At 69.4% G+C, this 56168-nt stretch carries 50 protein-coding genes (2 of these 50 cut by a window edge); 26 read left to right on the forward strand and 24 right to left on the reverse strand.

What is annotated here, in order from left to right:
• The 5 genes from ribA to ACFVAE_RS06305 form a co-directional block, all read left to right on the forward strand.
• Positions 1-1052 carry the 3' portion of a GTP cyclohydrolase II gene (gene ribA, locus ACFVAE_RS06285; RefSeq protein ID WP_378889221.1) on the forward strand. 223 nt of this gene lie to the left of the window's left edge, so the window shows 1052 of its 1275 coding nt (coding positions 224-1275); the start codon falls outside the window, past its left edge; the stop codon is at positions 1050-1052.
• Positions 1049-1525, forward strand: a complete 477-nt coding sequence (gene ribH / locus ACFVAE_RS06290; protein WP_378889224.1) for a 6,7-dimethyl-8-ribityllumazine synthase — start codon at positions 1049-1051, stop codon at positions 1523-1525. Before ribA ends, ribH begins: the two co-directional genes overlap by 4 nt.
• A gap of 42 nt (positions 1526-1567) precedes the next feature.
• A complete protein-coding gene (locus ACFVAE_RS06295) occupies positions 1568-1930 on the forward strand; it encodes a Fe-S protein (protein ID WP_378889227.1) in 363 nt (120 codons plus the stop codon).
• Between the two features lie 102 nt (positions 1931-2032).
• Positions 2033-3493 (forward strand): MFS transporter, encoded by a 1461-nt coding sequence (locus tag ACFVAE_RS06300; protein WP_378889229.1) that lies wholly within the window; start codon positions 2033-2035, stop codon positions 3491-3493.
• A 66-nt stretch (positions 3494-3559) separates the two neighbouring features.
• Positions 3560-3970, forward strand: a complete 411-nt coding sequence (locus ACFVAE_RS06305) for an MmcQ/YjbR family DNA-binding protein (RefSeq protein ID WP_378889232.1) — start codon at positions 3560-3562, stop codon at positions 3968-3970.
• 3 nt (positions 3971-3973) lie between these two features.
• On the opposite strand, the gene ACFVAE_RS06310 is transcribed toward ACFVAE_RS06305, so the two are convergent.
• Positions 3974-4597 carry an HAD family hydrolase gene (locus ACFVAE_RS06310; protein ID WP_378889235.1) on the reverse strand — a complete coding sequence of 208 codons (624 nt, stop codon included), beginning with the start codon at positions 4595-4597 and terminating at the stop codon, positions 3974-3976.
• Positions 4598-4608: 11 nt separating this feature from the next.
• The gene (locus ACFVAE_RS06315; RefSeq protein WP_378889237.1) at positions 4609-5640 is read right to left on the reverse strand and encodes a S66 peptidase family protein; all 1032 of its coding nucleotides are present in this window, start codon (positions 5638-5640) and stop codon (positions 4609-4611) included.
• Between the two features lie 72 nt (positions 5641-5712).
• Here ACFVAE_RS06315 and ACFVAE_RS06320 point away from each other — a divergent pair, with 72 nt between their 5' ends.
• Positions 5713-5919 (forward strand): AsnC family protein, encoded by a 207-nt coding sequence (locus tag ACFVAE_RS06320; RefSeq protein WP_378889239.1) that lies wholly within the window; start codon positions 5713-5715, stop codon positions 5917-5919.
• Positions 5920-5924: 5 nt separating this feature from the next.
• Here ACFVAE_RS06320 and ACFVAE_RS06325 read toward each other — a convergent pair whose 3' ends face one another.
• From ACFVAE_RS06325 to ACFVAE_RS06335, 3 genes are all read right to left on the reverse strand, one after another.
• Positions 5925-6746 (reverse strand): ABC transporter permease, encoded by an 822-nt coding sequence (locus tag ACFVAE_RS06325; protein WP_378889241.1) that lies wholly within the window; start codon positions 6744-6746, stop codon positions 5925-5927.
• 175 nt (positions 6747-6921) lie between these two features.
• Positions 6922-7830, reverse strand: coding sequence for an ABC transporter permease (locus ACFVAE_RS06330; protein WP_378889243.1), 909 nt, complete (start codon positions 7828-7830; stop codon positions 6922-6924).
• Positions 7827-8768, reverse strand: a complete 942-nt coding sequence (locus ACFVAE_RS06335) for an ABC transporter ATP-binding protein (RefSeq protein ID WP_378889245.1) — start codon at positions 8766-8768, stop codon at positions 7827-7829. Before ACFVAE_RS06335 ends, ACFVAE_RS06330 begins: the two co-directional genes overlap by 4 nt.
• 108 nt (positions 8769-8876) lie before the next feature.
• Here ACFVAE_RS06335 and ACFVAE_RS06340 point away from each other — a divergent pair, with 108 nt between their 5' ends.
• The gene (locus tag ACFVAE_RS06340) at positions 8877-10766 is read left to right on the forward strand and encodes an ABC transporter ATP-binding protein (RefSeq protein ID WP_378889247.1); all 1890 of its coding nucleotides are present in this window, start codon (positions 8877-8879) and stop codon (positions 10764-10766) included.
• A gap of 77 nt (positions 10767-10843) precedes the next feature.
• Here the strand turns inward: ACFVAE_RS06340 and ACFVAE_RS06345 are convergent, their stop codons facing one another.
• The 7 genes from ACFVAE_RS06345 to ACFVAE_RS06375 form a co-directional block, all read right to left on the reverse strand.
• Positions 10844-11287, reverse strand: coding sequence for a nucleoside deaminase (locus ACFVAE_RS06345; RefSeq protein ID WP_378889249.1), 444 nt, complete (start codon positions 11285-11287; stop codon positions 10844-10846).
• A gap of 31 nt (positions 11288-11318) precedes the next feature.
• On the reverse strand, positions 11319-11828 hold the full coding sequence (gene uraD, locus ACFVAE_RS06350; protein WP_378889251.1) for a 2-oxo-4-hydroxy-4-carboxy-5-ureidoimidazoline decarboxylase: 510 nt from the start codon (positions 11826-11828) through the stop codon (positions 11319-11321).
• Positions 11825-13219, reverse strand: a complete 1395-nt coding sequence (locus ACFVAE_RS06355) for an MFS transporter (protein WP_378889253.1) — start codon at positions 13217-13219, stop codon at positions 11825-11827. The genes uraD and ACFVAE_RS06355 overlap by 4 nt, the downstream gene beginning before the upstream one ends.
• 153 nt (positions 13220-13372) lie before the next feature.
• Positions 13373-13732 (reverse strand): DUF202 domain-containing protein, encoded by a 360-nt coding sequence (locus tag ACFVAE_RS06360; protein WP_378889255.1) that lies wholly within the window; start codon positions 13730-13732, stop codon positions 13373-13375.
• Entirely contained in the window at positions 13729-14088 is a 360-nt protein-coding gene (locus tag ACFVAE_RS06365; RefSeq protein WP_378889257.1) for a YidH family protein, read from the reverse strand. Before ACFVAE_RS06365 ends, ACFVAE_RS06360 begins: the two co-directional genes overlap by 4 nt.
• A 98-nt stretch (positions 14089-14186) precedes the next feature.
• The gene (locus ACFVAE_RS06370; protein ID WP_378889259.1) at positions 14187-15125 is read right to left on the reverse strand and encodes an ABC transporter substrate-binding protein; all 939 of its coding nucleotides are present in this window, start codon (positions 15123-15125) and stop codon (positions 14187-14189) included.
• A 38-nt stretch (positions 15126-15163) separates the two neighbouring features.
• Entirely contained in the window at positions 15164-16597 is a 1434-nt protein-coding gene (locus ACFVAE_RS06375) for an MFS transporter (RefSeq protein WP_378889261.1), read from the reverse strand.
• A gap of 157 nt (positions 16598-16754) precedes the next feature.
• Here ACFVAE_RS06375 and ACFVAE_RS06380 point away from each other — a divergent pair, with 157 nt between their 5' ends.
• Positions 16755-17438 carry a FadR/GntR family transcriptional regulator gene (locus tag ACFVAE_RS06380; RefSeq protein ID WP_378889264.1) on the forward strand — a complete coding sequence of 228 codons (684 nt, stop codon included), beginning with the start codon at positions 16755-16757 and terminating at the stop codon, positions 17436-17438.
• Between the two features lie 65 nt (positions 17439-17503).
• Here ACFVAE_RS06380 and ACFVAE_RS06385 read toward each other — a convergent pair whose 3' ends face one another.
• Positions 17504-19375, reverse strand: coding sequence for a phosphoenolpyruvate carboxykinase (GTP) (locus ACFVAE_RS06385; RefSeq protein ID WP_378889267.1), 1872 nt, complete (start codon positions 19373-19375; stop codon positions 17504-17506).
• 109 nt (positions 19376-19484) lie between these two features.
• On the opposite strand from ACFVAE_RS06385, the gene ACFVAE_RS06390 reads away from it, so the two are divergent.
• Positions 19485-20927, forward strand: coding sequence for a helix-turn-helix domain-containing protein (locus ACFVAE_RS06390; RefSeq protein ID WP_378889269.1), 1443 nt, complete (start codon positions 19485-19487; stop codon positions 20925-20927).
• Positions 20928-21049: 122 nt separating this feature from the next.
• On the opposite strand, the gene ACFVAE_RS06395 is transcribed toward ACFVAE_RS06390, so the two are convergent.
• Complete coding sequence (locus tag ACFVAE_RS06395) at positions 21050-22096, reverse strand: winged helix DNA-binding domain-containing protein (protein WP_378890521.1); 1047 nt, start codon at positions 22094-22096, stop codon at positions 21050-21052.
• 62 nt (positions 22097-22158) lie between these two features.
• Complete coding sequence (locus ACFVAE_RS06400; RefSeq protein WP_378889271.1) at positions 22159-23607, reverse strand: glyceraldehyde-3-phosphate dehydrogenase; 1449 nt, start codon at positions 23605-23607, stop codon at positions 22159-22161.
• A gap of 185 nt (positions 23608-23792) precedes the next feature.
• Here ACFVAE_RS06400 and ACFVAE_RS06405 point away from each other — a divergent pair, with 185 nt between their 5' ends.
• The 4 genes from ACFVAE_RS06405 (at position 23793) to ACFVAE_RS06420 (ending at position 28523) form a co-directional block, all read left to right on the forward strand.
• Complete coding sequence (locus tag ACFVAE_RS06405) at positions 23793-24443, forward strand: HAD-IA family hydrolase (RefSeq protein WP_378889289.1); 651 nt, start codon at positions 23793-23795, stop codon at positions 24441-24443.
• Between the two features lie 161 nt (positions 24444-24604).
• Complete coding sequence (locus tag ACFVAE_RS06410; protein WP_378889292.1) at positions 24605-26113, forward strand: class I adenylate-forming enzyme family protein; 1509 nt, start codon at positions 24605-24607, stop codon at positions 26111-26113.
• Entirely contained in the window at positions 26110-27357 is a 1248-nt protein-coding gene (locus ACFVAE_RS06415) for a beta-ketoacyl-[acyl-carrier-protein] synthase family protein (RefSeq protein WP_378889295.1), read from the forward strand. The genes ACFVAE_RS06410 and ACFVAE_RS06415 overlap by 4 nt, the downstream gene beginning before the upstream one ends.
• The gene (locus tag ACFVAE_RS06420) at positions 27354-28523 is read left to right on the forward strand and encodes an acyl-CoA dehydrogenase family protein (RefSeq protein WP_378889297.1); all 1170 of its coding nucleotides are present in this window, start codon (positions 27354-27356) and stop codon (positions 28521-28523) included. Before ACFVAE_RS06415 ends, ACFVAE_RS06420 begins: the two co-directional genes overlap by 4 nt.
• A gap of 360 nt (positions 28524-28883) precedes the next feature.
• On the opposite strand, the gene ACFVAE_RS06425 is transcribed toward ACFVAE_RS06420, so the two are convergent.
• A complete protein-coding gene (locus tag ACFVAE_RS06425; RefSeq protein WP_378889300.1) occupies positions 28884-29318 on the reverse strand; it encodes an Lrp/AsnC family transcriptional regulator in 435 nt (144 codons plus the stop codon).
• Between the two features lie 152 nt (positions 29319-29470).
• Between ACFVAE_RS06425 and pdhA the strand changes: the two genes are divergently transcribed.
• Genes pdhA through ACFVAE_RS06440 form a run of 3 tightly spaced genes read left to right on the forward strand, consistent with a single transcriptional unit; the run spans position 29471 to position 33077 of the window.
• A complete protein-coding gene (pdhA, locus tag ACFVAE_RS06430; protein WP_378889302.1) occupies positions 29471-30571 on the forward strand; it encodes a pyruvate dehydrogenase (acetyl-transferring) E1 component subunit alpha in 1101 nt (366 codons plus the stop codon).
• Entirely contained in the window at positions 30568-31590 is a 1023-nt protein-coding gene (locus ACFVAE_RS06435; protein ID WP_378889305.1) for an alpha-ketoacid dehydrogenase subunit beta, read from the forward strand. Before pdhA ends, ACFVAE_RS06435 begins: the two co-directional genes overlap by 4 nt.
• Positions 31587-33077: a dihydrolipoamide acetyltransferase family protein gene (locus ACFVAE_RS06440; protein ID WP_378889307.1), complete on the forward strand. Its 1491-nt coding sequence runs from the start codon at positions 31587-31589 to the stop codon at positions 33075-33077. The genes ACFVAE_RS06435 and ACFVAE_RS06440 overlap by 4 nt, the downstream gene beginning before the upstream one ends.
• Before the next feature lie 7 nt (positions 33078-33084).
• On the opposite strand, the gene ACFVAE_RS06445 is transcribed toward ACFVAE_RS06440, so the two are convergent.
• The gene (locus tag ACFVAE_RS06445) at positions 33085-35169 is read right to left on the reverse strand and encodes a RecQ family ATP-dependent DNA helicase (RefSeq protein WP_378889310.1); all 2085 of its coding nucleotides are present in this window, start codon (positions 35167-35169) and stop codon (positions 33085-33087) included.
• Positions 35170-35219: 50 nt separating this feature from the next.
• On the reverse strand, positions 35220-35729 hold the full coding sequence (locus tag ACFVAE_RS06450; protein WP_378889312.1) for a phosphoribosyltransferase: 510 nt from the start codon (positions 35727-35729) through the stop codon (positions 35220-35222).
• A 127-nt stretch (positions 35730-35856) separates the two neighbouring features.
• Between ACFVAE_RS06450 and ACFVAE_RS06455 the strand changes: the two genes are divergently transcribed.
• Complete coding sequence (locus ACFVAE_RS06455) at positions 35857-37536, forward strand: thiamine pyrophosphate-binding protein (protein ID WP_378889314.1); 1680 nt, start codon at positions 35857-35859, stop codon at positions 37534-37536.
• 103 nt (positions 37537-37639) lie between these two features.
• Here ACFVAE_RS06455 and allB read toward each other — a convergent pair whose 3' ends face one another.
• The 4 genes from allB to ACFVAE_RS06475 all read right to left on the reverse strand — a co-directional run bounded on the left by allB (position 37640) and on the right by ACFVAE_RS06475 (position 43376).
• On the reverse strand, positions 37640-39034 hold the full coding sequence (gene allB, locus ACFVAE_RS06460; RefSeq protein ID WP_378889317.1) for an allantoinase AllB: 1395 nt from the start codon (positions 39032-39034) through the stop codon (positions 37640-37642).
• 73 nt (positions 39035-39107) lie between these two features.
• The gene (locus ACFVAE_RS06465; RefSeq protein ID WP_378889319.1) at positions 39108-39833 is read right to left on the reverse strand and encodes an aspartate/glutamate racemase family protein; all 726 of its coding nucleotides are present in this window, start codon (positions 39831-39833) and stop codon (positions 39108-39110) included.
• A gap of 29 nt (positions 39834-39862) precedes the next feature.
• Positions 39863-41392 (reverse strand): NCS1 family nucleobase:cation symporter-1, encoded by a 1530-nt coding sequence (locus ACFVAE_RS06470; RefSeq protein ID WP_378889321.1) that lies wholly within the window; start codon positions 41390-41392, stop codon positions 39863-39865.
• Between the two features lie 130 nt (positions 41393-41522).
• Positions 41523-43376, reverse strand: coding sequence for an FAD-dependent monooxygenase (locus ACFVAE_RS06475; RefSeq protein WP_378889323.1), 1854 nt, complete (start codon positions 43374-43376; stop codon positions 41523-41525).
• A gap of 65 nt (positions 43377-43441) precedes the next feature.
• Between ACFVAE_RS06475 and ACFVAE_RS06480 the strand changes: the two genes are divergently transcribed.
• Positions 43442-44149 carry an IclR family transcriptional regulator gene (locus tag ACFVAE_RS06480; protein ID WP_378889326.1) on the forward strand — a complete coding sequence of 236 codons (708 nt, stop codon included), beginning with the start codon at positions 43442-43444 and terminating at the stop codon, positions 44147-44149.
• Between the two features lie 111 nt (positions 44150-44260).
• Positions 44261-46294, forward strand: coding sequence for a PQQ-binding-like beta-propeller repeat protein (locus ACFVAE_RS06485; RefSeq protein WP_378889328.1), 2034 nt, complete (start codon positions 44261-44263; stop codon positions 46292-46294).
• Positions 46295-46330: 36 nt separating this feature from the next.
• Here the strand turns inward: ACFVAE_RS06485 and ACFVAE_RS06490 are convergent, their stop codons facing one another.
• A complete protein-coding gene (locus ACFVAE_RS06490) occupies positions 46331-47512 on the reverse strand; it encodes an FAD-dependent monooxygenase (RefSeq protein ID WP_378889330.1) in 1182 nt (393 codons plus the stop codon).
• Positions 47513-47607: 95 nt separating this feature from the next.
• On the opposite strand from ACFVAE_RS06490, the gene ACFVAE_RS06495 reads away from it, so the two are divergent.
• Complete coding sequence (locus tag ACFVAE_RS06495; protein WP_378889333.1) at positions 47608-48324, forward strand: TetR/AcrR family transcriptional regulator; 717 nt, start codon at positions 47608-47610, stop codon at positions 48322-48324.
• A 153-nt stretch (positions 48325-48477) separates the two neighbouring features.
• Here the strand turns inward: ACFVAE_RS06495 and ACFVAE_RS06500 are convergent, their stop codons facing one another.
• Positions 48478-49857: an MFS transporter gene (locus ACFVAE_RS06500; protein ID WP_378889335.1), complete on the reverse strand. Its 1380-nt coding sequence runs from the start codon at positions 49855-49857 to the stop codon at positions 48478-48480.
• A gap of 71 nt (positions 49858-49928) precedes the next feature.
• Here ACFVAE_RS06500 and ACFVAE_RS06505 point away from each other — a divergent pair, with 71 nt between their 5' ends.
• The 6 genes in view from ACFVAE_RS06505 to ACFVAE_RS06530 are tightly spaced (at most 38 nt apart) and all read left to right on the forward strand, a layout consistent with a single transcriptional unit that may run on beyond the window.
• Positions 49929-51524, forward strand: coding sequence for a fumarylacetoacetate hydrolase family protein (locus ACFVAE_RS06505; protein WP_378889338.1), 1596 nt, complete (start codon positions 49929-49931; stop codon positions 51522-51524).
• The gene (locus ACFVAE_RS06510) at positions 51521-52189 is read left to right on the forward strand and encodes a GntR family transcriptional regulator (protein ID WP_378889340.1); all 669 of its coding nucleotides are present in this window, start codon (positions 51521-51523) and stop codon (positions 52187-52189) included. Before ACFVAE_RS06505 ends, ACFVAE_RS06510 begins: the two co-directional genes overlap by 4 nt.
• A gap of 15 nt (positions 52190-52204) precedes the next feature.
• The gene (gene hpaE, locus ACFVAE_RS06515; RefSeq protein WP_378889343.1) at positions 52205-53743 is read left to right on the forward strand and encodes a 5-carboxymethyl-2-hydroxymuconate semialdehyde dehydrogenase; all 1539 of its coding nucleotides are present in this window, start codon (positions 52205-52207) and stop codon (positions 53741-53743) included.
• A gap of 38 nt (positions 53744-53781) precedes the next feature.
• Positions 53782-54945: a 3,4-dihydroxyphenylacetate 2,3-dioxygenase gene (gene hpaD / locus ACFVAE_RS06520; RefSeq protein WP_378889346.1), complete on the forward strand. Its 1164-nt coding sequence runs from the start codon at positions 53782-53784 to the stop codon at positions 54943-54945.
• 2 nt (positions 54946-54947) lie between these two features.
• A complete protein-coding gene (locus ACFVAE_RS06525; RefSeq protein ID WP_378890524.1) occupies positions 54948-55730 on the forward strand; it encodes a fumarylacetoacetate hydrolase family protein in 783 nt (260 codons plus the stop codon).
• A gap of 29 nt (positions 55731-55759) precedes the next feature.
• A protein-coding gene (locus tag ACFVAE_RS06530) for a nucleotide disphospho-sugar-binding domain-containing protein (protein WP_378889348.1) crosses the window boundary here: on the forward strand, positions 55760-56168 show its start. The gene runs 806 nt beyond the window's last position; the window shows 409 of its 1215 coding nt (coding positions 1-409); it begins with the start codon at positions 55760-55762; the stop codon falls past the right edge of the window.

Consider the following 56168-nt stretch of genomic DNA (forward strand, 5'->3'; position numbering starts at 1 on the left):
AGACGAACGAGGATGCCCGTTCCACGGCGTACACGGTCAGCGTGGATGCCGCAGAGGGCGTCACCACCGGCATCAGCGCGCACGACCGCTCGCTGACGCTGAACGTGCTGGCGAACCCCGAGTCGACCGCGACCAGCGTCATCCGTCCCGGCCACATCCTGCCGCTCCGGGCCGTCGACGGCGGCGTGCGCCAGCGCGGCGGGCACACCGAGGCCGGCGTGGAGCTGATGAAGCTGGCCGGCCTGCAGCCGGTCGCGGCGATCGCCGAGGTCGTCGCCGAGGACGGCAGTATGATGCGCCTCCCGGCCCTGATGGAGCTCGGTGAGCGCGACGGCGTGCCGGTCATCACGATCGAACAGCTCATCCGCCACCTGAACGACACCGACCCTCGTGACGAGGCCGACTGCGTCGCGCAGAAGACGCAGCGCCGCGTGAGCCTTCGGGCCGATGCGACCGTGCCGACAGAGCACGGCACGTTCCGCTTCCTCGCCTACAAGGACCGCATCACCGGCACCGACCACATCGCGGTCGTCTCCGGGGAGCCGGGCGAGACCGCCCTGGTGCGCGTGCACTCCGAGTGCCTGACCGGCGAGGCCTTCGGCTCGCTGAAGTGCGAGTGCGGACCTCAGCTGCAGGCCGCGCTCGACGCGATCGAGCAGGAGGGCGGCGTCGTCATCTACATGCGCGGCCACGAGGGCCGGGGCATCGGACTGATCAACAAGCTGCGTGCATATGCGCTGCAGGAGGAGGGCCTCGACACCGTCGATGCCAACCTCGCCCTCGGTCTGCCCGCCGACGCCCGCGAGTACGCGGCCGCCGCCGGCATCCTCTCCGACCTCGGCATCTCCAAGGTGCGTCTGCTGACCAACAACACCGACAAGGTGAAGCAGCTGCGCGAGCTGGGCCTCGACGTCGTCGAGCAGGTCCCGCTGATCGTGGGCGTCGGCCCGAACAACCACCAGTACCTCGAGACCAAGCGCGACCGCATGGGCCACATCATCGGCGAGTCCGAGCTGGCCGAGGCGCTCGCACAGGGAAAGGACAACGCATGAGCGGCGCAGGCGCCCCCACCCCGCAGACCCCGATCGACGGCACAGGACTCCGGGTCGTCATCGTGGCCGGAACCTGGCACGACGTGATCACCGACGGCCTGATCGCGGGTGCGCAGCGCACGCTCGACACCGCCGGCGCGGCGCACTCGCTGGTGCGCGTGCCCGGCTCGTTCGAGCTGGCGCTCGCCGCGCAGGCCGCCTTCGCCGGCGGCGCCGACGCGGTCGTCGCTCTGGGAGTGATCATCCGCGGCGGCACCCCGCACTTCGAGTACGTCTCGGCGGCGACCACCGACGGTCTGAACAGGGTCGCGCTGGATGCCGGCAAGCCGGTCGGCTTCGGCGTGCTCACCCTCGACGACGAGCAGCAGGGCATCGACCGTGCTGGTCTGCCCGGCTCGAAGGAGGACAAGGGCGCCGAGGCCGCGGATGCCGCGCTGCGGATGGCGCGCGTCGTCGCGGAGCTGCGCGGCTGAGACGGGGCTTTCCCGGCGCGCTGTTTCAGCTAGCCTGAAGCCATGGAAACCCTCCGCGCTGTCGTCGTGTTCGTCCATCTGCTCGGCTTCGCCGTGCTCTTCGGAGCCTGGGCGGCCCAGGCATTCGGCGGCAAGCGGCAGTTCACGCAGCTGATGAACGTCGGCCTGGCGATCGCCGGTGTCGCGGGCCTGGCGTTGGCCGCCCCGTGGGGGATCGATTGGACGCCGGGCATGAGCTTCTACATCAAGATCACGGTGAAGCTCGTGGTCCTGATCATCATCGGCGGCCTGATCGGCATGGGCATGGCGAAGCAGAAGCGCGGCGAGGCGGTCCCTGCCGGCGCGTTCTGGGCCGTCGGGGTGCTCGCGCTGCTGAACGCCGCGCTGGGCTTCTTCTGGCACTGAGCGCTCGCCCGGCCCCGAGCCGCACGGTAACGCTCCCCCGCGCGCGGGCGCGCATCCCCTAGACTCCGATCCAGCGCTGGGAACGCACGACCGGAGGACACAATGACCACGACAAGCGCGCCCGCGAACCCTCGATCACGGGTCATCCTCGCGAGCCTCATCGGCACCACGATCGAGTTCTACGACTTCTACGCGTACGCCACGGCGGCCGTGCTGGTGTTCCCGATCCTGTTCTTCCCCACCGGCAACGACACCACCGCTCTGCTCGCCTCGTTCGCGGTCTTCGGCGCCGCCATGGTGGCGCGCCCCATCGGCGCAATGGTCTTCGGTCACTTCGGCGACCGCTACGGCCGCAAAGCCACCCTCGTGGCGTCTCTGCTCACGATGGGCATCGCGACCTTCCTGATCGGCCTGCTGCCCACGTTCCAGCAGATCGGCTGGCTCGCGGCGCTGCTGCTCCTGGTGCTGCGACTGTGCCAGGGCTTCGCGCTCGGCGGGGAGTGGTCCGGGGCGGCGCTGGTCGCCACCGAGAACGCGCCGACGGGCAAGCGCGCCTGGTACGGCACCTTCCCGCAGCTGGGCGCCCCGCTCGGGTTCATCATCGCCAACGGCCTGTTCCTGATCATCAACTTCGCCCTGCCGCACCAGTCGGATCCTGCGCTGAAGTCGGAGGCGTTCCTGAGCTGGGGCTGGCGCGTGCCGTTCCTGTTCTCCGCCGTGATGGTCATCATCGGCCTGTGGGTGCGTCTCAAGCTCGTCGAGTCCGACACCTTCAAGAAGGCGGAGGACAAGGGCGTCATCCGCAAGATGCCGCTCGCCACGGTCTTCCGGCACTACTGGAAGCAGCTCATCCTCGGCACGTTCATCATGCTGGCGACCTACGTGCTGTTCTACCTGATGACGAACTTCACGCTCAGCTACGGGACCAAGCCGTCTTCCGAGGCCGCGGCCGCCGCGGCTGCACAGGCGGCGGCCGAGGCGAAGGGGCTGCCCTTCGATGCGGCGGCGTTCGCCGCGCAGTTCTATCCGGGACAGGGCTTCGGCTACACGAACTTCGTGCTCATGCAGATCGTCGGCGTGGTGTTCTTCGGCATCTTCACGATGGTGTCCGGGCCGTGGGCCGACCGGATCGGCCGTCGCAAGCTGCTCATCGGCGTCACGATCGCGATCATCCTGTTCGGGTTCACCTTCCCGGTCTTCCTCGGTCAGGCGGCCGGTGAGCCCGGCGCGTTCGCGCTGACCCAGTCGTTCCTCATCCTCGGCTTCCTGCTGATGGGGCTGACCTTCGGTCCGATGGGCGCACTGCTGCCCGAGCTGTTCCCGACCAACGTCCGGTACAGCGGCTCGGCGATCGCGTACAACGTGTCGTCGATCCTCGGCGCCGCCGTCGCTCCGCTCATCGCGGTGTGGCTGTGGGCAGCGGCGGACGGTTCGTCCTGGCTGGTGGGCATCTACCTGTCGGCCATGGCCGTGCTGACCCTGATCGCGCTGATCCTCTCGCCCGAGACGAAGGACCGCGACTACGAGGACGATCTCGGCATCGCGGCGCAGCCCCAGCTGTAGCGTTCTCGCCGGAAAGAGCCGCCGATGCCCCGTGCGTCGGCGGCTCTTCGCGTCTACGCTGGCCGCATGGCGACACTCGACGATGTGCGCAGGATCGCGCTGGAGTTCCCGCGCGTGTCCGAGAAGGTGGAGGGGCACGGCGGCGGTGCCTCCTGGCGCACCAGCGCGGGGAAGCTTGCCTGGGAGCGCCCTCCTCGTCAGCACGACCTCGAGCAGTTGGACGCACTCGGCCGCACATGGCCGGAAGGCGTGATCATCGGCATCCATGTCGACGGCGAACAGGCGAAGGCCGCGCTGATCGAGACCTACCCCGATGTGTTCTTCACGATCCCGCACTTCGACGGTTACCCCGCTGTGCTCACCAGGCTGGACGTCATCGACGAGCAGCTGCTGCGCGAGACGCTGACGGATGCCTGGCTGCTGCGCGTCCCTCGCACGGTCGCGAAGGCGTGGCTCGCCGAGCACGGCCTGGAGTAGCGATCAGTCCGCGAGGAACGCCTCGATGGCGGCGATCGTCAGGGCGTTGTCGCGCTGCAGGACGCCGCGGATGCCGACGGCGGCGGCCCCGTCGATGGAGTGCTGCCTGTCGTCGATGAAGAGCACGTCCGCGGCATCCGCGTCCAGCTTCTGCAGGGCCAGCAGGTAGGCCTGCGGGTCCGGCTTGTTCACGCCCTGCTCGTGGCTGTAGCAGATCGGGTCGAAGATCTCGGAGAAGCCGTAGCGGCGCTCCTCCTCCTCCCGAGCGCCGTCGGCGGAGTTCGACAGGATCGCCAGCCCGGCGCGACCGCGCAGCGAGCGCGCGAACTCGATCAGCTCCGTGTTCGCCGTGCCGCAGTAGGCGTCCCAGAAGTCGGCCCGCATTGCGTCACGGTCGTCGGCATCGAGCGCGAGCGCGGTGCCCAGGCGCTGCCAGAACTCCGCCTCGAGGCCGGCCTTGACATCGATCTCGGGCAGCTCGGCACCTTCTACCCTGGCATCGAAGTCCGGACGCTCCAGCCCGGTGTGCGTGCACCAGCGCTGCCACCACTGCTCCTGCCAGGCGTCGTCGTCGACGACCTCGAGCACGCCGCCGATGTCGAACAGGATCCACTTCTTCGCTGTCATGCGTCTTCTCCTCAGTACTGCGCCGTCACGGCACGGGCGGCGCCGTCGAGCACCACCGTGCCGCCGTACGGCAGGATCCACTGCGGGCGGGTGTGCCCGAACGGCACGCCGATGCACACGACGGCATCCGGGTTGTAGCGGGTGACCTCGCCGATGACCGCGTCGCGTTGGGCGGCGCGCAGCGCGACCCGCTCCTCGGGCGATGGCCTCACCTCGAAGTTGCTGACGATCGGGCGGGCGACGAGCACCCCGGCGACGGCGGCGAGCAGGCCGCGCTCGCCGAGGGCGCGCACCCAGCGCCGCACCCAGTCCGCGTTCGGGAGCTCCTCACAGGTCTCCAGCAGCAGGATCGCGCCTTCGAGCTCGTCGACGGCCGGCAGCCGATCCGCATGGGCGAGCTCGCCGATGACCTCGAGGCTGCCGCCCCAGGTGTGTCCCGCCACGCGCCGCGAAGACCCGGCCCAGGTCCACGGCTCAGTCGGCACCCGGGCGCCGAACTCCGTCAGCGCCTCAGGCGAGTCCCACGGATGCCCGACGTCCTCGGACTCCCCCGGCTCGGTCAGCTCGATCTCGCCGCCGTCCAGCAGCGCCGCGCGCAGCGAGCGCAGATGGATGTCGTCGATCGCGGGTCCCGCGCCGAGGTGCAGCTGTATCGAGCCACCGTGGAAGGCCGCGAGGCCGTTCATCCACAGCCAGTTCAGGATGTTGGTGTTGTCGCTGAAGCCGAGGAAGGGCTTGGGGTCCGCCTGCGCAAGAGCCGCGTCGAGGTGCGGCGTGACGAGGATCTGGTCGTCGCCGCCGATCGTCGCGAGGATCGCACGGATGCTCGGATCGGCGAAGGCCGCGTTCACGTCGGCGGCGCGAGCCTCCGGCGCGGCACCCACCACCCGTGTCGTCGGGTACTCGACGGGGACCAACCCGGTCGCCTCCTGCAGCCGCCGCATCGCCTGCTCATGCACCTCGGGACCGGCCGCGGGCGCGGCGAACGCGGGCGAGAGGACGGCGACGCGATCTCCAGGATGAGCTTTCGGGGGAATCAGCATCCGCCCACCCTGCCACAGCAGCAGCGTCAATTCAGGTTGACAACTTCCGCCGCGTCAACCTAAATTGACATCATGACCACACACACCGCGATCTCCACCGACCCCGAGGGCGAGCCCCTGGCCGAGTTGCACCGGCTCACCGGCATCCGTCGCGAACTCGCGCGCGCGGAAGAGGCGCAGGTTCGCCGGGCACGACTGACCGGCTACTCGTGGCAGGCCATCGCGAGCGCGCTCGGCATCTCGAAGCAGGCCGCGCACAAGCGATACGGGCATCAGTAGGCGGATCAGCCGAGGAACAGCGCCCGCAGCCGTTTGGTCGTGAAGACCAGCCCGATCGCGATCATGACCACGTAGTAGAGCACGTGCCACAGCATCCCCGGATACAGCGCTCCGGTGGTGAGCCCGCGGATCAGCTCGACGCCGTGCCAGAGCGGCAGTGCCTGCACGATCGCCTGCACCCACTCCGGGTAGACCGTGATCGGGTAGAAGGTCGCCGAGAACAGGAACATCGGCATCAGCACGAACTGGATCCAGTCCATGTGCTGGAACGCCTTCATGTAGCTGGTCACCGCCATGCCGAAGCTCGCGAAGCCGAACGCGATCAGCGCCACCGCGGGCAGGGCGAGGATCGCCGTCCACGACAGGTTGAGGCCCCAGATCTGCATGATGATCATGAACCCGCTCGCGTAGACCAGTCCGCGCAGCAGGGCGTAGATGATCTCGCCGAGCGCCACGTCGAGCGGGCCGAGCGAGGTCGCCAGCATGCCCTCGTAGAGCTTGCCGTAGTTCAGCTTGAAGAAGACGTTCCAGGTGGAGTCGTAGATCGCGCCGTTCATCGCCGACACCGCCAGCAGCGCCGGCGCGATGAACGCCGCATAGGGAACGGATGCCCCGGACTCGGTCTGCACGTCGCCGATCAGCGCGCCGAGGCCGATACCCATCGACGCGAGATACAGCACCGGCTCGAAGAAACCGGACAGGATGACCACAAAGCTCGACGAGCGCGCGGCGATCAGGCCGCGCAGCACCACCGACCAGGGGTTTCCCGCCCAGAGCGCGCGCACTCCCCCGGCGCGGACGCGCGGGGCTTCGGTCGTCGTCGTCATGCGCGGCTCCGTTCGGCGGCGCTCGTACCGCGACTGAGCCACGGATGGAAAGCGCAGCTGCGAAGTCGCATCCCACGGCCTTTTCCATCCGCGCCATCCACACGCGGATGGAAAACGTAGCTGCGCACTGTCCTGGACCTGCGGAATCCATCTGCGGGAACTCGTCGGCTCACGGTCATGCGGCCAGCCTCCTCGCGAAGATGCGCCGGGCTGCGAGATAGCCGCCCACGGCGAAGACGAGCAGCACCAGGAGGTGCACCGCGACCATCACCCCGCTCGTCTCGCGCGGGTAGGACAGGTCGCGGCCCAGCTCGGTTGCGTGCCAGAGCGGTGAGATCCAGCCGATCCACTGCAGCCACACCGGCAGGGTGTCCAGCGGGTAGAAGGTGCCCGAGAACAGGAACATCGGCATGAACACGAAGCGCTGCACCAGCGCGAACTGCCCGGTGTCCTCCTCGAGGGATGCCGCATAGGCGAGCATCGGAGTGCCGAACGCGAGCGCGGCGAGGATGCCGACCAGGATCATGATCCACCCGGTCCCCGGTGTCTCCACCGCAGGGAACAGCAACAGGAACAGGTAGTAGAGCGTCACGGTCAGCACCACGCGAGCGCTGACGCCGATCACCTGACCGTTGACGATCTGCCCGGACGACAGCGGCGAGGCGCTGAATCCGTAGTAGAAGCGGCGCCACTTGAAACCGCCCATCACCGGATAGCTGAACTCCTCGGATGCCACGGTGATGCCCGCGGTCATCAGCAGCGCCGGTGCCACGAACACGACGTAGCCGACCTGCTGCCCGCCGTCCTGGATCGGCGCCTGGATCAGTGCAGCAAGGCCCAGCGCCAGACCCACCAGGTACAGCACCGGCTGCCCGACGGCACCGACCACCAGAGTCCAGCCATAGGCGCGCATCGCCCGGATGATGTGCTCGGCGACGTACAGCGATCCGCGCCGGCGCGGCCCCCTGCCGGCGGCCATCGCCTCGGCGCGCAGATCGTCGAGCGACGGTCCTTCGTCTCCCGCGGATCCTGAGCGAGCGGAGCGAGACGAAGGGCGCTCGGGAACCGGATGAGAGGTGTTCATTCGATCAGCGACCTTCCGGTCAGCCGCAGGAACACGTCCTCCAGGCTCGAGCGACGCACCAGGGAGGTGATCGGATGCAGGTCGCGTGCGCTGACCTGCTCCAGCGCGGCCTCGCCGTCCTGCGCATAGACCAGCACACGGTCGGGTAGCTCCTCGACACGGTCGCCGATGCCCTGCATCCGCTTCGCCGCCTCCTTGTTGTGCGACGAGCCGAAGCGCACCTCGAGGACCTCCCGGCTGGAGTGCTCGCGGATCAGCGATGCCGGCGTGCCCTCGGCCATGATGCGACCCTTGTCGACGACGACCAGGCGATCGCAGAGCTGCTCGGCCTCGTCCATGTAGTGCGTGGTGAGCACCAGTGTGGTGCCCTGCTCCTTGAGCCGGAACAGCCGATCCCACAGCACGTGCCGCGCCTGCGGGTCGAGGCCGGTCGTCGGCTCGTCCAGCAGCAGGATGCGGGGATCGTTGATCAGCCCGCGCGCGATCGTGAGCCGTCGCTTCATGCCGCCGGAGAGCTGCTCGACCTTCGACGACGCCTTGTCCTCGAGCTGCGCGAACTCCAACAGCTCAGCCGCCTTCTCCTTGCAGACCTTCGCGGGCAGCCCGAAGTAGCGGCCGTAGATGTACAGGTTCTCCCGCACGTTCAGCTCGCCGTCGAGCGTGTCCTGCTGCGGCACGACGCCCAGGCGGGAGCGGATCTCGGGCCCGTACTGGTCGGGATCCAGCCCCAGGATGCTGAGCTCGCCGCCCGTGCGGGCCGACACGGCGCCGACCATCTTCATCGTCGTGGACTTGCCCGCGCCGTTCGGGCCGAGCAGCCCGAACGACTCGCCAGGGGCGACCTCGAAGCTCAGACCGTCGACGGCGAGGAAGTCGGGCTTCCCCTTGGAACGATAGGCCTTGACGAGGTCTCTGGCGGCGATGACAGGTTCTGGCACCCGCCTCACGGTAGTGGATTCCGCCGACACACGGCATCCGAAACAGACAGGCGACCCATAAGCGAACCGGAGCACAATGGATCCGCCCCCATCGAAGAAGGTCTCCCCATGTCTCGCACGGCGACAGCACGCCGACGCGGACGCGGCGCGCAGCAGGACGGTCCGCGCGCCTCGTTCCGCCAGCTCCTCCCATTCCTGTTCGAGCACAAGAAGGTGCTGGTGGTCGTCGCGGTCCTCAGCATCGTCGGCGCCGCGGCCTCGCTGGTTCAGCCGCTGCTGGTCGGCCAGGTCATCCAGCGCGTGCAGGAGAGCCTGCCGCTGGGCATGCTCATCTGGGCACTGATCGCGTTCGTGATCATCTCGTCGGTGATCTCCGGCTACCAGCACTACCTGCTCCAGCGCACTGGCACCGCGGTCGTGCTGTCCAGCCGGCGCCGGCTGATCGCCCGCATCCTGCACCTGCCGGTCAGCGAGTTCGATGCGCGTCGCACCGGCGACCTCGTCTCGCGCGTGGGCACCGACACCACGCTGCTCTACGCCGTGCTCACCCAGGGACTCGCGGATGCCGTGGGCAGCGCCCTGCTGTTCATCGGAGCGCTCGTCGCGATGCTGGTGATCGACCCGATCCTCCTGCTTCTGATCGTGCTCGTGATCGGGGCGTCCGTCGTCGTGGTGGTGCTCCTCAGCGGACGCATCCGCACGGCGTCGACCGCGCAGCAGCAGAAGGTCGGCGAACTGGCATCCGGTGTCGAGCGTGCGGTGTCGTCGATCCGCACCGTCCGCGCCTCCGGCGCGACCGAGCGCGAGACCGAGGCCGTGACGAGCCTCGCGACCGAGGCCTACGGGATCGGCGTGCGGATCGCGAAGATCTCGTCCCTCGTGGTGCCGATCGCCGGCATCGCGCTGCAGCTGTCGCTGCTGGTCGTGCTGGGTGTCGGAGGCTTCCGCGTGGCATCCGGCGCGATCACGATCGCGTCCCTGGTGACGTTCATCATGTTCCTGTTCATGCTGATCATGCCGCTGGGACAGGCGTTCGGCGCGATCACCTCGGTGAACCAGGCGCTGGGCGCGCTGGGCCGCATCCAGGAGATCCTCGACCTGCCCGCCGAGACCGACGCCGATGAGCCGGATGCCGCGGCCACCGCCGCGCCGGTCGCCGGCTCCGCCGCGATCGAGTTCCGCGAGGTGCGCTTCCAGTACCCCGAGAACGTCGTCGCCGCCCGTGAGGCGGCGGCGAAGGCCGCGAACGACCTGCTCGCCGATGCGCACCTTGCCGCTGAGCCGGACCCTTCGTCCGACCCGGGCACCGGCCCCGCTCGTGAGGTGCTGCGCGGAGTCTCGTTCGCCGTGCCGCGTGGCGCGCGCGTCGCCCTGGTCGGCCCCTCGGGCGCCGGCAAGAGCACGATCCTCTCTCTGATCGAGCGCTTCTACGACCCGACCGGCGGCTCGATCCGCCTCGCCGGGCACGACCTGCGCACCTACCCGCGCCCTGAACTGCGCGCGCAGTTCGGCTACGTCGAGCAGGACGCTCCGACGTTGGCCGGCACGCTCGCCGACAACCTGCGCCTGGCTGTGCCTGATGCCACGGATGCCGACTGCGAGCGCGTGCTGCGAGCAGTGAATCTCGGCGACGTCCTGGAGCGCGGACCGCTGGGCCTGGAGACCCCGGTCGGCGAGGACGGCGTGATGCTCTCCGGCGGCGAGCGCCAGCGTCTCGCGATCGCGAGGGCGCTGCTGACCGAGGCTCCGATCCTGCTGCTCGACGAATCGACCTCGTCGCTGGACGGCGTGAACGAGCAGCGGATGCGCGAGGCGATCGACGCGGTCTCCGCCGACCGCACCCTGGTCGTGATCGCGCACCGCCTGTCGACCGTCGTCGACAGCGACCTGATCGTGGTGCTGCAGGACGGCGCCGTGGTCGGCCAGGGCACGCACGACGAGCTGCTCGAGTCCACGCCTCTCTATCGGGACCTGGCGAAGCGCCAGCTGCTGGTCTGAGACCGCACACAGCAACGCCCCCTCCCGATCGCGCGATCAGGAGGGGGCGTCGCTCTCGGCGATCTGCGGCGGGCCGCTCAGGCGCCGAGTCCGACGTAGTACTCGGTGACCTCGTCGGCGAGCACGCCGCGGGTGATCGTGAACTCGTCGCGCAGGCCGAGCAGGTCGAGCAGGTTCTCGACCGTGTAGTCCCCTGACGCCTGGATGCCTGGCACCGACTGGATGGCGATCACGAGGTCGCGCACGCCTGAGTTGACGATCGCGCCGAGGCACATGGCGCAGGGCTCGAAGGTCGTGATGAGCGTCGCATCCGACAGGTCGAGGCCCCACTGCCTGCCGGCCTCGCGGACCGCGACCAGCTCGGCGTGCGCCGACACGTCATGCGTGGTCTCGACCTGGTTGCGCACGACCAGCGTGCCCGCGGGTCCGGTGATGACCGAGCCGTAGGGGTGGTCCCCCACTGCCTCGGCGATGCGCGCCTGCGCGAGCGCCTGGCGGACGTGGTCCTCGTGGTTGGTCATGAGTGTCTCCTCGGTGTCGGGTGTGTGTAGGTCAGACCGTGAGAGCCCGGTCGAGGCGCCCGCGCGAGATCAGGGCGATCTGGCCCAGGGCCTCCTGCAGTTCGGCCTCCGTCGCGTTGTCCTTGCGGCGCTCGAACTCGGCGAGGATCGAATCCTTGTCGTGTCCGCGCACGGCCAGCACGAACGGGAATCCGTGTTTGGCCTGGTAGTCGGCGTTCAGCCGGGTGATGCGGGCGAACTCCTCGGCGCTGAGGGAGTTCAGTCCGGCACTGGCCTGCTCGCCGACCGATTCGTCGGTCATCTCCCCGGCGACGGCCTCCTTGCCCGCGAGGGCGGGGTGGCCGTTCAGGAAGTCGAGGATCGTCTGCCGGTCCGCCGCCTCGACGACGGCGAACATCGCACGGTGCAGCTCGCTGAGATCGGCGAAGGGCCGGGACTCCCAGGCGGCGGTGGCCACCCAGGGCGAGTGCTCGAAGATCGGGCCGAGGACCTCGACGAACGCGTCCCGGTCCAGCTCGTTGATCTCGTTCAGGGTGGTCACGCCTTGACCTCTCCGCCGTCCTTGACCGCAACCTGTGCGACCTCCGCCGCGGTCTCGACGACCGGGACGCTGATCGTGGTGGTCTTCGCGGACTCCTTGAACTTCGGCACCAGCGCGATGATCAGGATCGTGGCGAGGATCTCCACGCCGGCGACGATCAGCAGGCCGGGAGCCAGGCTGCCGGTGCTGTCCTTCAGGCTGCCGAGCAGCGTCGGTGCGAAGAACCCGGCCAGGTTGGCGATCGAGTTGATCAGGGCCACGCCACCGGCGGCTGCGGCGCCGACCAGGAAGCGGTTCGGCATCTGCCAGAAGACCGGGATGGCGGACATCGTGCCGACCAGGGCAAGTGCCAGGCAGGAGATCGCGCCGATCGGGCTGGTGTCGATCAGCAGCGCGGCGCCGGCGAGACCGACGGCTCCGAGTGCGGCCGAGATCGAGGTCTGGATGCGCGAGTCACCGGTGCGATCCGAGATGAAGCCGGCCGAGATCATGCCTGCGGCACCGAGCAGGTTGATGCCTGCCATGATCCAGCCGACGACCAGCGGATCTCCGAAGCCGACCTCCGCGATCAGCGTCGGGCCGTAGAAGGTCAGCGATGAGTTCGCCGCGATGATGCAGAAGAAGATCAGGATGAACAGCCAGATCGTCTTGCCCCTGAGGGCGGCCAGCATGCTGTGCTGCTTCTCCTCGGCGTGCACCTCGTTGTCGAGCTCGGCCTGCACGAACTCGCGCTCGGTCGGGGTCAGCCACTTGGCGTGCTTCGGACGGTCGGTCAGGTAGAAGAACGTGACGACACCCAGGATGATCGACGGGATGCCCTCGATGATGAACACCCACTGCCAGGACGAGAGGCCGGCGACGCCGTCCATGGTGTTCATGATCCAGCCGGCGAGCGGGCCGCCGATGACGCCGGCGAAGGCGGACGCCGACATGAACATGCCGAACGCCTTGGCGCGACGGTTCGCGGGGAACCAGTAGGTCAGGTACAGGATGATGCCGGGGTAGAAACCGGCCTCGAACACACCGAGCAGGAAGCGCAGCACGTAGAACATCTCCGGCGTGGTCGCGAACATCATCAGCACGCTGACGACACCCCAGCCGAGGGTGATGCGCATGATCGTCTTCTTGGCGCCGATCTTCTGCAGCAGCAGGTTGCTGGGCACCTCGAAGAGGAAATAGCCGATGAAGAAGATGCCCGCGCCGATGCCGTAGATCGTCTCGCTCCAGCCGAGGTCGTCCAGCATCCGCAGCTTCACGAAGCCGATGTTGACGCGGTCGATCCAGGCGACGACCCACAGCAGCATGAGGAACGGCACGAGCCGGAAGAACACCTTCCGGTAGACGCGCTCAGCGGATTCGGGGGCTGCGGCCCGACTCAGCGATGTTGACATTGGAAATCTCCCTTGATTTCGCTTCGTGGAATCTTTCTTCCACAAACGATGGATGCGAGGGAGAGACTATGCACCCGAATGAGCCGGTGTCAAATTTTGGTGTACCAAATGGCGAATTGGTACACCACGCTCGCGGTGTGCGTCAGAGTCGAGTCACCAGGGGCGCCACAGCGCGACGAGGACCACCAGCGCAGCGATGCCGGCAACTCCCACCGACAGCGTGACCAGCGCGGGCAAGCGTCCGCTCACGATCAGCGAATCGTCCCGCACCAGACCGTTGTGGGCCCGGCGGTAGCGAAGAGTGCACAGCACCCAGGCGACCACGGAGAGCACGAGCCCGAAGACGCCGAGCAGCGTCGCCCAGACCCCGAGCCCGTCGGAGAGGTATTTGATCGCCGCGGCATTCCCCACCGCGAGCGACAGGCAGGTGCGCCGCCAGGCCAGCAGGGTGCGCTCGGCCTGGAGTCCGACGTCGAAGGGGCGGTCCGCCGCGCCTTCCGCGGCCCCGGTCACAGGAAGAGCCCTGCTCCGAGCAGCAGGATCGCGATGATCACCCCGGCTGCGATGATGACGCCGGTGGTGGGACCCGGCAGCGCCAGGTGCAGACGCATGGCCCGCTCGCTGCGCGCCCACGACAGCCAGGCGTGCGCGGTCGCCACGACGCCCAGCAGCACGAACAGGACCGCGGCGAGGAAGCGCGGCACCGGATGGATGTCGAGCTGCAGCGCTTCGATGGCGATGCCCACCGCGACCAGGGCGAGCGCCGTGCGAATCCAGGCGAGGAACGTGCGCTCATTCGCGAGCGAGAAACGAGGATCCGGCTCCTCCCCCACGCCATAGACCCGCCGTGGGAAACGTCGATCGCTCATACATCTCACCCTATGGCCGCCGGCCGGCGCATGCACTTCCCGCGCAACGCGAAGGGCGGGGCGACACCGTTCAGGCATCGCCCCGCCCCGTCTTCGACTCAGGCGCGCAGACCCGCGAGAGCTCCCGCGCTCGACGAGGCAAGTGCAGCTTCCCCAGGGGCTGTTGCGACGAGGGTCGCGTACGCGGGGACATCCGCGATCAGGTCGCACTCCTTCAGAATGCCCATCCACTCGGCGTATCCGTCCCGGCCCACGAGGACGTTCTCCCAGACACCCGTGCCGCGCAGGACGTTCACGGCACCGACGAGGACGTCGGTGTCGACCTTCGGCCACTCCCGGGCGAGCAGTCCGCGCACCTCTTCGGCGTCATGGTCGCGCAGCCAGTCCATCGCCCGCTGAATGGCCGCAGTGAAGCGCCAGTACGGGCTGTCCGAGTCGTCTCCGATCTGATCCCGGTGCGCGTAGTACACGCTGTTCGGCATCGCGCCGACCTGCCAGTGCCGATATACGACATGACCCCAGCCCTGCGCTTCGGCGATCTGCCCGTTGACGACGTCGGTGACGAGGTAGTCGCCGAGACCGCCCCGGAACAGCTCGGCGAAGGTGCCGCCGCCGAGATCCCGGAGGAAGCTGATCGACGAGACATCCACGCCGGCTGCCGCGATCACGCCGGCCGTGTGCATGTACGGCGCAGTGCCGCCGGCCCCCGGGGCGAGCACGAGCCGGCCGACGAGGTCGGAGAGCTGGAAGTCCGGGTCCGGGGTGCGTGCGACGAGCACCTTCGGGTTCGTCGCGTTCAGCTGGGCGAACGCGACGTACTCCCGCCCGCGCCCGTGGTACATCGCAGGAACCCACAGGCCGCCGAGCACGGCCTGAGCGCGACCGGAGGCATGGTGGTCGAGGACGTGCGTCCACTCATCAGGAGCCTCCCGCGAGAAGTCGAGGCCGACCTCCTCGAAGAATCCGAGGTCCTTCGCGACGTACTCGGGCAGATAGTTGGGCCAGTGCGAGGTCGCAGAGATGTGGAACTTTTCCATGGTGTTTTCCTTTCAGATGAAGAAGAGGGAGGTCGGCGTCAGTCCTCGTCGCTGACCTCTTCGAGATCCAGACCGAACGTCTCAGGCGCGAAGCGCACGACGATCGCCGAGATCACGTACATGGCGGCGATCATCGTGAACAGGGCGGTCACGCCGCCGATCTCGTAGACGATCGCCCCGATCAGGGGCACGAGCGCGCCGGCGATGTTGCCCTGCATAGCGATGACCGCTGTGCCGAACGCGCGAATCCTGGTGGGGAACAGTTCAGGGGACCAGCAGAAGATCGTGCTGTTCTGCAGCAGCACACAGAACTGGAAAATGCCGCCGAACAGCAGGACCAGAGCCGGAGTGGTGCCCAAGTAGACGAAGGCGAGTGCAGCCGCACAGGCCGCGATGGCTCCATAGGTCATCACGATCCGACGACGGAACCGCTGCGCTGTCCACGCCGCGAACACCGCTCCGAGGAAGGAGCCGATGTTCATGATCATCGTGAACACGAGGCTGTTGGTGATGCTCATGCCCTGGCCGACCAGGATCACGGGCATCAGCACGAGCACCGTGCTCTGCGCACCGAAGGACATCCATGAGGCGACGCCGATCGCGGCGGTGCGCTTGAGCAGCTCGCCTCGGAACACCTCCGTGAGTCGGGGACGCTCGGGCTTGACGATCGAGCCGTCGGCGCCCGCCGGCACATACTCGGTGATGACAGGGTGGCGATTGCCCAGCCGGGCGGAGGCCAGGATCGATAGCGTGCGGTTCGCGCCGTCGCGGTCCCCCTGGCTGAGCAGGAAGCGGGGCGTCTCGGGCAGATATCGACGGTAGACCATGACCATCGCCGCCGGGAGCACGAGAAGGCCGAACATCCAGCGCCAGCTGCTCTCCGGGCCTCCGAAGAAGTTCGTCATCGGGCCGAGGATCAATGCGGCGAAGCCGAACGAGAGCATGTTGCCCAGTCCGCCGGCGCCGATGTTCACGGATGCCACCACCGATCCGCGGTACTTCGTCGCGACGAGTTCGCTCAGGATGGTGATCGCTGCGGCGATCTCGCCGCCGAGTCCGATTCCGACGATGATCCGTCCGATGAGAAGAACGGCATACCCCGGAGCGAGCGCGCAGATCAGGGCGCCCAAGCAGTAGACCGCCAAGTTGACGCTGAGTGCGAACTTGCGACCCTTGAAGTCGCCGAGGATGCCCGTGACGAACTTGCCTGCGATCATGGACAGGATCGTCGCCGTCTGCAGCAGAGCGACCTCGGGGGTCGTGATGTTCCAGAGCTCCTGGAGCATCGGCCCGACGGCCCCCATCGCGTTCTCCTCCATGACGTCGAAGAACGCACCGAAGAGCACCATCGCGAGGATGAACTTGTGCGCCCGATTGAACCCGATCTTGTCGAGGGCGGCCGACACCGCTGCCTGCCCTCGCGCGATCGGTGACGGCTTTCCCACTTCTACGGCCGGTGTCGACTCTGACATCTCGGCTCCTCTCTCAGGAGTTGCTTGCACGATGCGTCGTGCGGCGGGACTTCCTCGGTGAAGTCCTTCGGACCGCCCGCCGGATGCTCTGCAGCGGCGATAGACTGGCGACGGACAGTCATAATGTTGTCACATGTATGACAAGTAGGGAAGGCCCATGAAACGAGTTGAGCGTGTCTCGATGGTCGAGAGTGTCGTCACAGCCCTCGAGAACGAGATAAAGACGGGCCACTGGCCACTCGGAACGCAGATCCCGTCCGAGAACCAGCTCGTCGAACAACTCGGCGTGTCGCGCACTCCGGTGCGGGAGGCGATCCGGTCACTCGTGCAGCTCGGACTCCTCAAGAGTCGGCAGGGGTTGGGCACGTTCGTGGTCGCCACCGACGTCAATCAGGTCGCGATGAACCGCAGGCTGGAGGACGCGGACCAGGACGACGTGATGCACGTACGTGAGGGGCTGGACATCACCGCAGCACGGCTCGCCGCTGCCACGGGCGCCGAGGCGCATCTCCCCCGGCTCGAGGAAGCGCTCGCCCGCCGCCTGGCCTGCTTCCGCGCGGACGACGCCGCCGGCTTCATCGAGGCGGACCTCGACTTCCATGTGGGCGTCGCCGAGGCGAGTGGCAACCCCGTCCTGCACGACCTCTACCGCTCGCTGGCCGACTTCGAATCCCAGGGCCTTCACCCGGCATTCGCGTTCGGCGACTTCTCCGAGGGGGACCGCGATCTGCACGCGGAACTGCTCAGCGCGATCCGCGCGAAAGACGTCGAGTCGGCGACCACGACGGCGCTTGCGCTGCTCGACCACACCAGGAACCATCCGGCGTTCCACAACGTCTGACGCCGACAGCACACCCCCAGGGGCTGCCCCGCTCAGGGGCGGGACGTCCCGCCCCTGAGCGTCCCTCAGCTCGCGGACGCGAGCCGGTAGCGCAACGCCTCGAGCTCGCTGCGCAGAGCCGCGGGCAGCCTGTCGCCGAAGATCGAGTAGAACTCCTCGGTCTTGTCGGCCTCCTCCAGCCACGCGGCGGTGTCGACGGCGAACAGTTCGTCGAGGTCGGCCTGCGGGATGTCGAGGCCGTCCAGGTTGAGGTCTCCGATGATCGGCAGGCGGCCGATCGGGCTGTCGACGGCGGCGACCTTGCCCTCGATGCGACGGATGATCCAGTCGATCACTCGCGAGTTGTCGCCGAAGCCCGGCCACAGGAAGCGGCCGTCCTCGCCGCGGCGGAACCAGTTGACCTGGAAGATGCGCGGGGCACGGTCGAAGCGCAGCGTGCGGCCGACCTTCAGCCAGTGCCCGAAGTAGTCGCCCATGTTGTAGCCGCAGAACGGAAGCATGGCGAACGGGTCGCGGCGCAGTTCGCCGACGGTGCCCTCGGCGGCCGCCGTGCGCTCGGACGAGATCGTGGAGCCGAGGAAGACGCCGTGCGTCCAGTCCGTGGCCTCGACGACCAGCGGCACATTGCTGGCGCGGCGTCCGCCGAACAGGATGACGTCGAGCGGCACGCCCTCCGGGTCCTCCCAGTCATCGGAGATCTGCGGGCACTGCGCCGCCGAGACCGTGAAGCGCGAGTTGGGGTGGGCGGCGGGGCGACCGGAGTCCGGCGTCCACGGGTTGCCCTCCCAGTCGATCAGCTCGGCCGGCGGGGTGTCGGTGAGCCCCTCCCACCAGACGTCGCCGTCGGGCCGCAGTGCGACGTTCGTGAAGATCGTGTTGCCCCACAGCGTCTCGACCGCGGTCACATTGGTCGACTCGCCGGTGCCAGGGGCCACGCCGAAGAAGCCCGCTTCCGGGTTCATCGCGTGCATGCGGCCGTCCTCACCGGGACGGATCCAGACGATGTCGTCGCCGAGGGTCTCGACCTTCCAGCCTGGGATGGTCGGACGCAGCATGGCGAGGTTCGTCTTGCCGCAGGCCGAGGGGAACGCGGCCGCCACGTGGTGGGCGCGCCCCTCGGGCGAGATGACCCTGATGAGCAGCATGTGCTCGGCCAGCCACCCCTCGTCGCGGGCGATCACGGAGGCGATGCGCAGCGCGAAGCACTTCTTCGCGAGGATCGCGTTGCCGCCGTATCCCGAGCCGTAGGAGTAGACCTCGAGCGTGTCCGGGAAGTGCACGATGTACTTCTCGTCGTTGCACGGCCATGCGACGTCCGCCTGCCCCGGCTCGAGCGGGGCGCCGACCGAGTGCACGGTGCGCACCCACGGTGCGCCCTCCGCGATCTGCCGGGTGACCGCATCGCCGACGCGGGTCATGATGCCGATGGATGCCACGGCGTAGGCGCTGTCGGTGACCTGGACGCCGATGTGGGACAGCTTGCCGCCGACGGGGCCCATCGAGAACGGGACGACGTACATGGTGCGTCCGCGCATCGACCCCTGGAAGATGCGATCCATGGTGGCGTGCATCTCCACCGGGTCGGCCCAGTTGTTGGTGGGGCCCGCATCCTCTTCCTTCTCGGAGGCGATGAAGGTGCGCGCCTCGGTGCGCGCGACGTCGCTGGGGTGCGAGCGGGCCAGGTACGAACCGGGCCGCCACTCGGGGTTGAGCTTGATGATCTTGCCCTCGTCGACGAGCTCGCGCATGATCGCGTCGTTCTCGGCAGCCGAGCCGTCGATCCAGTGCACACGGGCGGGCTGGGTCAGTGCGGCGATGCCGTCGACCCATGCGCGCAGCTCCGCCATGGCGGGAGTGTCGTACGCAGGTGCCGCGCCGTAGCTCCGTGCGGGGGCGACAGCTGAGAGGTGAGGGGTGAACGTCTCGGCGATAGCCATGTCTGCTCCTTCGAAGCGGTGTGCTGTACATCCATCTTCTTCTCGAAACACGGTGACTTTCCGAAGATTCAGCGAGAAAGAACCACAAATCTTTCGCTATGATCAAGTCATGGCGAGCACCGGACTGGAACTGACCACCCTCGGGCACCGCATCCGTCACCACCGGGTGGCACGCGGTCTCACCCTCGACGAGCTGGGGGCCAAGGTCGGCATCGCCGGCTCGCAGCTGAGCCTGATCGAGAACGGCAAGCGCGAGCCCAAGCTGTCGCTGCTGCAGGCGATCGCCGAGGCGTGCGGCACCGAGGTGTCGGACCTCATCTCCGGCGAGCCGCCGAACCGCCGGGCCGCGCTCGAGATCGAGCTGGACAGGGCGCAGCGCTCCCCCGTATTCCGTCAGCTCGGCATCGCGCCGGTACGCGTGACGAAGGGCATGAGCGACGAGACCATCGAGTCGGTGCTCGGACTGCACAACGAGCTGCAGCGCCGGGAGCGCGAGGCGATCGCCACCCCGGAGGAGGCGCGCCGGGCCAACACCGAGCTGCGGCTGCGCATGCGGGCGCAGAACAACTACCGCGGCGACATCGAGAAGCTCGCCGAGAAGCAGCTCAAGGCTGCCGGGCACACCTCGGGCGCGCTGACGCACCGCACGGTGAGCATCATGGCCGAGAAACTCGGCTTCGAGCTGATCTACGCGAACGATCTGCCCCACTCGACCCGGTCGCTGACCGATCTCGAGAACGGGCGCATCTACCTTCCGCCGGCATCCATTCCCGGCGGCCACGGCCTGCGGTCGATGGCGCTGCAGGCGATGGCGCATCGCCTGCTCGGGCACACACCGCCCACCGACTACGCCGACTTCCTGCAGCAGCGGCTGGAGATCAACTACTTCGCGGCGTGCTGCCTGATCCCCGAGACCGCCGGTGTGGCGTTCCTGCAGCAGGCGAAGAAGGATCGCAACCTCGCGGTCGAGGACTTCCGCGACGCGTTCGGCGTCACGCACGAGGCGGCGGCGCTGCGCATGACCAACCTCATGACCGAGCACCTCGGCATGCGCCTGCACATGCTGCGCGTCGACTCGTCCGGGGCGATCACCCGCGTCTACGAGAACGATGACCTGCCGCTGCCCATGGACGTCACCGGCTCTGTCGAAGGACAGCCGGTGTGCCGCAAGTTCCAGGCGCGCGCGGCGTTCGGTCAGCAGAACCGCACCACCGAGCAGCACCAGTACACCGACACCCCGGCGGGCACGTTCTGGTGCGCGACCCAGACCGGCACATCGAGCGAGGGCGAGTTCTCGGTGACCATCGGCGTGCCGTTCGACGACGCGCGCTGGTGGCGCGGACGCGAGACCTCGACGCGGGCGCAGTCGACCTGCCCCGACGAGGCCTGCTGCCGCCGTCCCGACGCCGACCAGGTCAGCCGCTGGAGCGGCCGGGCCTGGCCGAGCGCCCGCGTGCACACGCACATGTTCTCGCCGCTCCCCCGCGGTGCGTTCCCCGGCGTCGACGACACCGAGGTGTACGACTTCCTCGAGCGTCACGCCGCCGGCTGACGCGGACTCGTGGCGATCCCTCATCGCTCGCTCCGTCACCCGGAACAGGAGCACACGCGAGAACAGGACACCTCCCGGACATCCGTCCTGCTCTCGCCGAATCTCCTTTTCTCGGTAACGCGTCAGGCGGCGCGGAACGCCGCGAAGCGGGTGAGGGCGGATGCCGCGGCGTCCGCCACTTCGTCCGACGGCGGGGCGAAGAACTGCGGTTCGGGCGCAGGGCCTGCGGCGCCGGCGTGCGACCACGTGCCGACGATCCGGCCGTCCGCGACGATCGTGGGGCGCACCATGCCGTTCTTGCCGGGGCCGACCGTCATCGCGTGCTCCGGCGAGCACACCGGCGTTCGATCGGCGTAGGAGATGTAGTACTCGTCGAACGCCGGCAGGGCGTGCACGGCTGCCGCCCCGGCGGCCCGACGGGGTGACTCGGCCGACACGAACACCCCTTCTTCGACCTCTGCCACTCGATTCCGGCCGCGCTCGACCGCCTCGCGCGCCTGGCCGAGCGTGAGCCCCGCCCACCAGGCGAGATCCGCAGCGCCGGCCGGACCATGACCGACGACGTACCGCACGAACAGCTCGGCGAGCGGGTCGTCAGGTTGCGTGGCCTCCCTGATCCATTCCTCCGCGAGCATGAACAGCTGGTCCTTGCCCACGACCGGCCCCTGGCACAGCACCCCGTTGATCGTCAGCACGAACAGCAGGTGGATGCCGCGCTGATCCTTCGGATCGATGCCGACCGACTCGAACGCCTCGAACGCCTGCGCCCTGGTCATGCCGCCGTCGATGCGCTCCCGGATGGCGCGCTCCGCTGCGCCGACGATCTCGCTGTCGATGCCCAGCTGGCGGTGCCGGCTCGCCGCCTGCTGGTGCTGCCGTGGCGCGGTGACCGAGAGCATCCACCCGAGGTCGCGGGCGGGCACGGTGTGCAGCGTGCCGCGCATCGGCCAGGCACGCACGATCTCGCCGCGACTGAACGCGGCATCCACCTGCGACAGCGTGACGGAGCCGCGGGTGCGAGCGCCCAGCGCCCAGCGGCCCGCGACGAAATCCTGGCTCTGCACCGCGAGCAGGTGCGACGCGGCATCCGCCACGGTGCGTGCCGGGGCCGTGAGCCGATGCGAGCGCAGCCGTTCCGCGAGCAGGCGTCTGGTGTTCACCCCGCCCATCATGCCGGATGCCCCGGACACGACTCCGGTCGCACCGGATGCGACCGGGGTCGAAGGGCCCGTCAGGCCTGCAGGGTCACCTCGCGGCGCGTCGGGATGACGACCGGGTGCGAGCCGGCCATCGTTTCGAGCACGCGGATGACCTGGCAGGAGTAGCCGTACTCGTTGTCGTACCAGACGTACAGCACGACGTCGTTGCCGGTGGCGATGGTCGCCAGGCCGTCGACGATGCCGGCGCGATGCGAGCCGACGAAGTCGGTCGAGACCACCTCGGGGCTCTCCACGTAGTCGATCTGCTGACGCAGCTTGGAGTGCAGCGATGCGCGGCGCAGGTAGTCGTTGAGCTGCTCGCGGTCGGCCGGATTCTCCAGCGTGAGGTGCAGCACGGCGAGCGACACGTCGGGGGTGGGCACGCGGATCGCCGAGCCGGTGAGCTTGCCGGCGAGCTCGGGCAGCGCCCGGGCGACGGCCTTGGCCGCACCGGTCTCGGTGATGACCATGTTCAGCACCGCGCTGCGGCCGCGACGGTCGCCCTTGTGGAAGTTGTCGGTGAGGTTCTGGTCGTTCGTGAACGAGTGCACGGTCTCGACGTGGCCGCGCACGATGCCATAGGCCTCGTCCATCGCCTTCAGCACCGGCGTGATGGCGTTGGTCGTGCAGGATGCCGCGGACAGGATGCGATCGCCGTCCTCGATCGTGTCGTCGTTGATGCCGTGCACAATGTTCTTCAGCTCGCCCTTGCCGGGAGCGGTGAGCAGCACGCGGGCGACGCCCTTCGCCTGCAGGTGCTGCGAGAGGCCGTCGGCGTCGCGCCAGCGGCCGGTGTTGTCGACGACGATCGCGTCGTGGATGCCGTAGGCGGTGTAGTCGACTGACGTGGGGTCGTCGGAGTAGATCACCTGGATGCGGGTGCCGTTGGCGATGATCTGCGAGTTCGCCTCGTCGACCTCGACGGAGCCCTCGAACCGACCGTGCACCGAGTCGTGCAGCAGCAGCGAGGCACGCTTGACGATGTCGTTCTCGGAGCCGCGGCGCACGACGATCGCGCGCAGGCGGAGTCCGCTGCCGCCGCTGGTGTGCGCGATGAGGATGCGTGCGAGCAGGCGTCCGATGCGGCCGAAGCCGTACAGCACGACGTCTGTGGGTTCCGCGGCCTCCGCGCCGAGCGCAGGCGCGAGCACTTCGCGGAGGTAGTCGTCCAGGTCGCGCTCGTCGGCGGCATGTCCCTCGACGAGACGGGCGACGTCGATCGACGACGCACCCGGGTTCAGACGGCGGAGACCCTCGAGCACGGCGAGGGTGTCCTCGACGCGCAGCTGCGCATGACCGAGCTGCGCGACCCGCTCGTGCACCTCGAGCAGACCCTTGGTCGACAGGCCGAGCAGCCGGTGTCCGTGCAGCGACGTCACCACGTCGCGCTCACGACGGAGCGATCCGATGAGCGGGATCATCCGCTCGGCCAGTTCTTCTCGCGAGGCCCATTCGTCATGGCGGGCGGCGAAATCGTTCATCTGCGTCCTTGCATGCGTGCGCGCCGGAGGGTGGGACGGCGGCGGGGTGGATCGGGACGGATCCGTCCCGTGATTCCAGCGTACGTGGCGGTATACCGAAGACCCTGAGGATTCGGTTCTCAAGATCAGCGGATGCGCACGAGATGTTAAGAAACCCGATTCGGATGCCCCGTTAGGGTGTGTACATGACCGAGTCTTTCCGCATCCGTGCCGTGCTTCTCGACATGGACGGGACGCTGGTCGACTCGACCGCAGCGGTCGAGCGCACCTGGATGGCATGGGCGGAGCCGCACGGTCTCGACCCCGCGCGCGTGCTCGAGGTCGTGCACGGCCGGCAGGGCTACGAGAGCATGGCGATCCTGCTGCCCGACCGCCCGCACGAGCAGAACATCGCCGAGAACGCGATCATGCTCCAGAACGAGGCCGACGACGTGACCGGCGTCGTCGCTGTGGCCGGAGCCGAGCAGCTGCTGCACGACCTGCGCCCGCTCCCGCACGCGATCGTGACCTCGGCCGATGTCCGGCTGATGCAGGCGCGGATGAACGAGGCGCGGCTGCAGATCCCCGCCCTGCACATCACTGCGGAGGACGTCACGTCATCGAAGCCGCATCCCGAGGGCTTCCTGCTCGGGGCGTCCCGGCTCGGCGTCGACCCCGCCGACTGCCTGGTGTTCGAGGATTCCGAAGCCGGCATCGCCGCCGCGCGGGCGGCCGGGATGCGTGTCGTCGGCGTGGGCGCGGCGTCCGCCGCACACGCCCCCGACCTGGTGGTCGCCGACCTCACCGGCATCCGGATCGAGGCGGATGCCGACGGTCTGACCCTCACGATCGGCTGAGCCGCGTCGGAGACCACAGCCGAAAACACACGGCACCGGCGCGCCCCACCCGGACGGACCACCGACACGCCGCACGCGCGGCATCCCGTCCGTGATTCCCGACATCGGCCCGCGGTTCGGCGACGGTCATAGACTGGGACGGGGCTAGCCAGGAGGACAACGTGCCGATCACGCGGACCGTGCTCGCGGTGGCCTCGAGCCACCCGGATCGGACCGCGATCGCCGGATCCGACGAGTGTCTGACATACGGTGAGCTGGTCGAACAGTCCCGGCGCACGGTCACCGTCGTCGACGCGCTGCACCGCGAACGCCCGGTGTCTCCGGCGCCGGAGACCGGCGGCATCCCGATCACGGCGGTGAGCATCGCGTCGGCTTTCCACGCCGCGCGCATCGTCGCCGGGCTGGCCGGATATCGGGCGGTGTCGGCGACCATCGATCCGCTCTGGCCGCTCGCGCACCGGGTGCGCGTGATCGTGCGCTCCGGCATCGGCGTCGTGATCAGCGACTCCGCCGAGCTCGCGGAGGCGCTCGCGACGGAGGACTGGCAGGGAACCGTGATCGGCCTCGAGGATTTCCTCGCCCTCGAGGCAGCGGCAGCGCCCGCTGATCCGCCGACCGTCCGCGACGGCGACGAGGCGTTCCTGCTGCTGTTCTCGTCCGGTACGACCAGCGATCCGAAGGCGTTCCTGAAGACGCGAGCCCAGTACCGGGCGAACTACGCGATCTCGAGCGCGCACCTCGAGCCCCTGCCCGGTGTCGCGACGCTCGCGCCAGGCCCGCTGTCGTACAGCCTCACCCTGTACGCGCTTATCGAATGCCTGGCATCCGGCGGCGGCGCGCACCTCGCAGACTCGTTCGAGCCTGCGGCGATCGCCCGGCGCGTGCGCGCCGAGCGCATCACGCGCGTGGTCGCCGTTCCTGCGATCGTGCAGACCCTGACGGATGCCGCGCGGCGCGACCCCGCCGCCTTCGCCGGACTGGAACTCGTGGTGACCGGGGGCGCGAATCTGCCCATCTCGATCCGCGCCGGCCTGGCCGACGTGCTGCCCGGAGTGCGGCTGATCAGTTACTACGGCGCCGCGGAGATCGGCTTCATCGGCGACAGTCGAGGAGGCGACGGCACCCTCATCGACGTGTACGCCGGCATCGGCGTCTCCGTGCGCGACGAGGCCGGGGCCGAGGTTCCGGACGGCGAGCTCGGCACCCTGTGGGTGCGGACGGAGGCGTGCTCCGACGGATACCTCGCGGGGACGGCCCCAGATGACCTGCGCGGCCCGGACGGCTGGGCCACTGTGCACGATCAGGCGCGTGTGGTGGGCGGGCGGCTCGCGCTGCTCGGCCGTGCCGGCGACATCGCCGTGACCGGCGGGCACAAGGTCTCGCTCCCCGAGGTCGAGCGCGCCTTCGACGGGATGCCAGGGCTCGGCGCGGTGTGCGCGGTGGCGCTGCCGCATCCTCGGTTGGGAGCTGTGGTGGCGCTCGTGATCGAGGGGGATGCTGCCGACAAGGGCGCGCTGCGCGCCTGGGCGCACGGGCGACTCGCACCGCAGTTCGTCCCCCGCCGCTGGTACGTCGTCCCCGCACTCCCTCGCACCGCGGGCGGCAAGGTCCGCCGCGGCGCCACCGCGGAGATCATCGTCGCGGCCGACTCGACGGCAGTGCGGCTGTGACTCGCCGCGTCGTCATCACCGGGCTCGGGACGATCACCCCGAGCGGGCTCGACGTCCCCGCGCTCTGGGACTCCGTCGTGCACGGGCGCAGCGCCATCACCGCACTGCACGGCGCAGAGTTCGACGCCCTCCCGGTGCGCATCGGCGGTCAGGTGCGCGGCTTCGACGCAGCATCCGTCCTCGAACCGGCACTCGCGCGTCGACTGAGCCCGGTGCAGCACTGGGCGATCGCCGCCGCCGACCAGGCGATGGCTCAGGCCGGGGCGGCCGCACTCCCCTGGGACGCGCCCCGTTTCGGCGTCCTCGCCGCGACGGGGTCCGGTCCGATCGACGCGATGCAGCAGGCTACTCGCGCACTCGACGCGAAGGGTCCGCGCGGCGTCCCGCTCACCCTCGTCGTCTACGGCGCTCCGGATGCCGCGGCCGCGCTGCTCAGCCAGCGCTACGGTGCGCAGGGCCCGGCGCACGGCGTCACCGCGACCTGCGCGAGCAGTGCGATCGGCCTCGGGGATGCGCTGCGGCGCATCCGCCACGGCTATGCCGACGCGGTACTCGTCGTGGGGATGGAGGACTGCCTGAACCCGGTCAACCTCGCGTCGAACGCGAACCTGCGTGCGCTCGCGAGCGGCTATGAGGACGACCCGGCGAGCGCGAGCCGACCCTTCGACCGCGGCCGCCGCGGTTTCGTGATGGCCCAGGGCGCCGCCGCGCTGCTTCTCGAGGCCGCCGACATCGCCGATGCCCGCGGCGCGACACCGCTGGCCGAGCTCGCCGGTTTCGGCGAGTCCAGTGACGCGCACCACCCGACCGCTCCCGAACCGCACGGCCGCGGTGCCGCTCTTGCGATCACGACGGCCATGGCGGATGCCGGAATCGCCGCGACAGAGGTCGACCATGTCAACACCCACGGCACCGGCACCCCCGCCGGCGACGCCGCGGAGCTCTCCGCGCTGCGCGCCGCCCTCGGCGATCGTCTCCCCGACATCCCGATCACGGCGACGAAGTCGACGACGGGGCATCTGCTCGGAGCATCCGGAGCGGTCGAGGCGGTGGTCGCCGCGCAGAGCCTGCTCACCGGCGTCCTGCCTCCAACCATCAACCTCGACGAGCCGGAGTTCGGCGACGTCGACATCGTGACGGAGGCCCGACGGCATCCGGTTCGGACCGTGCTGTCGAACTCCTTCGGGTTCGGCGGCCACAACGGCGCGCTCGTGCTGCGGCGCGCGGAAGGGATCACCCCATGACGGACAACTCCCCTGCCCGGCACGCCGCGCTGGCAGAGCAGTACCTTCCCGATGCGCTGCTGGAGCGCTTCCGCGAGCGCGCCGCGGTCTACGACCGCGAGAACCGGTTCTTCGATGAGGATCTCGCCGATCTGAAGGATGCCGGATACCTGCGACTCTTCGTGCCGGAGGACCTCGGCGGCGCCGGACTGAACCTCAACGAGGTGTCGAAGCTGCAGCAGCGTCTCGCGACCGCCGCTCCCGCGACCGCCCTGGCGATCAACATGCACCTGATGTGCACCGGCGTCGTGCACGCGATGCGTGAGCGCGGCGACCACTCGCTCGACTGGGTGCTCGAGGAGGCCGCGGCCGGGGAGATCTTCGCGTTCGGCATCAGCGAGCCGTCGAACGACTGGGTGCTGCAGGGCTCGAAATCCACCGCAGTCCCGCAGGACGACGGCGGCTACCTGATCTCGGGCGTGAAGATCTTCACCTCGTTGTCGCCGGTGTGGACGCGGCTGATCGTGCACGGCACGGATGCCTCGGACGAGACCCAGCTGGTCTACGGCTTCCTGGAACGCGATGCCGCCGGCATCACGGTCTCGGACGACTGGGACGTCATGGGCATGCGCGCCTCGCAGAGCCGCGCCACGATCCTGAAGGACGTGCGGATGCGGCCGGAGCGCGTCGCCCGCCGCATCCCCGCCGGCCGGGTTCCCGACCTGCTGACGTTCGCGATCACGAGCAACTTCCAGCTGCTGATCGGGTCGATCTACGCCGGTGTCGCGCAGCGCGCGCTGCAGCTCGCCGTCGCCGGGCTGAAGGCACGGAAGTCGGCGAAGGCCGGCACCACCTACGCGGAGGTGCCGGAGTCCCGCATCCGGCTGGCCGACGCACACATGGAGTACCTGGCCGTGCCCGCGCAGCTGGAGGCGTACTGCCGCGACTTCGACGATCTGGCCGACCACGGCGCCGGCTGGCCGCTGCGACTGGTGAGCGCCCGCCTGAATGCATCGACCTCCGCCCGCCGCACGGCCGAGGTCGCCCTCATGTGCACCAGCGGCTCCGGCTTCGGCAATGCCCACGAGGCGAGCAGACTCTTCCGCGACGCCACCGCCGGCCTCTTCCACCCGCCGAGCGCCGACGCCGCCCGCCCCATGTACGCCGCCGCCCTCCTCGACGACTGAGATCCGCGCCCGCCACTCCGTCACGGATGCAGGCACGATCGAACACCTGCAGGCGGTCACGCCACCCCAACCACGCGCATCCGTTCGCCCTGCCTGCATCCGTCACTCGACCGAGCCGTCTCCGCACCGCAGGCCGCCCGCCCAAGTCGACCCGGCAGGTGTGCCGGCATCCCTCGATGGGATGCCGGCACACCCATGCCACCCCAAAAGACGTGACCCGCTCCTCTCCACCTGCGCGGGACGGGGTGTTCCCGGAGCGAGCATCGGGGAGGGACCCGCGAAGCGGGAGGGGCACCCGCTCTGCGAGCGCAGGGAACGCCCCGTCCCGCGCCCACACGAGAACCTGTGCGGGAAACGCGCCTACCCGCCCCAGTCCTCGAAGATCAGCGACGTCCGTGACGACCGCACCTGCGGGATCGCCTGGATCTCCTCGAGCACGATCCTCCGCAGATCCCGATTGTCCCGCGCCCGCACCAGCAGCAGCACGTCGAAGTCGCCGCCCATGAGCGCCATGTGCTCGACCTCGACGATGCCTCGAAGCCGGTCGCGCACCTCCTGCCAACTGGCCTGCTCGATCGCGACCATCACGTAGGCGGAGGCGTGGTGGCCGAGCAGCATCGGGTCGGTGCGCACCGTGTATCCCGTGATGACGCCGGAGTCCGTCATCCGCTTGATGCGCGCGTGCGCGCCGGCGCGGGAGATGTGCACGGCGTCGGCGATGGCCGTCATCGACGCCCGCGCGTCCTGCTTCAGCATCCGCAGGATCGCGTGGTCGGTCTCGTCGAGCTCAACCATGAGCGCCTCCGAATCGTCGAGTTGTGGTGACAGTTTGTCATCCGATCGCGCCCGTGAGAAGCATCCGTCCACGAAACAGCCCTGCAGTCTGGATGATCGCTCGGGCAACGCGCATGCTGGCGGGAGGACACGTTCGGCAAGGAGGCGGAGCGATGACAGACATGCTCCCCCGGGAATCCCCGGTTCAGCTCATCGATGAGACGGGTGCGGCCCATGCCGACGAGCAGTATCGGATGCCGGCATCCGACACGCTTCGCGAGGCGTACCGGATGCTCGTCGAAGGCAGGCGCCTGAACGAGCAGTGCACCGCGCTCGTGAAGCAGGGCCGTCTCGCGGTCTATCCGTCCTCGCACGGCCAGGAGGCCTGCCAGGTCGCGGCGTCAATGGTGCTCGGCGACGGCGACTGGCTGTTCCCCACCTATCGCGACACCGTCGCGGTGGTCGGCCGCGGCGTGCGCCCGTCCGATGCGATGGTCATGCTGCGCGGCGACTGGCACGCCGGCTACGACCCCGCGGTCTACGGCGTCGCCCCGCAGGCGACTCCCCTGGCGACCCAGCTGCTGCACGCAATCGGCTTCGCGCAGGCCGCCAAGATGCGCGGGGAGGACACCGTCGTGCTCGCGCTCTGCGGCGACGGCGCCACCAGCGAGGGCGACTTCCACGAGGCGATGAACTTCGCCGCCGTGTTCCACGTGCCCGTGGTGTTCCTCGTGCAGAACAACGGCTTCGCGATCTCGGTGCCGCTGGCGCGGCAGACCGCAGCACCCTCGCTCGCGCACAAGGCGATCGGCTACGGGATGCCCGGGCAGCGGGTGGACGGCAACGACGTCGCCGCTGTGCTCTCGGTGCTCACCGACGCGATCGACCGCGCCCGCGCGGGCGGCGGCCCCTCGCTCGTCGAGGCGCACACCTACCGGATGCAGCCGCACACGAACGCCGACGACGACACCCGCTACCGGGAGCGTGAAGAGGTGCAGCAGTGGCTCGAGCGCGACCCGCTGATCCGCATGAAAGCCCACCTGCGGACATCCGGAGCACTCGACGACGCTGTCGAGCAGACGATCCGTGAGGGCGCCGAGCGCATGGCATCCGAACTGCGCGATGCGATGAACGCCGATCCCGAGATCGACCCGGAGGACATGTTCCGTTGGGTGACCGCGCAGCGGTCGCCGCAGCTCGAGGAGCAGTGGGAACTGCTGCGCAGCGAGATCGAGCGGGAGCAGATGGCCACGAGCGAAGGAGGCGCACGATGACGATCGCCGACGTGCGGACGACGGATGCTGCATCCGCCGCGACGCAGACCATGACGATGGCCGGCGCGCTGAACCGCGCACTCGCCGACGCCCTGGAGGACAGCCGCGAGGTGCTGCTGTTCGGCGAGGACGTCGGGAAGCTCGGCGGGGTGTTCCGCATCACCGACGGGCTCGCCGCGCGGTTCGGCGAGGACCGCTGCTTCGACACCCCTCTCGCCGAGTCCGGCATCGTCGGCACCGCCGTCGGCATGGCCATGAACGGTATGCGCCCCGTCGTCGAGATGCAGTTCGATGCCTTCGCGTACCCCGCGTTCGAACAGGTCGTGAGTCATGTCGCCAAGCTCGGCAACCGCACCCGCGGCGCGATGCGTCTGCCGATGGTGATCCGCATCCCGTTCGGCGGCGGCATCGGCGGAGTGGAGCATCACTGCGACTCCTCCGAGGCCTACTACGCCCACACTCCGGGGCTCACGGTCGTCACGCCGTCGACCCCGCAGGATGCGTACTCGCTGCTGCGCGCGGCGATCGACTCCCCCGACCCGGTGATCTTCCTCGAGCCGAAGAAGCTGTACTGGACGAAGGGCGAGGTCGACGCCTCGCGTCGCACCGAACTGGGCACCGCGCGCATCGTGCGCGACGGCACCGACCTCACGCTGCTCGCGTACGGAACCGCCGTTCCGATCGCGCTGGAGGCCGCGGACGCCGCGGCCGAGGAGGGCCGCAGCGTGCAGGTCGTCGACGTGCGCTCGCTGTCGCCGTTCGACGACGCCACCGTGACCGCGGCGGTGCGCTCGACCGGCCGCGCCGTCGTGATCGCCGAGGCGCCCGGCTACGTGTCGGTGGCATCCGAGATCCAGGCGCGCGTCTCGGAACGGTGCTTCGAGCACCTCGAGGCCCCGGTGCGGAAGGTCACCGGGTTCGACGTGCCGTTCGCGCCGCCGAAGTTCGAGCACTGGTATCTGCCCGACGTCGACCGTGTGCTCGATGCGATCGACAGCCTGCGCTGGGAGGACGAATGAGCGTCACCACCGCCCGGATCTTCCGGCTGCCCGATCTCGGCGAGGGCCTCACCGAGGCCGGCCTTGTGCAGTGGCTGGTCGCCGTCGGCGACACCGTCACCGTCGACCAGCCGATCGCCGAGGTCGAGACCGCGAAGAGCGTGGTGGAGCTGCCGACGCCGTTCGGGGGTGTGGTCACCGCGCTGCACGGAGCAGAGGGCGACACGATCGCCGTCGGCTCCCCGGTGCTGGAGGTCGCGGATGCCGGAAATGCTGCGCCCTCGGATCCAGCACCATCGGGTCCTGAGCGAGCGGATGCTGCGCCCTCGGGTCCTGAGCGACCGGATGCTGCGCCCTCGGGTCCTGAGCGAGCGGAGCGAGACGAAGGGCGCACCGACGCCGCTCTCCTCGAGTCCCACCGACAGGAGGAGCAGGCGGGTTCGGGCAACGTCCTGATCGGCTATGGCACTCCCGAGCGCGCCGGCGCTGGTCGCCGCCGTCGTCCCCGGGCGGAACCCACAGACCGAACGCATGCCACACGGCGCGCCCCCTCCGGACACGCCGATGCCGCACCTGATCGTCCGTCTGACCCATCACGCCCCGCTCCGGTCGCCGTCCGCAACCCGATCGTCCGCCGCCTGGCCCGTGACCTCGGACTCGACGTGCGCACGATCACCGCGACGGGCGTCGACGGCGCGGTCACCCGTGTCGACGTGCTGCGCGCCGCCGTGGACAAGGCCGTGGATCACGCGGAGGCTGTGCACGCGGCATCCGCCGGCTCAGCGGCATCCGCCACCGGCGATCCGTCGGGTCTGGCGATCCGCTCGCAGGAGCCGCTGTCGCCGCTGCGCCGAGCGGCGAGCACGACGCTGAGCCGCAGCCGGGCCGAGATCCCCGAGGCGACCGTCTGGCTCGACGTGGACGCGACCGAGCTCTGGAACGCCCGGAAGGCGATGGCTCCGGAGGGCGGCCGCGCGCCGTCCATGACGGCGCTGGTGGCCCGGTTCACCCTGCTCGCGCTGGAGGATTTCCCGGTCCTGGCATCCCGCCTCTCCCCAGATGGCACCGAGCTCACCGTGTTCGACGGCGTCAGCCTGGGCATCGCGGCGGACACGCCGCGCGGCCTGGTCGTCCCTGTGATCCCGCGCGCGCACGCGATGGATCTCGATGCGCTCGACGCCGCAGTGCGGGATGCCGCGGACGCGGCCCGCTCCGGCACGCTCGAGCCGTCGCGGATGCGCGGATCGACCTTCACCCTGAACAACTACGGCAGCCTCGGCGTGGACGGCTCGGCGGCGATCATCAACCCGCCGAACGTCGCGATCTTCGGCATCGGCCGCATGATCGAGCGTCCTTGGGTCGTGGACGGGCAGATCGTGCCGCGGCGGATCGCACAGCTCTCGCTGGTGTTCGACCATCGGGTCTGCGACGGCGGCTACGCCTCGGGTTTCCTGCGCCGGGTGACCGAGCTGATCGAGCATCCGCTCCGGGCGTTCGGGAGGCTGTGACGGAGTCTCACCCGCGCAGCGCGAGGGCGAACGGCAGCACAGCTGTGGCCCCGGCCTGACGCAGGGTACGGGCGGCGACGGTCAGCGTCCATCGGCTGTCGGCGAGGTCGTCGACGAGCAGGACGGGCCCGGCAGGCACCGCCAGCCCGTCGGCGGTGAACCGGTCCCAGACACCCGCGAGCCGGAAGGCGCTGTTCCCGCCGGGCGCACCGCTCGGGCCGCCGTTCGCGAAGCCGAGTTCGCCCAGGTACGGCAGGCGGCCGATCTCTGCGATGCCGCGTGCGAGAGAACCCGTGAGCTGTGGCTTGGAGCGTGAGGGCATCCCGACCACGGCGACCGGGCGCTCGTCCCAGCCCCAGCCCGCGAGCACCCGCACGCAGGCCTGCAGCACCTGCGGCGACACCTGCCCGTCCGGTGCTCCGGCGGCGAACAGCTCACGCAGCGTCCCGCCCCAGCCGAGGTCGGTCAGTCGCGCAAGAGCCCGGCCCTCGGCGGCCTGCTCCTCGGCTCCGATCCGGCCGCGCACCGGCACGTCGAGCCGGTCGGCTCCGGTCGGCCACTGCCGCCGGGGCTCGATCGGCACACCCACGCGGTCGAGCGACTCGGCCGCGCTCGTCGAGGCATCCGCCGCGACCGCGGTGGGAAACCACACACCGGCACAGTTGTCGCACCGTCCGCACGGTGCCGCGGTGGCGTCGTCCAGCGAGCGCTGCAGGAACTCCATCCGGCATCCACCGGTCTGCTGGTACTCGATCATGTGCTGCTGCTCGGCGCGGCGCTCGGCGGCGATGCGCTCGTAGCGCTCGGCGTCGTAGGTCCACGGCTCACCGGTCGCGACCCAGCCGCCCTGCACACGCCTGACCGCGCCGTCGACGTCGAGCACCTTGAGCAGCAGCTCGAGCGGTGTCCGGCGGATGTCGACCCGTGCCTCCAGCGCCGGAGTCGAGATCGGCTCGTCGCCGAGCGCCGCGATCACGCGCTCGGCGCGCTCTCGGTCCGGCATCGACGCGGTCGCGAAGTAGTGCCAGATGTCGCGGTCCTCCGCGCCGGGGAGCAGCAGCACGTCGGCGCTCTCGCTGGCGCGACCGGCTCGGCCGACCTGCTGGTAGTAGGCCACCGGCGACGACGGCGCACCGAGGTGCAGCACGAATCCCAGGTCGGGCTTGTCGAAGCCCATACCGAGCGCGCTGGTGGCGATGAGCGCCTTCACCTCGTTGCGCTTCAGCAGGCCCTCGGACTCCTCGCGCTCCTCGGCATCGGTCTGGCCGGTGTACGCGCGCACGTCGTGGCCGTGCTCGCGCAGCAGTCGCGCGGTGTCGACTGCGGCCGCGACCGTCAGCGTGTAGATGATGCCGGATCCCGGCAGGTCGTCGAGATGGCTGAGCAGCCACGCCAGCCTGCTCGCCGCATTGGGCAGCTGCAGCACGCCGAGCCGAAGCGAGGCGCGCGCGAGCGGGCCACGGATGGTCAGTACGTCGGCACCGCCGAGCTGCTCCGCGACATCCGCGACGACGCGACTGTTCGCGGTCGCGGTCGTGGCCAGCACCGGAACGTCGGCCGGCATCTGCGCGATGAGGTCGCGCAGCCGCCGGTAGTCGGGACGGAAGTCGTGGCCCCAGTCGCTGATGCAGTGCGCCTCGTCGACCACGAGCATGCCGATCCGCTGCACGAGCGTCGGCAGTCGCTGCTCGCGGAACGCAGGGTTGTTCAGCCGCTCCGGCGAGACCAGCAGCACGTCGACCTCGTCGCGGTCGAGCCGGGCCAGCACGTCGTCCCACTCGTGCGCGTTCGTGGAGTTGATCGCGACCGCGCGAACGCCGGCGCGCTCGGCCGCACCGATCTGATCGCGCATCAGCGCGAGCAGCGGCGACACCAGCACCGTCGGCCCCGCACCCTGACGCCGCAGCAGCAGTGTCGCCACGAAGTACACGGCCGACTTGCCCCATCCGGTGCGCTGCACGACGAGCGCACGACGGCGCTCGGCGACCAGCGCCTCGATCGCCTCGTACTGCCCGTCGTGGAAGTCGGCGTCGGGGCGCCCGACGAGATCACGCAGGGCGGCGAGGGCGGCTTCACGGGTGGGAGAGCTCATCCCTCCACCCTGCCGCACGGCGCCGACATGCGTGACGCGCCGTCCACATGTCAGGCGGTCGGCGGCAGCCCGAGGTCCTCTTCGCGGACGGTGCCCTTGAACGACCACGGGAAGTCGATCCAGAGATCGGTGTCCTTCCAGGCGTAGTCGGGCTGGATGATGGTGGTCGGCTTCGTGTAGATGGTCACCGAGCGCACGTCGGCGCCCTTGTCCTGCAGCAGCTGCACGGCCAGGGCGAGCGTGCGGCCCGAGTCGGCCACATCGTCGACGAGCAGCACGCGCCGCCCGTTCAGGTAGTCCATGTCGAGCTCGGGCGGCAGCACCTCAGGAGCATCCAGCACCGTGCCGATGCCGGTGTAGAACTCCATGTTGATCGCGCCGCAGTTCTTCGCACCGAGACCGTACGCGATCGCGCCGGCCGGCAGCAGCCCGCCACGGGCGATCGCCACGACGACCTCCGTCTCGAAGCCGCTCTCCAGGATGCGGCGGGCGAGATCCCGCGTCGCTTCACCGAATCCGTCCCAGGTGAGCGTCTCGCGCTCGATCACTGCATCCGTCATGGACCCATTGTGGTGCATTTAGAATCGGAAGGTCCGGCTTCCGCAGCCGGTGCCCGAAAAAGGGGCACGAAGCCCACGGCGAGACACATACGGAATCCTCATCCGTCCTGTTTCGAAAGGCTCTGTCATGCCCACCGTCTCCGCGCACGTCGCGCTCACCATCGCCCGCCACATCGACCACGTCTTCGGAGTGATGGGCAACGGCAACGCCTACTTCCTCGACGCGCTCGAGAAGCAGACGGATGCCACGTACACGGCCGTCCGTCACGAGCAGGGCGCCGTCGTCGCTGCAGACGCGCACTTCCGCGCCTCCGGCCGCATCGCCGCCGCCACGACCACCTACGGCGCCGGCTTCACGAACACGCTCACCGCGCTGGCCGAGTCGGTCCAGGCGCACATCCCGCTCGTGCTCGTCGTCGGGGACGAGCCCACCTCGGGCCCCCGTCCGTGGGATGTCGACCAGATCGCCCTCGCCTCCGGCGTCGGCGCGCGCACGTACACCGTCGGACATGCGGATGCCGCGGCCACGGTCGTCATCGCGATCGAGCACGCGCTCACCTACCGCGTGCCCGTCGTCCTCGCGATCCCCTACGACGTCGCCACGCTCGACGCCGGCGAGGTGCCCGCGGGCGACAGCCCCCGCATCCCCGCGCCGCTCGCGCCGCGCGGCGAGTTCGCCGACGGGATGCTGGACGAGATCGCCTCCGCGCTCGCCGGCGCCGAGCGTCCATTCCTGCTCGCCGGCCGCGGAGCCTGGCTGGCCGGCGCCGGCGAGGCGCTGGGCGAGCTCGCCGCGCTGACCGGCGCCCTGACCGCCTCGTCCGCGCTCGGCCGCGGCATCTTCCCCGAGCAGCAGTACGACCTCGGCGTCACCGGCGGTTTCGGTGCCGACGGTGCCATGGCGCTGGTGCGCCGAGCCGACGTGGCCGTCGTGTTCGGAGCATCCCTCAACCAGTTCACGATGCGGTTCGGCGACCTGTTCGCGCCCGGCACCCGGGTGTTCCAGGTGGATGTCGCGCCGGCCGCGACCCACGCGCACGTCGGCGGCTTCGTGCGGTCGGATGCCCGCCTCGCGGCCGAGTCACTCGTCGAGCGCGTGCGCGGCATCCGCGTCGTTGCGGGGGCGGAGCGAGACGAAACGCGCCAGCCCTCCTGGCGCGAGTCCGTCGACGTGGCCGCTGCCCGCGCCTACGAGCCCGGCGACGACCTCGCCGCGGACGGCCGCCTCGACCCGCGCTCGGCCGCGCGTCGCATCGCCGAGCTGCTGCCCGAGGACCGCGTCATCGTCTCGGACGGCGGTCACTTCATCGGCTGGGCGAACATGTACTGGCCGGTCGCATCGCCGGACCGCATGATGATGATCGGCACCGCCTTCCAGGCCATCGGCCAGGGCTGGCCGAGCGTCGTGGGCGCCACACGCGCCCGGCCCGAGTCGACCGTGGTGCTCACCAGCGGCGACGGCGGCGGGCTGATGGCGATCGCCGACCTCGAGTCTGCCGTGCGCGCCGCCGGCGGACGCGGTGTGGCCGTGGTCTGGAACGACGCCGCCTACGGCGCGGAGGTCAACCTCTACGGGCTGAAGGGCCTCGCCGAGCAGCCGATGCTGATCCCCCAGGTCGACTTCGCCGCCTTCGCCGCAGCCGTCGGTGCCGAGGGCGTCGCGGTGCACACGCTCGCCGACCTGGATCGCCTCGCGAGCTGGACGGCCGAGGACCCGGCATCCCGCCGCTTCCTCGTGCTGGACCTGCGCGTCTCCGGCGGCGTGATCGCGCCGTACCAGCACGAGATCATCCGCGTGAACTCCTGACATTCACCGCTCGTTGAGCGAGCGGAGCGAGACGAAACGCCTTCAGCCGACCTGAAAGCGTTTCGTCTCGCTCCTTCGTCGCTCGCTCAACGACCGGTCGGGATCAGTCCTCGGTCGTCATGCCACGGCGCAGCAGCCGGCCGCGCGGGGTCTCGAAGTCGATGACCTCGCCGTGCAGCCAGGTCTTGCGCACCTTGCCCGCCAGCGCCTTGCCGTTGTAGGGCGTGAGCTGGTTCTTGTGGTGCAGCTTCGTGACGTCGACGACGTAGGCGTCATCGGCGGCGAAGATCGAGAAGTCGGCGTCGTATCCGGGCGCGATGCGGCCCTTGCCGGTGAGGCCGGCGAACTGCGCGGGCTTCTCGCTCATCCACTCCACGACCGTCTCGAGCGACAGGCCGCGCTGGCGCGCCTCGGTCCAGATCAGTGAGAGGCCGAGCTGCAGCGATGCGACGCCGCCCCACGCCACGGCGAAGTCGCCGTTCTCGAGATCCTTCAGGTCGAGAGTCGAGGGCGAGTGGTCCGAGACGATGAAGTCGATGGTGCCGTCCTCGAGACCCTGCCAGAGCAGCTCGCGGTTGCCGGCCTCGCGGATCGGCGGGCAGCACTTGAACGCGGTCGCGCCATGCGGGATCTCCTCTGCCGTCAGCGTCAGGTAGTGCGGGCAGGTCTCGACCGTGATCTTCAGGCCGTCGTGCTTGGCGGTGCGCAGCATGGCCAGCGCGTCCGACGACGACAGGTGCAGGATGTGCGCGCGGCCGCCGGTCCATCGGGCGCGCTCGATGACCTCGGCGATGGCCAGGTTCTCTGCGCCGCGGGGACGGGAGGCCAGGAACTTGCCGTAGTCGTCGCCCTCGGGCTGCGGGGCGCGGTCGATCGCGCGGGAGTCCTCGGCGTGCACGATCATGACCGAGTCGAACTTCTTCAGCTCGCGCATGTCCTTCTCGAGCTCGTCCGGGTCCAGCGGCGGGAACTCGTCCACTCCGGAGTGCAGCAGGAAGCTCTTGAAGCCGAACACGCCGGCGTCGTGCAGCGGACGCAGGTCGTCGGTGTTGCCGGGGATCGCGCCGCCCCAGAAGCCCACGTCGACGTGCACCTGGTCACGCGCGACCGCACGCTTCTCGTTCAACGCGTCGACGCTGACCGTCGGCGGGATGCTGTTCAGCGGCATGTCCACGATGGTCGTGACACCGCCCGCGGCCGCGGCGCGGGTGGCGGAGGCGAAGCCCTCCCACTCGGTGCGGCCCGGCTCGTTGACGTGCACGTGCGTGTCGACCAGTCCGGGGATCAGCGTCTCGTCAGCGGCGAGCTCGATGATCTCGGTGCCCTGAAGGTTGTTGCCGTAGGGCTGCATCGCCACGATCTTCCCGTGGCGGACGCCGACCTCGCGAGGCGCGATGCCCGCCGTGGTCAGCACGCGCTGGCCGCGGATGACCAGGTCGTAGTGCTCACCGGTCGGGTCGAGAGACGCCGTTCCCTGCTGTTCGGTCTCGTGCGACATGTCGCGATTCCCTTCTGCCGGCTGCTTCGCCGGTTCTGCTGTGTTTCGGGGGTGATTGAATTGTGCGCCGTTATCAGCGTGCCAGGCTCGGGAACCCGGTGATCCGCTTGGGCCGCGGGGGCGCGTAGGTGCGCACCTTCGACGTGGTCAGCCCGAGGCGCACCAGCCCCTCGGCGACGGCGACCGCAGCCTGAACGCCGTCGACGACGGGCACGCCGCACAGCTCGACCACGCGGTCCTTCAACTCGGCCATCCCGCCGCAGCCGAGCACGATGACCTCGGCGCGGTCGATCTCGACGGCGCGCTGCGCCTCGGCGGCGATCGCCTCGATGGCGCGCTCGGGGTCGGACTCCAGCTCGAGCACGCCGAGTCCGGACGAGCGGACCGACGCGCAGCGATCGTGCAGGCCGGCCAGGATCAGGCGGTCCTCGATCAGGGGCACCGCGCGATCGAGCGTGGTGACCACCGAGTAGGACCGGCCGAGGTACATGGCGGTCGAGGCCGCAGCCTCGGTGATGTCGACGACCGGCACGTCGAGCAGCTCCTGCAGCCCCTCGCGGCCGTGCTCGCCGTACCCGGCCTGGATGACGGCGTCGTACTCGCCGTCGTACCGGACGACCTTGTCCATCACGGCGATCGCGGCGAGATAACTCTCGAAGTTGCCCTCGCACGACTCCGCGCCGAAGTCCGGGGTGAGGCCGATGATCTCGGTGTCCGGTGAGGCGACGGCCCGCGCCGCCTCTGCGATGCCCTCGGTCATCGTCTCCGTCGTGTTCACGTTCGCGACGAGAATGCGCATGTTCTTGTTCCGTTTCGGGTGTCGGGATGTCAGTGGGTCGGGGTGACGGCGATCTCGGTGCCCTCCACGTCGTGGAAGGGTCCCCGCCTGTCGGCGATGATCGCGTAGATGATCGCCGCGGACCCGGCTGCGACGAACCAGGAGAAGTCGTGCAGGCCCTTGAATGCGGGCACGAAGGTGATGATCAGGGCGAAGGCGCCGGAGAGGACCAGGGCGATCACGGCACGGGGGTTGAAGCCCCGCTTGTAGGCGTACTCGGCTGTCGGCGAGTCGGAGTACAGCTCGGGGACGTTGATGCGCTGCTTCTTGATGATCCAGTAGTCGACCATGATGATGCCGAACAGCGGGCCGAGCAGTGCGCCGAGGCCACCGAGGAACACGTTGATGACGACCGGCGAGTTGTAAAGGTTCCAGGGCAGGATGACCAGACCGATGACGGCCGAGACGATCGCCGCCTTGCGGAAGTTGAGGTGCCGCGGGAACAGGTTGGTCAGCGCGTAGGTCGGTGCGACGAAGTTGGCCATCAGGTTCACCGCGACGGTCAGCACGATCAGGGCCAGCGATGCCAGCACGAGCAGGAACGTGTTCGGGATGGCCGCGACCACCTGCGAGGGCGAGGTGATGAGCTCTCCGTTGATCTTGAACGATCCGCCGGTGAGCACCACGACGACGACGCCGAAGAACAGCATGTTGATCGGGATGCCCCAGAAGTTGCCCTTGACGATCGCCTTCTTCGACTTGGCACCGCGGGTGAAGTCGCAGAAGTTCAGCACGAAGGTCCCGTAGATGGCCACCCAGAGGGATGCCGCGCCGAGTGCGGTCAGCCAGAACTCGGCGCCCTGGGCCTGGCCGGCCGGCGCCCAGTCGATCTGGAAGCCGGACTGCACCAGCACCCACACGGCGAGCGCCACGAAGGTGGCGAGGATGATGGGGCCGGCCCAGGCCTCGTACTTGCGGATCATCTCCATGCCGTAGCTGACGATGATGACCTGGACGATCCAGAGCGCGACGAACGTGATCCAGCCGAGTGCGGACAGCCCGAGGAACGAGCCCTCCTGCAGCGCCCGCAGACCGGGGAGGATCGCGAGCAGCACCACCTGCAGCACCTGGGAGGCGAGGAAGGTCTGCACGCCGAACCAGGCGATCGCGACGCCGCCGCGCAGCAGCGCGGGGATCTGCGCCCCGTGGATGCCGAACGCGATGCGGCTCATGACGGGGAACGGGACGCCCGTCTTCTCGCCCATGTACCCGGACAGCGTGAGCAGCAGGAAGAGGAAGAGGGCGCCGAAGGCGAGCGCGGCGAGGACGCCGCCCGCACTGAGCCCCAGGGAGAACAGGCCGATGGCGAAGGCGTAGTTGCCGAGGCTGTGCACGTCGTTCGCCCACAGGGTGAAGATGCTGTAGGCACTCCAGTGCCGGCCCTCTCGAGTGGTGGGGGCGAGGTCGCTGTTGTACAGCCTCGGGCTGATGCCCGCCTGCACGGCGACCAGCGTGGACGGCGGCTCTGCCAGCCCCTCGGAGGCCCGGCTGGGTATGTGGACGTAGTCCTCTGCGGTCATTGTGATGGACCCCTCTCGGCGACGACTTCGTCGACGACACTCGATTTCACAATCCGAAAACTCTTTTTCGAATAGAGAGATTTCAGCACAAAAGGGGCCGTTTTGTCAACGACCCCTTCAGCACCCTCCCTCAGGATGCCGCGATGAACGCCCCATCGAGGAACGATGCCAGCTCGTCGCGCGCCTGCAGCGGCAGAATCGCCGCGACGTACTGGTCGGGACGGACGACCACGACGACTCCGTCGCGGGACAGGCCGCGCTCGTCGAAGATGTCGCTGCGGCACCAGGCGTTCGGCGCCGCGGAGTACACCTTCTCCCAGTCGGTCAGCCCGAGCGGGCCGGTCTTCGGCTGCAGCACGTCGGGCACATCGGGCAGGTCGATCTCCTCGAAGGCCTGCTGGTAGACCGCCTTCACGTCGAACACCGCGTCGAGGTCGGCGTCTGCCGGGGTGAACTTCGCGATCTCGCCGCCGATCCACGCGGCCCAGTCGTCGAGGGCGGCACCGGAGCGGTCGCCGAAGCCGTACACGCGCCAGCGCCCGTCGGCCTTGGCGTGGTGGCCGAGGTGCACGACGTTTCCGTCGCAGACCCGCACGACCTCGGCCGACTTGAAGCGCCGTCCGAGCGGGAAGCCCGTTGCGAGCTCCTGCCGCGAGGCATCCGCGACGATCATCGACGGCTGGTACTCGGTCATGAACCCGGAGGGGAACTCGGCGGTGCCGAGGTAGAAGGTCGCGAGCTCCTGAGGATCGGAGATCTCCTCGGGCTTGCGCGCCATCAGCGACGACCACTCTTTGTCGAAGTCGATCAGCTGCTGCGCCACGGGGCGACGCTCGGCGGCGTAAGTCTCCAGCAGCTCCTGCGGCGAGCGCCCGGTCAGCACGGCGCCGAGCTTCCAGCCCAGGTTGAAGCCGTCCTGCATCGAGACGTTCATGCCCTGACCGGCCTTGGCGGAGTGCGTGTGGCAGGCGTCACCGGTGAGGAAGACGCGCGGATGCCGGCCGGACTCGAGGGCGTCGTCGAAGCCGTCGGTGACCCGGTGCCCGACCTCGTAGACGCTGTGCCAGGCGACCTGCTTCACGTCGAGCGTGTAGGGATGCAGGATCTCGTTCGCCCTGCGGATGATCTCCTCGATCGGAGTGGAGCGCACCTGGTGGTTGTCGTCGTCGGCGACGGCGCCGAGGTCGATGTACATCCGGCTGAGGTAGCCGCCCTCGCGTGGGATGTGCAGGATGTTGCCGGCCTCGGCGTTGATGGCGCACTTGGTGCGCCAGTCAGGGAAGTCGGTGTTCACCAGCACATCCATGACGCCCCAGGCGTGCGCGGAGATGCCGCCGACGTGCTTGCGGCCGATGGCCTCGCGCACGCCGCTTCGGGCGCCGTCGCAGCCGGCGACGTACTTCGCGCGGATGGTGCGGTCGCCGGTCGCGGTGCGCACCTGCACCTCGACCGGGTACTCCCCCGTCTCGTGCGCGGTGAGCCCGGTGAACTCCACGCCGTAGTCGGGCACGATGCGGCCCGGCCCGTTGTGCGCGGCCTCGGCGAAGTAGTCCAGCACGCGGGCCTGGTTCACGATCAGGTGCGGGAACTCGCTGATCTTGTAGCCGTAGTCCTCCGTGCGGCTGGTGCGGATGATGTTCTCGGGATTCTCCGGGTCCGGGCCCCAGAAGTTCATCCAGCCGATGTTGTACGCCTCGGCGACGATGCGCTCTGCGAAGCCGAACGCCTGGAAGGTCTCGACGCTGCGCGGCTGGATGCCGTCTGCCTGGCCGAGCACCAGGCGACCCTCGCGCTTCTCGATGATGCGCGTGACCACGTCGGGGTACTGCGACATCTGCGCCGCCAGCAGCATGCCCGCGGGGCCGGAGCCGACGATGAGCACGTCGACCTCGTCGGGCAGGTCGGCGGGACGGTCGATCCCGGTGCCGGATGCCGGAAGCACCCGCGGATCGCCGGACACGTAGCCGTGATGGTGGAACTGCATCGTCGTCGATTCCTTCCAAGTGTTCTATATTCGAACACAGAGTTCTACTATTGAACAGATCGTATATGAAAGGGGCTCCCTTGGCCACCCCCGCCTCGCAGACGCTCAGCCGCGGCATCCGGATTCTGGAGATCCTCGCCGACGGGCCGGGCGCACTGTCCATCGACGACGTCGCGGCGCAGCTCGAGGTGCACCGCTCGATCGCGTACCGGCTGCTGCGCACGCTCGAGGACCACGGACTCGTCTCGCGGGACGCCGCGGGGATGGTCGCGCTCGGGCCGCGGATGGCCGCCCTGGCCGCCGGCGTCGCACACGATCTGCAGGCGGAGGCGCTGCCCGAGCTCACCGCGGTCGCGAACGAGCTGGGTCAGACCGCGTTCCTGGCCGTGCTCGACGGCGACGAGTGCATCACCCTCACCAGCGTCGAGCCCCGTCACGCGGTCGCCAATGTCGCGCAGCGGCCCGGCGCCCGACATCCGGTCACCGTGGGGGCGCCGGGCAAGGCGATCCTCACGCAGCTGCCCGACTCCCAGTGGCCGGATGCCGGTGCGGCGCTGCGCGCCGAGGTCGACGCCGCGCGCGAGCGCGGCTACGCGACCAGCCACGACGAGGTCATCCCCACGGTGCAGTCGATCGCGGTGCCGCTCGTGCTGCGCGGCAAGCGCCCCGCCGCGCTGGCCGTCGTGCACGTGGCATCCCGCTTCGACGACGCCGAGATCGCCGCCCGCCTGCGGCGCTCGGCCGCGACCATCCGCGACGCGCTCGGCGGCTGAGCACTGTCGGCCTGTTAGCTTCTGTTGCCTTTCCACCCGTTTCCTTGACCGCGCGTCGACGCGCCGCACAGACTCTCCTGCACGGCCCACCCACCCGTTCGAAGGAGAACGATGTCCTCGCTCACCCCCGCATCCCCGCAACTCTCCCGTCGCACGCTGCTGGCCACCGGCGCCGCCGCCGGACTCTTCGCGCTGGCTCAGATCGCCCTGCCCACCCAGTCGCACGCCGCGACCACTGCGAACGGCAAGGGTCCGACGAACACGGCACTCGGCCCGGGCATCGTGCAGTACTCCCTGATGAGCGGCGTCCTCGTCGGTGACATCTACTACGTCGGCTCACGCAACCTCGAGCCGGCCGGCGTCGTCGGAGTCGACCTGACCACGGGCAAGGTGGCGCACCAGACCACGCTCGAGAACGGATACGCGGTCCAGGCTCTGGCGGCCGACCCGCAGAGGAACGCCCTCTACATCGGGGTGCTGCAGAAGAGCGAGGGCACGAAGCCGAACCTGTACCGCTGGGACCTCTCCACGCCGGGGGCACCAGCCGTTCCGATCGGACGCATCGGCGACCGCGACGTGCGCGATGTGGCCGTCGCTTCCGACGGCGCGCTGTTCGCCGTCGGTGGCGGCAGCGCGACGGCACCGGCGCTGTGGCAGTGGAACCCGGTGACCGGCGCGGTCACCAGCCTCGGCATCCCGGATGCCACGGCCACCCTCGCCCGCGCCGTCGCCGCGACCGACACCCACGCCTACTTCGGCGCCGGCAGTACGCTCGGCGGCGGCGGGGCCACCTCACGCGCCTCACTGTACGCGTACGACCGCACGAGAGGCGGCTTCACCGACATCACCCCGTCCCGGATGCTGGCCGACCCCAGCATCCGCGAACTCGCCGTGCTCAACGGAGAACTGGTCGTCTCGACCGCGGGTGCCGCCGAGCCGACGAAGCTCGCCGTGCTCTCGACGGAGGATCACTCCGCACGCGCGGTCACCACATCGATCGGCAAGACGGCGAAGAACTTCACCGCCGTCGGCGACACGATCTACTGCGCCAACGAGACCGGCGTCCTCGCTTGGGACCCCGCGTCCGGCGCCCTTGCCCAACTCGATCTCGGCCCCCTCGATCTCGGCGAGATCTGGGGTCTGGACGCCCGCGGGCAGCATCTCGTCGCGGCATCCGGCTACGGCTTCCTCGGCGAGATCACGGCGGCCGGCGCGACCGTGCAGACGATCGATCTGAGCGCCGCAGGCGCGCCGGTGAGCGCGCAGACCTGCATGGGCGTCGCCGCGGGCGGCGGCTTCGCCTACGTCGGAGGCAACGGCGGCATCGCCCGCCACGACCTGACCACCGGAGAGGTCGTCAACCTGCTGCTGCCGGGCGAGGCGAAGGACGCCGAGGTGCTCGACGGTGTGCTCTACACCGGTCAGTACAGCGGGCAGGGCATCTGGCGCTACGACCCGCGCTCCGGCGCGCCCATCGCCCGCGTCGCCTCGTTCCCCGGCACCCAGAACCGACCGCTGGACACCGAATGGGATGCCGCGCACGGGCTGCTCCTGGTCGCAGCGCAGGCCGACACCGAGGGCGGCGGCTCGATCTGGACCTACGACCCGGCGACCGGGGCGAGCACGTGCAGCGTGAATCCGATCGACGACATCCAGCTGGTGCGCGCCGTGGCGGCGGCCGACGGCATCGCCTACCTCGGCGGCGACAACGCGCAGAAGACCGGCCCGCGCGGCACGATCGTGGCGTGGGATCCGGTGACCCGCGCAGAGCTCTGGCGACTCGAGACCGGGCAGCCGAACGGCATCGCCTCGCTCGAGACGCACGGCAGGAACCTGTTCGCACTCACCCTGCAGGGCACGCTGATCGTGATCGACCGCCCCACCAGGACCATCGTGCATACCGCGAACCTGCGCAGCATCTGCCCTGGATTCTCGGCGATGAAGGCCGCCCGCGGCGCGGTCTACGCGGTCTCGGACACGACCCTGTTCCGCATCGATCGTCGCACGTTCGCCTCGACCGTCGTGGTGCCCGAGATCAACGGCGGCTGGTACAGCGGTCCGCACCTGAACATCGACGAGGACGAGGCCATCTACACGCTTCGCGGGCGGGATCTGGTGAAGGTGGTCGACCACCCGCAGTCCTGAGCCGGGTGCCGCGCCCGGGTCGGGCGCGGCACCTGCTCAGCTCAGTCCGTACTCGGGGATGCTGTCGTCCGTGGCGAAGGTCTCGGTCATCCAGAGCATCGTGCGGTACATCAGGCGGTTCGTGAACATCCGGTCCCGCATCCGGATGCGACGCGCTGAGGGCGGCGCGAGGAACGGTCCGGCGTTCCCGGTGCGGGCGACCTTCGTCGGCTTGCGCATCCGGCGGTCGTAGGCGGCGAAGGCGACCTCGTGGTCGCCGCCGGCGGCGACAAGTTCTCCCGCGAGCACGTAGGCGCCCAGAAGCGCGAGACCGGTGCCGAACCCACCGAGGGTGTTCGCGTATCCGGCGTCGCCGACGAGCGCGAAGCGACCGCGCGTGAACGTCGACATCCGGGTGCGGGTGAGTGCGTCGAGGTAGAAGTCGGACGCCGTGCTCGCGGCATCGAGCGCCGCAGGCACGCGCCACGCCCCGTCCGCGAATGCGGACGCGAGGAAGGCCCGCTGCGACTCCACGTCATGGCGGTCGTAGCCGCCGGCGTCACCGCGGAACACGAACAGGGCCGGGGCCTTCTGCCCGCCGAGGAGCACCAGCCTGTCCGGGGTGTTGTACCCGTAGGCGACGGAGCGCCCGCCGGGGAGCACGGTCTCGAGTCCGTCCAGCGACACCTCTCCGCTCGCGACCGCGTAGTGGTAGCCGGAGGACTCGACGAATTCGTGCTCGGGTCCGAACGCCAGGCGCCGCACGGCGGAGTGCACCCCGTCGGCTCCGAGCACGAGATCGAAGCGCTCGGCAGCGCGTCTCGCGAACTCCACCGCGACCCCGTCCGTCGTCTCGGACATCGCCGTGATCTCATCGCCGAAGACGTACTCCGCATCACCGTCGGAATGCCGATGCAGGATGCCCGCGAGGTCGCCCCGCAGAATCTCCAGGTCGCCGCCGATGAACTCGCCCGGCACCACGGCCTGCACGCGGTCGTCGGCGTCGACCATGCGCCAGTCGGTCTTCGCGGTCTGGTTCGCGCGCACGTCGTCGAGGATCCCCATGCGCGCGAGGAGGTCGAGATGGGTGCGGCCCTTGAAGTCGACGGCCTGACCGCCCGGCCGCAGGGCGGGCGCCTTCTCGACGACGGTCACGTCGAAGCCGTTGCGGCCGAGCCAGCGGGCGAGCGCGGGCCCAGCGATGCTCGCGCCGGAGATGAGGATCTTCTTCACAGTCATGAGGTGCTCCCTGGTGAGGATGAATTAATTGCGTCCTTTGGACACAATAACTAATCGCGTACCCTGGACGCAATAACTTTCCCCGAGGAGGGCAGATGGCCGATCAGGACGACCCCGCCGGAGCAGGCGTGCTGTGGGGCACCCCGGCGCCGGCACGCCGGGGGCCGAAGCCGAAGCACACGCTCGACGGCATAGCCGAGGCCGCGTCCGCGATCGCCGACGCGGAGGGCCTGGACGCCGTCACGATGCAGCGCGTCGCGCAGAGCCTCGGAACGACGAAGATGGCGCTGTACCGCTACGTGCCCGGTCGCGCCGATCTGGATGCGGTGATACTCGACCGCGCGCTGGGAGCGCCTCCGTCGACCTCAGGGGCGACCTGGGAGCACGCGCTTACCGACTGGTCCCGTGCGCTGTACTCGCGGGCGCTCGAGCGCCCGTGGACGGTCGAACTGGCCCAGAGGCCGCACGTGCCCGGCCCGCAGGAGCTCACGTGGTACGAGCGCGGGCTGGAGGCCACCGACGGCCTGTCGCTGACGGCAGGCGAACGGCTCGACCTCCTGGCGCTGCTCTCGGGCCACGCGCTCTCACTGGTGCGCCAGCAGGCCAGATCGTCCTCCCCCGAGGAGGACCTGGCATCCCAGCTCGGCCCCGTCCTCGCTGCTCACACCGCGAGGTATCCGCGCGCGGTCGCCGCCTTTGCCGAGGCCGGCCGGGAGGGCTCCCGCGACGACGCGCTCCTGTTCGGGGTGCGCCGCATCCTCGCGGGTGTGGCGGCACTGCTCGAGGAGCGTCACCACGGAGCGGGCGACTGAGGACATCGACCGCCTCGCCCGGACATGCAGAATCCCGGAGCCCCTGCGGGGAGCATCCGGGATTCTGCCGTTCCGGGCCGGGCTCGCCGACTGCTCACGCTGTGACCTGCTGAGCGGCTCACAGCGTGAGCAGCGCGAGAAGGCGTGCCGAGATCAGGCCTTCGACATGCCGTAGATCGGGCTGACCGACTGCTCCTCCTCGTTGTCCGGTCCGAGGGGGATGCCGGAGCGGTCGCGCAGCAGCAGAGTCGCGATCAGGCCGATCAGCGTCATGCCCGCCAGGTACCAGGTGACGGCCTGCGTCGATCCGGTCGCGTCCACGATCGCGGTGGCGATGGTGGGTGCGAACGCGCCACCCGCGATCGCACCGATCGCGTACGAGATCGAGACACCGGAGAACCGGATGCTCGCCGGGAAGAGCTCGGTGTAGAGCGCCGCCTGCGGTCCGTAGGTGAATCCCAGGCCGACGGTGAGGATTGCGAGACCGGCGAACAGCAGCCAGATCTGCCCCGTGTTCACCAGTGGGAAGAGCGTGAAGACACCGACCAGCTGCAGGATCCAGCCGACGATGTAGGTGTTTCGCCGGCCGATGCGGTCCGAGACCCAGCCCGCCAGCAGCGTGGTGAGCAGCCAGGTCACCGCCGATCCGGTCACCGCCCAGAGCACCGGCCCGCGCTCGAGGCCGATCGGCCCCTCGGGGTTGGTCGCATAGCCCTGGATGTAACCGCCGGTGGTCATGTAGCCCACCGCGTTGTTCCCGGCGAAGACCAGCGCGGCGATGATCACGAGCAGCAGATGCTTGCGGAACAGCTGCACGATCGGCATCTTCGCCTTCTCCTTGCGCTCGGCGAGCTCGGCGAAGACCGGGCTCTCCTCCACGCGGCGCCGGACGTAGTATCCGACCAGGATGAGCACGACGCTGAGCAGGAACGGGATGCGCCACCCCCAGGCCACGAACTGATCGCCGGGGGCGATCGCGGTCATCAGCGCCATCACGCCGGAGGCGAGCAGCAGGCCGAGCGGGACACCGATCTGGGGCGAGGCGCCGAAGATGCCCCGCTTGGTGCGCGGCGCGTGCTCGACGGCCATCAGCACCGCACCGCCCCATTCGCCTCCGGCCGAGATGCCCTGGATGATCCGCAGCAGCACGAGCAGGATCGGAGCCGCGATGCCGATCGCCTCGTACGTGGGCAGCAGACCGATCAGCGCCGTCGCCGTCCCCATCAGGATGAGCGTCCACATCAGCACGGTCTTGCGTCCGAGCTTGTCTCCGAAGTGTCCGGCGAGGAAGGCGCCGAGCGGGCGGAACAGGAAGCTCACGCCGACGGTCGCGAAGGCGATCAGCGCGCTGTTCGCGCCGAGAGGGGCGAAGAACAGCTGGCCGAAGACGAGGCCGACGGCGGTGGCGTAGATGAAGAAGTCGTACCACTCGACGGTGGTGCCGACGACGGTGGCGAAGACGACGCGTCGCCTGTCGCTCGGTGATGCGATGGTGCCGGTCGGGGTGAACCCGTCCTGGTCTGAGCCGCTCATTGTCTCTCCTTCGAGGGTGACGTCCTTGTCGCGGCTGCCGGATGATCCGATGCTTGCCGCCGGGTATCAGGATGATATACGATTTCAAATACGACACACAAGAGCAGCGCAAGGAGGCGCCCGTGAGCCAGCCGATCCCCCACCCGGGCAAGATCATCGCCATCCACCTCAGCTACGCCTCCCGCGCGGACCAGCGCGGTCGGCGTCCGGCCGCTCCGTCCTACTTCTTCAAGCCGACCTCCTCGGTCGGGGTCTCCGGCGGCACCGTCGAGCGCCCCGCGGGCACCGAACTGCTCGCGTTCGAGGGCGAGATCGCGCTGGTCATCGGCACGGCCGCCCGCCGCGTCTCGCTCGAGGACGCCTGGTCGCACGTCGGCTGGGTCACCGCATCGAACGACCTCGGTCTCTACGACCTGCGCGCGAACGACAAGGGCTCGAACGTGCGCTCCAAGGGCGGCGACGGCTACACGCCGATCGGCCCCGACTACCTCGACGCGCGCGCCGTCGATCCGAACGCGCTGCGCGTGCGCGCCTGGGTGAACGGCGAGCTGCGCCAGGACGACACCTCGGCCGGCATGATCTTCCCGCTCGCCCAGCTGGTCGCCGATCTCTCCCAGCACTTCACGCTGCAGCCCGGAGACGTCATCCTCACCGGCACCCCGGCGGGTTCGTCGGTCATCGTGCCCGGCGACGTCGTCGAGATCGAGGTGGACGCTCCGGATGCGGGGCTCTCCTCCGGCCGGCTCATCACGACGGTGACCGAGGGCGACGCACCCTTCGACGAGTCGCTGGGCTCGCTCCCCGCCGTCGACGATCTGCAGCGCACCGAGGCCTGGGGCTCGCGCGAAGAGGCCGGGCTGCCTCCCGCACCCCCGGTCGTCGAGCTCCCTTCGTCTCGCTCAGCTCGCTCAGGACCCGCGGATGCAGGAGGCCTGTCCCCCGAGCTCCGCGCGAAGCTCGATCTCGCCCCCACCGCGGGGCTCTCCAGCCAGCTGCGCAAGCGCGGACTGCACTCCTGCTTCATCGACGGCGTGGCCGCGAACCTCCCTGGCACGAAGATCGTCGGCACCGCGAAGACCCTGCGCTTCGTGCCCGCCCGCGAGGACCTGTTCAAGAGCCATGGCGGCGGCTACAACGCGCAGAAGCGCTGCTTCGACGCCATCCGTCCGGGTGAGGTCGTCGTGATCGAGGCCCGCGGCGAGGCCGGGACGGGAACGCTCGGCGACATCCTCGCGCTGCGCGCGAAGACCCTCGGCGCAGCCGGTGTCGTCACCGACGGCGGCGTGCGCGACTTCGACGCGGTCGCGGAGATCGGTCTGCCGGTCTTCTCGCAGGGCGCGCACCCCTCGGTGCTCGGCCGCCGCCACGTGCCGTGGGACGTCGACGTGACGATCGCCTGCGGCGGCGCGACGGTGCAGCCCGGCGACATCATCGTCGGCGACGGCGACGGCGTGATCGTCATCCCCGCGAACCTCGCCGAGGAGGTCGCGGACGCGGCCCTCGCACAGGAGGACGAGGATGCCTGGATCGCCGAGCAGGTCGCTGCGGGGCATCCCGTCGACGGGCTGTTCCCGATGAACGCCGAGTGGCGCGCGAAGTACGACCAGCATCGGGTCCTGAGCGAGGAGCGCAGCGACGAGACGAAGGGCGCCGAGGTTCAGTCATGAGCATCCCCGCCCCGCCCACCAGCAAGTCCGAGGCCGCGTACGCCTGGATCCGCGAGCGCATCGCGAACCACGCTTTCGGCCCCGGCTACCGGCTGGTGCTCGGCGCGATCGCCGACGAGCTCGGCATGAGCGTCGTGCCCGTGCGCGAGGCGATCCGGCGGCTCGAGGCCGAGGGACTGGTGACCTTCGAGCGCAATGTGGGCGCCCGCGTCACGCTGGTCGACGAGAGCGAGTACGTGCACACCATGCAGACGCTCGGCCTTGTCGAGGGGTCGGCGACCGCCCTTTCCGCGCCGTTGCTGCTCGAGGACGACCTGGAGCGCGCCGACGAGATCAACAGCCGCATGCGGCACCTGCTCGATCACTTCGACGCGCACGCCTTCACGGCTCTGAACCGCGACTTCCACTCGGTGCTCTTCGAGCCCTGCCCCAACCCGCACCTGCTCGATCTCGTGCACCGGGGATGGTCGCGGCTGTCCGGCATCCGCGACTCGACGTTCGCGTTCGTGCCCGGCCGCGCGCAGCACTCCGTCGACGAGCACGTCGAGATCCTGAACCTGATCCGCACCGGCGCCGACCCGCTCGAGATCGAGCTGGCCGCGCGCAACCACCGCTGGCGCACCATGGACGCGTTCCTCGATGCCCGGCATCCGAAGACCGCCTGACCCCGAAGGATGATGATGACCGACGTGTTCGTTCCGGCCGACCTGCCGGCGAAGATCCAGCACTACATCGACGGCGAATTCGTCGATTCCATCGACGGCGATACCTTCGAGGTGCTCAACCCCGTCACCAACGAGACCTACGTGCACGCCGCCGCGGGCAAGAAGGCCGACATCGACCGCGCCGTCGCCGCCGCGCGCCGCGCCTTCACCGAGGGTCCCTGGCCGCGGATGCTGCCGCGCGAGCGCTCCCGGGTGCTGCACCGCATCGCCGACATCGTCGAGTCCCGCGACGCGCGCCTCGCCGAGCTGGAGTCCTTCGACTCCGGCCTGCCGATCACGCAGGCGCTGGGCCAGGCCCGCCGCGCAGCCGAGAACTTCCGCTTCTTCGCCGACCTGATCGTCGCCCAGGCCGACGACGCGTTCAAGGTGCCCGGCAAGCAGATGAACTACGTCAACCGCAAACCGATCGGCGTCGCAGGCCTGATCACGCCGTGGAACACGCCGTTCATGCTCGAGTCGTGGAAGCTCGGCCCCGCGCTGGCCACCGGCAACACCGTGGTGCTCAAGCCCGCCGAGTTCACGCCGCTGTCCGCGTCGCTGTGGGCCGGCATCTTCGAGGAGGCCGGACTCCCCAAGGGCGTCTTCAACCTGGTCAACGGACTGGGCGAGGATGCCGGTGACGCGCTGGTCAAGCACCCCGACGTCCCGCTCATCTCGTTCACCGGCGAGAGCAGCACCGGCCAGCTGATCTTCGGCAACGCCGCGCCCTTCCTCAAGGGCCTGTCGATGGAGCTCGGCGGCAAGAGCCCCGCCGTCGTCTTCGCCGACGCCGACCTCGACATCGCGATCGACGCCTGCATCTTCGGCGTCTTCTCGCTCAACGGCGAGCGCTGCACTGCGGGCTCGCGCATCCTCGTGCAGCGCGAGGTGTACGACGAGTTCGTCGAGAAGTACGCCGCGCAGGCGAAGCGCGTGAAGGTCGGCCACCCGCACGACCCGGCCACCGAGGTCGGCGCGCTGGTGCACCCGGAGCACTACGACAAGGTGATGAGCTACGTCGAGCTGGGCAAGACCGAGGGCCGGCTGGTCGCCGGCGGCGGCCGCCCGGAGGGGTTCCCCACGGGCAACTACGTCGCGCCGACCGTGTTCGCCGATGTCGCTCCCGACGCCCGGATCTTCCAGGAGGAGATCTTCGGCCCCGTGGTCGCGATCACGCCGTTCGACACCGAGGAAGAGGCGCTCGCCCTCGCGAACAACACGAAGTACGGCCTCGCCGCCTACATCTGGACCAACGACCTCAAGCGCGCGCACAACTTCGCCCAGTCCGTCGAGGCGGGCATGGTGTGGTTGAACTCGAACAACGTTCGCGACCTCCGCACCCCGTTCGGCGGCGTGAAGGCGTCCGGCCTCGGCCACGAGGGCGGCTACCGGTCGATCGACTTCTACACCGATCAGCAGAGCGTGCACATCACGCTGGGCGCACCGCACAACCCCACGTTCGGCAAGCAGGCTCCTCCGGCTGCCCCCGATCTGGACGACCCGGACCCCCGCTGACCGCGGCACCCGGGTGAAGAACAAGCAAGGACGCTGACATGACCAACCGTGAAGACATGACCCTCACCTCCTCCGGCTTCTACGTGAGCCAGGAGGCGCCGATCCGCACCGACAACCCGACTCCGACGCCGACCAGCACCCCGCCGGACGTGCTGCGCTGCGCGTACATGGAGCTCGTCGTCACCGACCTCGCCGCGTCGCGGCAGTTCTACGTCGACATCCTCGGGCTGTACGTCACCAGCGAGGACGACGAGGCGATCTACCTGCGCTCCACCGAGGAGTTCATCCACCACAACCTGGTGCTGCGCAAGGGCCCGATCGCCGCCGTCGCCGCGTTCTCGTACCGCGTGCGGACCCCGGAGGACCTCGACCGCGCCGTCGAGTTCTACACCGAGCTCGGCTGCGATGTGCGCCGTGATCCGGACGGGTTCGTCAAGGGCATCGGCGACTCGGTGCGCGTCGTCGACCCGCTCGGCTTCCCGTACGAGTTCTTCCACCAGACCGAGCACCAGGAGCGGATGTCCTGGCGCTACGACCTGCACATCCCCGGTGAGCTGGTGCGCCTCGACCACTTCAACCAGGTCACCCCCGATGTGCCCCGCGCGGTGAAGTTCATGCAGGATCTGGGCTTCCGCGTCACCGAGGACATCCAGGACGAGGAGGGCACGGTCTACGCCGCGTGGATGCGCCGCAAGCCCACCGTGCACGACACCGCCATGACCGGCGGCGACGGGCCCCGCATGCATCACGTCTGCTTCGCGACGCACGAGAAGCACAACATCCTCGCCATCTGCGACAAGCTCGGCGCGCTGCGCCGTTCCGACGCGATCGAGCGCGGCCCCGGTCGCCACGGCGTGAGCAACGCGTTCTACCTGTACCTGCGCGACCCCGACGGGCACCGCGTCGAGGTGTACACGCAGGACTACTACACCGGCGACCCGGACAACCCGGTCATCACCTGGGACGTGCACGACAACCAGCGCCGCGACTGGTGGGGCAACCCGGTCGTGCCGTCCTGGTACACCGACGCGTCGCTGGTGCTCGACCTGGACGGCAACCCGCAGCCGGTGCACTCGCGCACCGACAGCAGCGAGATGGCGGTCACGATCGGCGCCGACGGGTTCAGCTACACCCGCTCCGCGGACGACGAGGCCATGCCCGAGTGGAAGCAGGGTGAGTACAAGCTGGGACACCAGCTGTGACTCTGCCCGCGGAGACCATCGCGGCCATCGCCGAGGAGCTCGCCGAGGCCGAGCGCACGCGCGTGCTGATCCCCCGGATCACCGCGCGGTACCCGGATGCCACGATCGAGGACTCCTACGCGATCCAGGGGGTCTGGCGCGACCGCCAGCTCGCCGCGGGCCGACGTCTCGTCGGCCGCAAGATCGGGCTGACCTCCAAGGCCATGCAGCAGGCGACCGGAATCACCGAGCCCGACTACGGCGTGATGTTCGACGACACCGTGTACGCGTCGGGCTCCGACATCCGGTTCGACGACTTCTCGAACGTGCGCATCGAGGTCGAGCTGGCGTTCGTGCTCAAGGCGCCGCTGGAGGGGCCGGACTGCACGCTCGACGACGCCCTGGCCGCGATCGACTACGCGGTCCCGGCGCTCGAGGTGCTGAACTCGCACATCGAGCTCGAGGGGCGCACCATCGTCGACACCATCAGCGACAACGCCGCCTACGGCGCGATGGTGCTCGGCGACGTGCACATGCGGCCCGACGAGATCGATCTGCGCTGGGTGCCGGGCGTCCTCAGCCGCAACGGCGAAATCGAGGAGACCGGTGTCGCCGCCGGCGTGCTCGGGCATCCGGCCACCGGCGTGGCGTGGCTCGCGAACAAGTTCCATCAGCACGGCGCACGGCTCGAGGCGGGCGAGATCATCCTCGCGGGTTCGTTCACCCGGCCGATGTGGGTCTCGAAGGGCGACGAGGTGCTCTGCGACTACCGCGAGATGGGCACGATCGCCTGCCGCTTCGTGTGATCGATCGGCCGGGGGCGTAGCGTCGAATCATGTCCGTGCTCTTCGTCGCGACGATGCCCGCCTCCGGCCATGTCAATCCCCTACTGCCTGTGCTCTCCCGGCTCACCGCCGCCGGCACGAGGGTGGTGGCAGCGGGCACCGAGGAGTTCGCAGCGCGGATACGGGCGTCGGGCGCAGAGTTCGTTCCCTATCCCGCCGGTGTCCTGGAGTCGTCCGACATCGCCGAGGCCACGCAGAGCGGCAGCAGCGTCGCGGTGATCGTTCGGGTGCTGAAGGCGACCGAGGCGTTCGCGCCCTTCGTCGCAGAGCAGGCGAAGCAGGCATCGGCGACCGCGATCCTGCACGACTCGAACGCACTGTGGGGCCGGATCGGCGCGCGCCTGGCCGGCCTGCCGACGGTGTCGTTCATGACGACGATCCTGATCGGCACGAGCGCGA

Origin of the sequence: Microbacterium sp. NPDC057659, from assembly GCF_042799915.1 — a bacterium.
Taxonomy (GTDB): Bacteria; Actinomycetota; Actinomycetes; order Actinomycetales; family Microbacteriaceae; genus Microbacterium.

What these genes read in the sequence shown, in the direction of transcription:
- ribH (WP_378889224.1), top strand. Translation starts at nt 1,049, where the DNA reads ATGAGCGGCGCAGGCGCCCCCACCCCGCAGACCCCGATCGACGGCACA.
- ACFVAE_RS06295 (WP_378889227.1), top strand. Translation starts at nt 1,568, where the DNA reads ATGGAAACCCTCCGCGCTGTCGTCGTGTTCGTCCATCTGCTCGGCTTC.
- ACFVAE_RS06300 (WP_378889229.1), top strand. Translation starts at nt 2,033, where the DNA reads ATGACCACGACAAGCGCGCCCGCGAACCCTCGATCACGGGTCATCCTC.
- ACFVAE_RS06305 (WP_378889232.1), top strand. Translation starts at nt 3,560, where the DNA reads ATGGCGACACTCGACGATGTGCGCAGGATCGCGCTGGAGTTCCCGCGC.
- ACFVAE_RS06310 (WP_378889235.1), bottom strand. Translation starts at nt 4,597, where the DNA reads ATGACAGCGAAGAAGTGGATCCTGTTCGACATCGGCGGCGTGCTCGAG.
- ACFVAE_RS06315 (WP_378889237.1), bottom strand. Translation starts at nt 5,640, where the DNA reads ATGCTGATTCCCCCGAAAGCTCATCCTGGAGATCGCGTCGCCGTCCTC.
- ACFVAE_RS06320 (WP_378889239.1), top strand. Translation starts at nt 5,713, where the DNA reads ATGACCACACACACCGCGATCTCCACCGACCCCGAGGGCGAGCCCCTG.
- ACFVAE_RS06325 (WP_378889241.1), bottom strand. Translation starts at nt 6,746, where the DNA reads ATGACGACGACGACCGAAGCCCCGCGCGTCCGCGCCGGGGGAGTGCGC.
- ACFVAE_RS06330 (WP_378889243.1), bottom strand. Translation starts at nt 7,830, where the DNA reads ATGAACACCTCTCATCCGGTTCCCGAGCGCCCTTCGTCTCGCTCCGCT.
- ACFVAE_RS06340 (WP_378889247.1), top strand. Translation starts at nt 8,877, where the DNA reads ATGTCTCGCACGGCGACAGCACGCCGACGCGGACGCGGCGCGCAGCAG.
- ACFVAE_RS06345 (WP_378889249.1), bottom strand. Translation starts at nt 11,287, where the DNA reads ATGACCAACCACGAGGACCACGTCCGCCAGGCGCTCGCGCAGGCGCGC.
- ACFVAE_RS06355 (WP_378889253.1), bottom strand. Translation starts at nt 13,219, where the DNA reads ATGTCAACATCGCTGAGTCGGGCCGCAGCCCCCGAATCCGCTGAGCGC.
- ACFVAE_RS06365 (WP_378889257.1), bottom strand. Translation starts at nt 14,088, where the DNA reads ATGAGCGATCGACGTTTCCCACGGCGGGTCTATGGCGTGGGGGAGGAG.
- ACFVAE_RS06370 (WP_378889259.1), bottom strand. Translation starts at nt 15,125, where the DNA reads ATGGAAAAGTTCCACATCTCTGCGACCTCGCACTGGCCCAACTATCTG.
- ACFVAE_RS06375 (WP_378889261.1), bottom strand. Translation starts at nt 16,597, where the DNA reads ATGTCAGAGTCGACACCGGCCGTAGAAGTGGGAAAGCCGTCACCGATC.
- ACFVAE_RS06380 (WP_378889264.1), top strand. Translation starts at nt 16,755, where the DNA reads ATGAAACGAGTTGAGCGTGTCTCGATGGTCGAGAGTGTCGTCACAGCC.
- ACFVAE_RS06385 (WP_378889267.1), bottom strand. Translation starts at nt 19,375, where the DNA reads ATGGCTATCGCCGAGACGTTCACCCCTCACCTCTCAGCTGTCGCCCCC.
- ACFVAE_RS06390 (WP_378889269.1), top strand. Translation starts at nt 19,485, where the DNA reads ATGGCGAGCACCGGACTGGAACTGACCACCCTCGGGCACCGCATCCGT.
- ACFVAE_RS06395 (WP_378890521.1), bottom strand. Translation starts at nt 22,096, where the DNA reads ATGGGCGGGGTGAACACCAGACGCCTGCTCGCGGAACGGCTGCGCTCG.
- ACFVAE_RS06400 (WP_378889271.1), bottom strand. Translation starts at nt 23,607, where the DNA reads ATGAACGATTTCGCCGCCCGCCATGACGAATGGGCCTCGCGAGAAGAA.
- ACFVAE_RS06405 (WP_378889289.1), top strand. Translation starts at nt 23,793, where the DNA reads ATGACCGAGTCTTTCCGCATCCGTGCCGTGCTTCTCGACATGGACGGG.
- ACFVAE_RS06420 (WP_378889297.1), top strand. Translation starts at nt 27,354, where the DNA reads ATGACGGACAACTCCCCTGCCCGGCACGCCGCGCTGGCAGAGCAGTAC.
- ACFVAE_RS06425 (WP_378889300.1), bottom strand. Translation starts at nt 29,318, where the DNA reads ATGGTTGAGCTCGACGAGACCGACCACGCGATCCTGCGGATGCTGAAG.
- pdhA (WP_378889302.1), top strand. Translation starts at nt 29,471, where the DNA reads ATGACAGACATGCTCCCCCGGGAATCCCCGGTTCAGCTCATCGATGAG.
- ACFVAE_RS06435 (WP_378889305.1), top strand. Translation starts at nt 30,568, where the DNA reads ATGACGATCGCCGACGTGCGGACGACGGATGCTGCATCCGCCGCGACG.
- ACFVAE_RS06440 (WP_378889307.1), top strand. Translation starts at nt 31,587, where the DNA reads ATGAGCGTCACCACCGCCCGGATCTTCCGGCTGCCCGATCTCGGCGAG.
- ACFVAE_RS06445 (WP_378889310.1), bottom strand. Translation starts at nt 35,169, where the DNA reads ATGAGCTCTCCCACCCGTGAAGCCGCCCTCGCCGCCCTGCGTGATCTC.
- ACFVAE_RS06450 (WP_378889312.1), bottom strand. Translation starts at nt 35,729, where the DNA reads ATGACGGATGCAGTGATCGAGCGCGAGACGCTCACCTGGGACGGATTC.
- ACFVAE_RS06455 (WP_378889314.1), top strand. Translation starts at nt 35,857, where the DNA reads ATGCCCACCGTCTCCGCGCACGTCGCGCTCACCATCGCCCGCCACATC.
- allB (WP_378889317.1), bottom strand. Translation starts at nt 39,034, where the DNA reads ATGTCGCACGAGACCGAACAGCAGGGAACGGCGTCTCTCGACCCGACC.
- ACFVAE_RS06465 (WP_378889319.1), bottom strand. Translation starts at nt 39,833, where the DNA reads ATGCGCATTCTCGTCGCGAACGTGAACACGACGGAGACGATGACCGAG.
- ACFVAE_RS06470 (WP_378889321.1), bottom strand. Translation starts at nt 41,392, where the DNA reads ATGACCGCAGAGGACTACGTCCACATACCCAGCCGGGCCTCCGAGGGG.
- ACFVAE_RS06475 (WP_378889323.1), bottom strand. Translation starts at nt 43,376, where the DNA reads ATGCAGTTCCACCATCACGGCTACGTGTCCGGCGATCCGCGGGTGCTT.
- ACFVAE_RS06480 (WP_378889326.1), top strand. Translation starts at nt 43,442, where the DNA reads ATGAAAGGGGCTCCCTTGGCCACCCCCGCCTCGCAGACGCTCAGCCGC.
- ACFVAE_RS06485 (WP_378889328.1), top strand. Translation starts at nt 44,261, where the DNA reads ATGTCCTCGCTCACCCCCGCATCCCCGCAACTCTCCCGTCGCACGCTG.
- ACFVAE_RS06490 (WP_378889330.1), bottom strand. Translation starts at nt 47,512, where the DNA reads ATGACTGTGAAGAAGATCCTCATCTCCGGCGCGAGCATCGCTGGGCCC.
- ACFVAE_RS06495 (WP_378889333.1), top strand. Translation starts at nt 47,608, where the DNA reads ATGGCCGATCAGGACGACCCCGCCGGAGCAGGCGTGCTGTGGGGCACC.
- ACFVAE_RS06500 (WP_378889335.1), bottom strand. Translation starts at nt 49,857, where the DNA reads ATGAGCGGCTCAGACCAGGACGGGTTCACCCCGACCGGCACCATCGCA.
- ACFVAE_RS06505 (WP_378889338.1), top strand. Translation starts at nt 49,929, where the DNA reads ATGATATACGATTTCAAATACGACACACAAGAGCAGCGCAAGGAGGCG.
- ACFVAE_RS06510 (WP_378889340.1), top strand. Translation starts at nt 51,521, where the DNA reads ATGAGCATCCCCGCCCCGCCCACCAGCAAGTCCGAGGCCGCGTACGCC.
- hpaE (WP_378889343.1), top strand. Translation starts at nt 52,205, where the DNA reads ATGACCGACGTGTTCGTTCCGGCCGACCTGCCGGCGAAGATCCAGCAC.
- hpaD (WP_378889346.1), top strand. Translation starts at nt 53,782, where the DNA reads ATGACCAACCGTGAAGACATGACCCTCACCTCCTCCGGCTTCTACGTG.